Source organism: Wenjunlia vitaminophila DSM 41686, from assembly GCF_000380165.1.
Lineage (GTDB): Bacteria > Actinomycetota > Actinomycetes > Streptomycetales > Streptomycetaceae > Wenjunlia > Wenjunlia vitaminophila.
On the sequence record NZ_KB904671.1, the window covers coordinates 1 to 57,671 of the forward strand.

Sequence of the window (57,671 nt, forward strand, 5' to 3'; positions counted from 1 at the left end):
TGATGCCCGCGTCGATACCGACCGCGTTCGTGGTGGCCGGGGCCGGGGTGATGCGGTCATCGCACAGCAGGGACACGTACCAGCGCCCGGCGCTGTTGCGGGACACGGTCACCGTCGTCGGTGCCGCACCCTTCGGAAGGGGACGCGACCAGCGGATGTCCAGCGGGTCGGCCATCTTCGCGAGCGTCAGCTTCCCNTCGCGCCACTTGAACGCGGAGCGGGTGTACTCGGCCGACGCGCGGGACTTCTTCCGGCTCTTGTACCGGGGGTACTTGGCGCGCTTGGCGAAGAAGTTCGTGAACGCCGTCTGAAGGTGGCGCAGTGCCTGCTGGAGCGGGACGCAGGACACCTCTGCCAGGAAGGCGAGTTCCTCGGTCTTCTTCCACTGCGTGAGCGCGGCGGAGGACTGGACGTAGGAGATCCGGCGCTGCTCGCCATACCAGGCCCGCGTGCGTTCCTCCAGCGCCTTGTTGTAGACGAGGCGGACGCAGCCGAACGTGCGCGACAGCTCTGCTGCCTGCTCGTCGGTGGGGTAGAAGCGGTACTTGAAAGCCCGCTTGACCTGCAGCGCCACGCCTCACATTATATCAGCCCTTATGTGAGTAACGGCTGTTGGCCGGTGATGGGCGGACACCGGTCCGCCCTGGCGGCGAACCGGCTCTCCCTGCCCTGCTCCGCAGGAGCTTCGTTTCCTCCCCCGGCTGAAGCCGGGGGTATCCACGAAGGAAAGCTCCGATGACCGACCTCGGCGGCGGCCGCATCCGCATCGACTACGGAACCACCACCGCGCCGTCCGACAACGGACTGGTGTACACGATGCGGCAGACGACTCGGGACACCGCGGCCGGGTTCGTCTGGGAGTCGAGCGACGTGACCGTCCGCAGGATAGCGGCCCGGTACCTGCACGGTTTCGGCATCGTCGGGCAGTTCAGCGAGAACATCACCTTCGACCACAACGAGTTCCGCACCGACCCCACCACCGGCCGCACGACCTCGGCTTTCGCCGACATGATCCAACTGTCCGGGGTCAGGGGGAAGGTGACCATCACCAACAACGTCTTCGACGGACCGCAGGACGACCCCATCAACATCCACGGTACGTACCTCCAGGTGACCCAGCGGCTCGCCCCGGACACGTTGGTGCTGTCGTACATGCACAACGAGACGGCGGGCTTCCCCCAGTACCATCCGGGCGACCAGGTCGAGTTCGTCGAGAAGCGCACCATGGCGGCCGTGGCCGGCGGCACCGCCACGGTCCTCAGCGTCGACGGACCGTCCGGGCAGGATCACGACAAATCGCTCACGACGATGACCGTGACGTTCGACCGGCCGGTCCCCGATGTCGTCACGGCGGGCGGCTACGTCGCCGAGAACACGACGTACACGCCCTCGGCGCGCATCGCGGGCAACGTCTTCCGGAACGTGCCGACCCGGGGAATCCTGGTCACCACGCGGCGACCCGTCGTCATCGAGAACAACGTCTTCGATGCGATGTCCATGGCGAGCGTGTACATCTCCTCGGACGCCTACCAGTGGTACGAGTCGGGGCCGGTGCGAGACGTGCGCATCCGGCACAACACCTTCCTCCGACCGTCCGGTCCAGTGATCTTCGTTGACCCGACGAACCAGGTGCTCGACCCCGCGACCCCGGTGCACCAAGGGATCCACATCGAGCAGAACGAGTTCCGCATCGGCAACGTGGAGCTGGTGAGCGCCAAGAGCGTCCGCGGCCTCACGTTCGTCGGCAACGACGTCCGCCGCCTCGACCGCGACCAGCTCCTCGCCGTGCGGGCCGACGACCCGTGTCCCACCGTGGGCGCCACGACGCGGCTCAGCGCCTTCGCGATCAAGGCACCCCACTCCTCGTCCCTGTTCAGCCTCCACGGCGCCAGTGACGTCCTCATCCGGGACAACCAGTACGACAACGGGCTGAACCTGCGGGCTGACCTTGACGCGACGCAGGCCGACCAGGTCACCGTCGAGGGCGACGACATCCGGTTCGGGCAGGACAACGTCCTCCCCGTGGTTCAGGAACCGCGGTTCAGATCGAGCGAGCCGCGGGTACTGAAGGTCGCACCCGACGGGACAGCGACGGCGCTCGCCGCGGGCAGTGCGGAGGTGACGGCGGTCGTCAGGACGGAGACCGGCAAGCTCGTCTCCCGCCCCCTGACGATGACCGTCGGCGGCGATCCCGCATCGCCCGCGTGCAGCAGGACCACCTTCGTCAGCGACATGCCCTTCACCGCCGAGTCCAACGGCTGGGGTCCGGTGGAGCGTGACATGTCCAACGGCGAACAGGGCGGCGGCGACGGCAACCCCCTGCAGATCCGAGGCACCCGGTACGACAAGGGGCTCGGAGTGCACGCCCCCAGCTCGGTCTCCGTCCTGCTCGACGGCCGGTACGAGCGCTTCGTCTCCCAGGTGGGCCTGGACGATGAGGGAGGCGGCAACGGCAGTGTCGCCTTCGAGGTGGTCGCCGACGGCAAAGTGATCGCCACCACCCCGGTTATGACCGGGAGCGACCCGGCACGCACCATCGACGTCGATGTCGCCTCGGTCCAGGAGCTGACTCTCCGCGTCACCGACGGCGGCGACGGAAACTCCTACGACCACGCCGACTGGGCCGACGCCCACCTGGTGCCGACTGGCTGACATCCGGCACCGACAGGCACCGCTGCCCCGGCCGATCCCCGGTCGGGGCAGCACCGTGCGAGGCTGCGGCCGCCCGTGCTCCTGGGGTGGTGTCGGCGTTGGTCGGGTCGGCGCCGGTGTCCAGGACGGTGACCCGGCTCCCTCCTGGATTGACGGACGACTGAGGGCGGCGCCCCGCCCCCGCCCCGCCCCAACCCGCCGGGCCCGGGTCCGCGGGAGCCCGCAGGGGCAGGCGAACGCGCAGCGAGCGTCCACCAGACGTCGATGAGTGGGGTCGAACGCCGAGTGACGCAAGAAAAGCAATCAGAAGTCGTCAAGTTTCAACGGGATAGAACGTCATGACACCGCAGTTGCGCGCGGACGTCAAGCATGGAACGTGAAGGGATCCACTGCGGTATGGGGTTGCATACCACTCCATACGCTGACAGATGATCCCCCCTGACACCACATCGGGCGCCGACCCGGCGGACTGCGCGGCACCGGTCAGCGTCACAGCGAACCTGACGCCCGTTTGCGACCGCCGCCCAGAGCACGCAACCGGACGTCACCGCGGAGGTTCTCCCGCACGACGCTTGACAGCGCTCTACTACCGCTCGGAGACTTCCCTGCGACCGCTTGTTTGCGCCAACATGAAGGAGGGATGACGCAGTGCGGCGCTCGGGCGGCCACTTCCTGCCCGACTCGTGCGGCCCCAGGCACCGCGGTCCCAACGATCCGCGCCGCTCTTCCCCGCAACCCGTGGACCACGGTGGCTTCGCACCATCGACGCACGCTTCTTCGGCCAGGTCACAGCATCCGGATCACCGTTCGCCACCCAAGGCCCGATCCCGGGCACCCCATCCTCACGCAGACGCGCCCCTGAGCCGGGGACGGACGCAGTCAGCCCCCGGAGGAGTCGGCACGATCCACGGGCGGCACCGACATCCGGCTGACCGATGCCGTGTTTCCGCTATCACGGCAATGGCATGACCCCACTCAGGTGCGCCTCGGAAATCAGGTACCCAACCATGCCGCGCTCAATAACGACCCTGCTCGCAGTGTTCCTCGCGCTACTCGCCCCTCTCCTCGGAGGCGTCGGCCCCGCCCACGCGGCCGAGGTGTCGGTACCCAACGGGGAGCAGTTCGTGGACTCCTCCGGTACGCCACTGCACGCCCACGGGGGAGGCGTCATCAAGGTGGGCCAGTACTACTACTGGTTCGGCGAGAACAGGAACGCCGACAACACCTTCCGCTACGTGTCCGCCTACCGTTCCACCGACCTCAAGACGTGGGAGTTCCGCAACCACGTTCTGACTCAAGCCAGCGATCCCGAACTCCAGTTCGCCAATATCGAGCGTCCCAAGGTGATCTACAACGCCTCGACCGGCCAGTTCGTGATGTGGATGCACAAGGAGAACGGCTCCGACTACGGGGAGGCCCGTGCCGCGGTCGCCGTCTCCACCACGGTGGACGGTGACTACACCTGGCGCGGGAGCTTCCGGCCGCTGGGCCACATGTCCCGGGACATCACCACGTTCGTCGACACCGACGGCACCGGGTACATGATCTCGGCCGCCAACGAGAACCGCGACCTGCACGTGTACCGGCTCAGCCCCGACTACACCACGGTGGCGGCCCAGGTGCAGAAGCTCTGGGCGGGCGGGTCGCGCGAGGCCCCGGCGATGTTCAAGCGCAAGGGCGTGTACTTCCTGCTGACCTCCGGCGCCACGGGTTGGTCGCCCAACCAACAGATGTACGGCACCGCAACCAGCATCACGGGAAGCTGGAGCGGCCTGAGCACGGTCGGGGACTCGACCGCCTACCGCAGCCAGACGGCCTACGTGCTGCCGGTGCAGGGGACCTCCGGAACCGACTACCTGTACATGGGTGACCGCTGGGGCAACTCCATGGGCGGGACGGTCAACGACTCCACGTACGTCTGGTTGCCATTGGAGTTCCCGACCAACACCACGATGACCACGGACTACTCCCCCCGGATCACCATCGACACCGCCGCGGGGACGGTGTCCGGCATGGACGTGCCCTGGGAGACGCTGAGCGCGCGCCACAGCGGCAAGTGCGCTGACGTCTCGTCCTTCGACACCGCCGAGTCGGCGCCAGTGGTGCAGTGGTGGTGCGGCACCGGTGTCAACCAGAACTTCTGGCTCAAGGATCTGGGCTCGGGCTACGTGCAGGTCATGGCCCGGCACAGCGGCAAGTGCCTGGACGTGGCCGACCAGTCAACCGCCGACGGCGCGGCGGTGGTGCAGAACTCCTGCAACGGCCAGCCGTCCCAGCAGTGGAAGGTCCAGAAGGTGGCGGGCACCACCTACGCGCAGTTGGTCGCCCGGCACAGCAGCAAGTGCCTGGACGTCGCGGACCAGTCAACGGCCGACGGCGCGGCCCTGCTCCAGTGGGCCTGCAACGGTGGCGCCAACCAGCAGTGGAAGCGCACCGGCGGCTGACCCCCGCACCGGCACACGTCCCCGCGGACCCGTCGGGGGGACGTGTGCCGCCCCACCCGGACCTGCCCCGCGGCGCGCCCCGTCGGCGCGGGGCGGCCGGGCCCCCACACCGCACACGACCCGAGGAATGCGCATGTTCCTGACCCGAGTCCGGTCCACCCTCCGACGAAGCAGGGGGCGCACCGCCGCCGGTGCCGCGGTCGTCACCGTGGCTGCCCTCCTGCCGGGCGGCGTGGGCCAGCCGGCCGCCGCGGCCGCGGCGACGTCCAGCGTGACCGTCCGCCTCGATCCGAGTTACCAGCAGCAGCCGTTCGAAGGCTGGGGCACCGCACTGGCCTGGTTCGCCAACGTCACCGGGGGCTGGCCGGACGCCCAACGCAACCAGCTCGCCGATGACCTGTACGGCCAGGACGGCCTGGCCTTCACCATCGCCCGCTACAACATCGGCGGCGGTGACAGTCCCGAGACCGAACCGTACATGCGCGCCGGTGGCGCCGTGCCGGGGTACTGGAACCGGCCAGCCGTCCACGGCCCGCCGCCCGGGGCGGACGAGGGCTGGACCGAGCCCACCGACTGGTGGGACCCGGCGAACCCGGACCACTGGAACGCCACCGCCGACACCAACCAACAGTGGTGGCTCGAGGCGGCCAAGGCCCGCGGCGCGACCACCTTCGAGGCGTTCTCCAACTCGGCGCCGTACTTCATGACGCGCAGCGGGTTGGTTTCCGGCGCCGACAACGCCTGGGAGGACAACTTGCGGTCCGACCAGTACGACCGGTTCGCCGCCTACCTGGCGGGCTCCCTCGAGCGCGCCGAGGCCACGACCGGCGTCACCTTCGACAGCGTCTCGCCGGTGAACGAGCCCAACACATCCTACTGGAGGGCGGGCGGCCGTCAGGAGGGCTCCCACTGGGACCCCGCCTCGCAGGCCCGCATCATCTCCACCCTGCGCAGCACCCTGGACGCGGAGGGCATCGACACGCCGATCGCCGCGATGGACGAGACGAACCCCGACCTGTTCCGCGCCAACTGGAACACCTACCCGGAGTCGGTGCGCTCCGCCGTCGGCAGGCTCAACACCCACACCTACGGCACCTCCGGCCGCACCGGTCCCCGGGACATCTCCAAGGGTTCGGGCACGCCCCTGTGGATGTCCGAGGTGGACCTCGGCGGCAGCGTCGGACAGAGCTTCACCTCGATGAGCCCCGCCCTGGACCTCGCCCGGCGCATCAACGACGACATCAGGGAGCTGGAGCCCCGCGCCTGGGTGTTGTGGCAGGCGGTCGAGGACTACGAGAACATGACGCCGGAGCACGAGAACTCGAACTGGGGCCTGATCCAGACGGACTTCACGCCGTCCGACGCGGCGACCGAGCCCATCCGGAAGAACAAGAAGTACTGGGCCATGGGCAACTACAGCCGCTTCGTCCGCCCCGGAGCCCGTGTGATCAACACCAGCTCCGCCGACGCGCTCGCCGCGCTGCGTCCTGGTGGTACGGGCGCGGTGGTGGTGTACACCAACACCTCGGGCGACGCCCGGACGCTCACCCTCGACCTGGGCGGCTTCCAGACCGTCGATGACACGCCGGTACAGCGGTACACCACTGACCCGGCCAAGAACCTGCAACGCGACGGCGACCTCAGCGCCACCGCGGCCAAGACGGTGACCACCACGGTGGGCCCGCACTCCGTCACCACGTTCGTCATCCCTGGTGCGAAGGGGACCGACCCGGCGGCGGCCACCGTTCCGACCGGCACCCCGCAACAGGTCCTCAACGACAACAGCGGCAAGGCGCTCGCCGCCGGCACGCGCATCGTCCAGCGCACGCCCGACGCCACCGACCCGGCCCAACGGTGGACCTTCACCAAGGTGTCCGGTGGCTGGGACAACAACGCCGCCTACCGACTGACCAACGCCAAGAACGGCAAGGCCCTGAGCGTCGAGGGCGGGTCCCTCGCGCTGGCCGCGCCGGCCACCTCGCCCGAGCAGCACTGGATGCTCTCGACCACGGGGAACGGACACAGCACGCTCATCAACGCCGCCACCGGTTCGCTGCTCGACGTGACGGGCGGGGCCACAAGCGACGGGGCCCCGGTGGGGACCTACCAGCCGACCACCGGCCGCAACCAGTCCTGGACGTTCCGCGGCACCGTTGACACCTGGAACACCCTGCGCGTGCGGCACAGCGGCAAGTGCGTTGACGTCCAGGGCGGGTCCACCGCCGCCGGCGCCACGGCGGTCCAGAACACGTGCGGCGGCGCCACCAGCCAGCGGTGGTCCCTGCGCGGCAGCAGTCCCGGCCACGTCAACGTCGTGGCCCGGCACACCGGAATGTGCCTCGACGTCAGCGGCGGGGCCACCAACGACGGGGCCGCCGTGGTGCAGTACACCTGCAACGGCGGCGTCAACCAGGAGTGGTCGTTGCGCAGCGTCGCCCCCGGGCACGTCACCCTGGTGGCGCGGCACAGCGGCAAGTGCCTGGACGTGTCCGGCGCTTCCACGGGCGACGGCGCCCCGCTGGTGCAGTACGCCTGCAACGGCGGAGCCAGCCAGCAGATCCAGCTCGGCTGACGTCCCGGCGGGTGTCCGGTCGATCCCGACCGGACACCCGCCCTGTCCCCCCGTCTCGTTCTCCGGTGCCGTACCGGTCCCGGTGGCGGTCGCCGACCGCGCGGGACCAGGCGGTCCGGCCGGGCCCGGCGGTCAGCGGGGTCCGCAGTTCACCGTGCCGGGCCGGGGGGTGCCGAGCTGGCGCGCGTGACGAGCTGCGGCGAGACGGTGATCAGGCCCGCGGCCCGCGCGTCGCTGCCCGCCTTGTCGATCTGGTCGAGCAGCAGGGCCACGCACTGCCGGCCCACCTCCTCGAAGTCCTGCCGGACGGTGCTGAGCGGGGGGGCGTAGTAGGCGGACTCGGGCACGTCGTCGAAGCCCACCACACTCACGTCCTCGGGCACCGCACGGCCCGCTTCCCTGAGCGCGAGCATGACGCCGAGGGCCATGTGGTCGTTGGCCGCGAAGACGGCCGTGACGTCCTCCCGGGTCGCCAGTTCCCTGCCCACCCGGTACCCGGACTCGGCGGTCCAGTCACCGGACCTCAGCGGGGGTACGGGGGCGCCCGCGTCCTTCAGCGCGACGTGCCAGGCGGCGGCACGGCGGCGTGCCGCGTAGGAGTCCTGCGGACCGCCGACGTGCCACACGGTGCGGTGCCCGAGCCCGAGGAGGTACTGCGTGGCCGCGGTCGCGCCGGCCGCCTGGTCGGTGTCCACCGCGGGGTAACGCCGCTCCGGGTCGCCGTCGGCGACGACGATCGGAACACCGGACGAGACGTCGAGGCCAGGACGCTCCAACACCTGGGCCTCGATCACGATGAGGCCGTCCACGGCCTGGTCCGTCAGTTGCCGGACCGCCTGCTGCACCGCGTTCCCGGTGGGTTCCTCGGCACACACGACGTTCACCGAGTACCCGGCGAGCTGCGCCGCCCTTGAGACCGCGGCGAGGGTCCTGGCGTTGCCGTGGGCACTGAGGTCGAACGTGACCACGCCCAGGGCGTGGAACCGTCCGAGGGTGAGCGCCCGTGCCGCGCTGTTCCGCTGGTACCCGAGGATGCGCATGGCTGACAGGACGCGCTCGCGGGTCTCCGCCTCCACGTTGGAGCTGCCGTTGGCCACCCTGGACACGGTCTGCGAGGACACCCCCGCCAGGGCCGCGACGTCCGCCTGGGAGGGAGGACGCCGTTTCCCCCGGGCGGTTGCGCCTCGCTGGCCGCTTCGCTCCGGCGCTGTCCTCTCCCTGGGACTCATACCTCTCCCTCCATACATGGGAGCGCAAACATATCACCATCACAGGCAACGCTTCCTGTGGCCGCCGCCTCGTCGGTGGCGCCGCGCGCCCTCCCCCGCGCCTGGGTCCGCATGCAGGAGGTAACGATGCCGCATCGCGGGGACAGGCACTTGACGTGACAGCCAACGCCCCTCAAGACTGACCGCCAGTCCAGCATGTTCGCGTAAACATGGCTCGCACTTCGCAAGGGACTCACTGTGCGTACACCGTCACCACCGGGGGCTCCCCGTGGAGAAGGCTCGGCTCCGCCAAGTCGCAGGCCGACCAGCAGACGCCTGGCCACGGGCAGTCAGGGCCGTTACGGCTACCTGTTCCTGACGCCGTTCGTCCTGGCCTTCCTGGTCGGCATCGTCGCCCCTCTGCTCTACGCCGCCTATCTCAGTTTCTTCCAGGAACGGATGGTCGGCGGGACCACGTTCGTCGGGTTCGACAACTACGCGCGGGCACTGGAAGACCAACTGCTGCGGGCGGGTCTCTGGCGGGTCGCGCTCTTCCTCGCCATCCAGGTGCCGCTCATGCTCGGCCTCGCGCTCCTGGCGGCCCTCGCCATCGACAGCGGGCTGCTCCGCTGGGCCCCGTTGTTCAGGATCGGCATCTTCATCCCCTACGCCGTCCCCGCCGTCGTCGCCTCCCTGATGTGGGGATACCTCTACGGCGACCGCTTCGGCCTCGTCCGGCAGATCGGCGACGGCCTGGGTGTGGACACCCCGAACCTGCTCGGTTCGTCCTGGATGCTCGCCTCCATCGGCAACGTCGTCACCTGGGAGTTCGTGGGCTACAACATGCTGATCCTGTACGCGGCACTCCGGGTCATACCCGAGGAACTCTACGAGGCCGCAGCCATCGACGGCGCCGGCGAGTTCAGGAAGGCCTGGAGCATCAAACTCCCCGCCCTGCGCCCGGCCCTGCTGCTGGCCAGCGTCTTCTCCGTCATCGGCAGCTTCCAGCTCTTCAACGAGCCGAACATCATGCAGTCGCTCGCCCCGAACGTGGTCACGACCAGCTACACACCCAACATGTACGCGTACAACCTCGCGTTCAACGGGCAGCAGTTCAACTACTCAGCCGCTGTGGCCGTCATCCTCGGACTCGTGACCGCCGTGGTCGCCTTCGCGGTCCAGGTCAGCGGGAGCCGCAAGGAGCACGCCCAGTGAGAGCGTCCGCCAACCGCCACCGCCGCCGCGGCACCCGTCAGCACAAGAGCACGCCGCTCACCGCCGCCATGGTCCTCATGCTGCTCTACACGCTGCTGCCGCTGGTGTGGCTGCTGATGGCCAGCACCAAGGACAGCGGTTCCCTCCTGTCGAGCTTCGGCCTGTGGTTCGGCGACGGCTTCCACCTGTTCGGCAACGTCAAGGACGTGCTGACCTACGACGACGGCATATACGTGCGGTGGTTCGGCAACACCCTGCTCTACGCCCTCGTGGGGGCCGGCGGAGCCGCCCTCATCGCGACCATCGGGGGGTACGCCCTGGCCAAGTACCGCTTCCGTGGTCGCAACGCCGTCTTCGCCCTCGTCCTCGGGGCCATCACCATCCCGGGGACGGCCCTCGCCGTACCCACCTACCTCCTGTTCAGCGAGGTGGGCATCGTTGACACGCCCTGGGCCGTCATCCTGCCCTCGATGGTCAGTCCCTTCGGTCTCTACCTGATGCGGGTCTACGCCCAGGAAGCCATCCCTGACTCCCTGCTCGAAGCCGCGAGGATCGACGGCGCGGGCGAACTGCGCACGTTCTTCACCGTGTCGCTGCGCCTGCTCGGCCCCGGCTTCGTCACCGTCCTGCTGTTCGCCCTCGTGGCGACCTGGAACAACTACTTCCTGCCACTGATCGTCCTCAGCGACCCGAACTGGTTCCCGCTCACCGTGGGCCTCAACCAGTGGAACAACCTCGCCACCGGCGCGGCCGGCAGCGGCACCACCACGACCGGCTTCTACCCGCTGGTCGTCACCGGCAGCGTCCTGGCCATCATCCCGCTCGTCATCGCCTTCCTCTTCCTCCAGCGGTACTGGCAGTCAGGGCTGGCGGCAGGAAGCGTCAAGCAGTAGCCGCCGGTCACCCAGGGCCACCCGCACCCCACACCACCTCACCGATCCGCTGTTCCGGCCTGCCCGGAACGGCCCGCCAGCAAGGAAGAGTCCGACATGGCCCACCCACGCCCGATCCACCGCAGAACACTCCTGTCCGCCTTCTCGGCCGCCGCACTCACCCTCGCCGTCACCGCCTGCGGGAACGACGGCGAAAGCGGGCCGAAGGGCGATCCTGCCGACGCCCTCGACACGCCCACCACCCTGACCTTCTGGACCTGGGCCCCGAACGTGGACAAGGTGGTCGCCCGATTCGAGAAGAAGTACCCCAAGATCAAGGTCAAGGTCGTCAACGCCGGTCAGTCGGCGGCCCAGTACACCAAGCTCCAGACCGCCATCAAGGCGGGCACCGGCGCGCCCGACGTCGCCCAGGTCGAGTACTTCGCGTTGCCCGAGTTCGCCCTGACCAAGCGATTGGTCAACCTCAAGGACTACGGGGCGGCCGAGCTGGAGCCGAAGTTCGCCGCGTCCGCGTGGTCGCAGGTGTCGATCAGCGGTGGAATCTACGGCATCCCCCAGGACACCGGTCCGATGGCGATGTTCTACAACGCCGAGGTCCTGCGGAAGTTCGGCATCGAGCCCCCGAGGACCTGGGCCGAGTTCGAGGCCGCCGCCGACAAGCTGCACCGGGCGGACCCCGACCGCTACATCACCTCCATCGACCCCGGTGACGCCGGCTTCCTGGACAGCCTGCTGTGGCAGGCCGGAAGCCGCCCCTTCAGGCAGACCTCCGACAGCTCGGTCAGCGTGGACCTGGCGGACAACGGCGCCCAGAAGGTGGCCGAGTTCTGGACGCGCCTCCTCAACAAGAACCTCGTTGACACCGCGCCCGGCTGGACCAACGAGTGGTGGCAGGCGATGAGCAGCGGGAAGTACGCCATGTGGATCATTGGTGCCTGGGCCCCGGGAAACCTGGCCAGCACCATCCCCAACACGGCCGGTCAGTGGCGCGCGGCGCCGATCCCCCAGTGGAACGCCGGTGACTCCGTGTCCGCCGAGAACGGTGGCTCCGCCAACGTCGTGACCGCGACCAGCAAGCACAAGGAGGCAGCGGTTGCCTTCGCCACGTGGCTGAACGCCGAGGCGGAGGGCACCAGGGCGCTGTCCGAAGCCGGGCTCTTCCCCGCCACCACGGCCCTGCTGACGGACCCGGACTTCCTCGACACGCCGATCGAGGTGCTCGGTGGCCAGAAGGCCAACCAGGTGCTCGCCCAGTCGTCCGAGGCGGTCAAGACCGGCTGGCAGTTCCTGCCCTACCAGGTCTACGCCAACTCCGTGTTCAAGGACACCGTGGGCCAGAGCATCGGTGCGAGGAAGCCCCTGGCTTCCGGACTTCAGGCCTGGCAGGAGCGCATCACCGAGTTCGGCGAGCAGCAGGGGTTCTCGGTCTCCGCCTCCTGACCCGGCCCCCGGTGGACACGGCCGTGGCGCGCCCCGGCCCGCGCAGCGGCCCCTGGCCGCACCTCCACAGCCACCACCCGCCGCCGCACGGCCCCCGCACCCCGCGTCCTGCCCGCGGGCCGGGCGGGACCAGCCACCGGCGCCTTCGCCGGCCCCACGCCCGTTCCCGTACCCCGGCCACCACGAACCGAGGAGCACCAGCCGCTCATGTCCTCCCCCCTACGGATCCACAGCGAGGGGTTCGAGCTCAACGGCGAGCCCCACCGCATCATCTCCGGAAGCCTGCACTACTTCCGCGTGCACCCGCGGCAGTGGGCCGACCGCCTGAACAAGGCCAGGCTCATGGGCCTGAACACCGTGGACACCTACGTCCCGTGGAACCTGCACGAGCCGCGGCCGGGCGAGTTCCGCATGGACGCCGAACTCGACCTCCCGCGCTTCCTCGACCTCGCGGCCGAGCAGGGTCTGCACGTGCTCCTGCGCCCCGGCCCGTCCATCTGCGCCGAGTGGGAGGGGAGCGGGCTCCCGTCCTGGCTCCTCGCCGAGCCCGGGATCAACCTGCGTACCCAGGACCCGCTGTACCTCGACGCCGTCGAGGCGTACTTCGGGTTCCTCCTCCCGCGCCTGCTCCCCCATCTGGCCACCCGCGGTGGCCCTGTCATCGCCGTCCAGGTGGAGAACGAGTACGGCGCCTACGCTCGCGACGGCGCCCACCTGGCCCACCTCACCGCGCTCCTGGGCCGCCACGGCGTCGATGTCCCGCTGTTCACCTGTGACCAGCCCGCGGACCTCGAGCGGGGCAGCGTGAACGGCGTCCTGAGCACCGCCAACTTCGGCAGTCGTCCGACGGAGAACCTCGCCGCGCTCCGTGCCCACCAGGCCGCCGGGCCCCTGATGTGCACCGAGTTCTGGATCGGCTGGTTCGACCGCTGGGGCGGGCGACACGTGGTGCGCAACAGCGCGGAGGTCGCCGCCACCCTGGACGAGATGCTGGCCGCGGGTGCTTCCGTCAACTTCTACATGTTCCACGGCGGCACCAACTTCGGTTTCACCAACGGCGCCAACGACAAGCACACGTACCGCCCGACCGTCACCTCGTACGACTACGACGCCCCGCTCGACGAGGCCGGTGACCCGACCGAGAAGTTCACGGCCTTCCGGCAGGTCATCGCCAAGTACGCCCCGGTCCCTGACGAGCCCGTCCCCGCCCCCGCGAGGAAGCTCTCGGTTCCGGACGTCCCCCTGCCACGGAGCGCGTCCCTGCTCGGTCACCGGGACGCGCTGGGGGAGGCGGTGACTTCGGCGGAGCCGCTGACGATGGAGCAGCTCGGTCAGGACTTCGGGTTCGTGCTCTACGAGGCGACGCTGCCGGTCGCCGGAGCGGTGCTCCTGGAGGCGGAGGGCGTCCACGACCGTGCGCAGGTCTTCGTGGACGAGCAGCCCGTGGGCGTCCTCGAGCGGGAGAGCCACGAGCACGCCGTCGCCTTCGCCTCACCCCGGGTCGGCGCTTCGCTGAGCGTGCTCGTCGAGAACCAGGGACGCGTCAACTACGGCCCGGCGATCCACGACCGCAAGGGCCTCGTCGGCACCGTCCGGGTCAACGGTGAGGTGCTCACCGGATGGAGCAACCGTTCCCTGCCCCTGCGCTCCCTGGACGGTTTGCCGTTCGCGGACACCTCGGCGCCCACGGTCGGACCCACCTTCCACCGGGGCGTCCTCACCGTCGAGGAGCCCGCGGACACGTTCCTCAGCACCCGCGGCTGGACGAAGGGCATTGCCTGGATCAACGGCTTCAACCTGGGGCGCTACTGGTCGCGCGGTCCGCAGCACACCCTGTACGTCCCGGCCCCGGTCCTGCGGCCGGGCGAGAACGACATCGTCCTGCTGGAACTGCACGCCGCGCCCCACCGGCGCGCCGTGCACCTGCGTGACACAGCCGACCTGGGACCGACGGACGACTGACGGCGTCCGGCCCTCCGCCCGAACCCGCGGGGTCCGGTCCGCGGGGAGCGCCGCCAGGGGCTCGGGTCAGGTCGTGACGACGCCGTCCAGCGCGGCCACGGCCAGCCGGACCGCGTGGTCGGTCACCGCCGCGTGGTCGTCACCCGACTCCAGCGCGGTGGTGGCCGCGTTGACGAACCCCTGGAGCAGCAGCGCGGTGCGGCGCGGCGCGGTGTCGCCGAGGTCGGTCAGCGCGGCGATCAGCGGCTCCAGGATCTCCCGGTGGGCCTGCGCGGCACCCTCCCGCAGGACGGCGGCGTCCCGGTCGCTGGCCAGTGCCTTGGCTACCCGGTGTTCCCCGTCGCGGACGAGGTCGAGTTGCGCCCGCACATAGGCGGCGATCTTCTCGCGGGCTCCCTCGGCCGCGTCCATGTCGGCGCGGATGCGGGCGGTCCAGCGGGGCGTGACGTCGCGCACCACCTCTGCCAGGAGTTCCCTGCGGTCGGCGAAGTACTTGTAGACGCTGTTGCGGGCCAGCCCGGTGCGCTCGGCGACCGCGGCGAAGCTGACGGCGCCGGCGTCGCCCTCCTCCAGCAGCTCCCGGGCTGCGGTGACCAGGGCCCGGCGCTGCTGGGCCCGGTGGTCGGCGACCGTCGCGGCGCGGATCTTGGGCATGGACACAGTCTAGGAACGGTCGGGGCCGGACCCACCCCGCGTTTTGGGGACTAGGTGTCGCCATCATGTAGGTTGGCGACAGCACGTCCCCAAGGTGGAAGGAACGCCGTGCTTCTCCCCCTGCTCGAACTCAGGGCGGCCCGCGGTCGCTTCGTCCTGATGGGAACCGTCGTCCTGCTGGTCGCCGCCCTCGTCGGGACGGTCTCCGGATTCACCACGGGGCTCACCGACGACACCGTCTCCGCCCTGCGCCGGCTCCCGGCCACCCACGTCGCGTTCTCCCCGGACGCCAAGACGGACCAGTTCGCCCGCAGCCTGGTGGACGAGCGGACGCTGCGTGGCTGGCGCGGCCAGGACGGCCTCGAGGCCGCACCGCTCGGGGTCTCCCTCACCCGCGGGACCAGCGACCGCGGCGCCGAGGTGGACATGGCGGCGTTCGGCGTGGAACCCGGGTCGTTCCTCGACCCCGGCGCCGACCGGGGGGCTCCGCTGGGCACCGAGCCCGACGGCATCGTGATCTCCCAGGACCTCGTCGACGAGGGCCTCCGCGTCGGGGACACCGTGGTCGTCGACCGGCTGGGCATCAAACTCCCCGTCACCGGCGTCACCGGCCACTCCGCGTACGGCCACGTTCCCGTCGCCTACCTCCCCGTGGACACCTGGCAGCGCCTGCGGTTCAGCACCCCCGGCGCGCCGGCCGGCCCCTCGGCCGAGGTCCCGCGCCAGTACAGCGCCATCGCGCTGCGGGCGGACGACGGCGCCGGGCTCACCGGCACGGACCGGGAGCTGGGGACCCGCACGGTGCCGCTGAAGGACAGCTACGCCGCCGCGCCCGGCTACTCCGGCGAGCGGATCACCATGACCTCCATCCAGGCGTTCCTGTACGTCATCGGCCCCCTGGTCGTGGGGTCCTTCTTCTCCGTGTGGACGGTGCAGCGGCAACCGGAGCTCGCCCTGCTGCGCGCGCTCGGGGCCTCCCGACGACGGCTGCTCGGCCACACGTTGCTCCAGGCCGGCGTCGTGGTGGTCGCCGGAACGGCGGCTGGCGGGGCGCTGGCGGCGGGCATCGGACTGCTGGTCGGCGGCGCGGTGCCGTTCAGCCTGCCGGCCGCCACCCTGCTGACCGCCCTCGCGGCGTTCGCCCTGGTCGGGCTCGCCGGCACCGCCCTCACCCTGCGCCGCGTCACCAGGAGCGACCCGATGACCATGCTGGGAGCCAACCGATGAGCCTGGAACTGTCCGACGTCACCGTCGCCCTGGGCAGCGGCGACGCCCGCACCACCGTCCTGGACGGGGTCTGCGCCCGCTTCTCCCCCGGCACCGTCACCGCCCTCGTCGGGCCGTCCGGCTCGGGGAAGTCCACGCTGCTGGCCGTGGCCGGGGCGCTGCTGCGCCCGGACGACGGGCAGGTGTTGCTCGACGGCCGGGACCTGGCGGCGCTCGGCGACTCCCAGCGCGCCAGGGTCCGGCGCGAGCACATCGGCTACATGTTCCAGAGCGGCAACCTGCTCTCCGGCCTCACCGCCGTCGAGCAGTTGCTGGCCGCCGCCTCCATCGCCGGCCGACGCCCGCGCCGCCTGCGCCACCGCGCCGAGGAACTGCTCGCCGCCGTCGGCGTCGGCCACCGCCTGACCCACCGGGCCGAGCAGCTCTCCGGCGGTGAACGCCAACGCGTCGCGCTGGCGCGGGCCCTGCTGCTGGCCCCCGCGCTGCTGCTGGTGGACGAGCCCACAGCGGCGGTGGACCGTTCCCAGGCGGGGACCCTCACCGAGCTGATCGCCGCCAGCACCCACGAACACGGCTGCGTCACGGTCGTCGCCACCCACGATCCGGCCGTCTCCGAGGTCGCGGACCACCGGCTGGACATGGCCGCTCTGACCGGTGCGGCCACGGGGGCGCGGCGCGCCGACCAGCCGTAGCCTGCACGCATGGATGACCAGCTCCCCATCGACCTCGGCGGGACCCGGTTGGCCCACCGGGTCTGCGGCCCACCGGACGCCCCGCCGCTCGTCCTGCTCCACGCCCTGGGCGAGGACGCCACGGACTGGGACCCGGTGGCACCCGTCCTCGCCCGGGACCGGCGGGTGTACGCCCTCGACCTCCGCGGCCACGGTCGGAGCGACTGGCCGGGTGACTACTCGATCGAGCTCATGCGGTCCGACGTGCTGCGCTTCCTGGACGAGCTCGGACTCAGCCGGGTTGACCTGGTCGGGCACTCGATGGGCGGCGTCGTCGCCTACCTGGTCGCGTCGGAAGCTCCGCACCGGGTGGCACGGCTCGTCCTGGAGGACGTCCCCGTTCCGCGTCCCCGCCGACCCACCACCCCGACCCGACCGGACGGCGAGCTGGGCTTCGACTGGGAGATGGTCCTGGCCATCAGGAAGCAGATCGACACGCCCGACCCGGCGTGGTGGGAGGGGCTCGCCAGGATCACCGCCGAGACCCTGGTGGTGGCCGGGGGCCCGCGCAGCCACGTGCCGCAGGAGGGCGTCGCGGAACTGGCCCGCCGGATCCCCGGCGGACGGCTGGTCACCATCGCGGGCGGGCACCTGGTCCACGCCACGGAGCCGGAGGCCTTCTCCGCGGTGGTGTCGGCGTTCCTCACCGGTCGGCCCGTCCCCGGCACCGCACCGACCCCCCGGTGACCAGCTCGTTATTCCGGTGACGATCCGGAACGACCCCGTTACGATGAGCCGAGTTCGATCACCAGGGCCGACGGTCCGCTGCCAGGACCCGAGAGGCGAACCGATGACGCAGACCGCCGTTCCGGCGCCCGGCCACCCCCAGAGGCTGGAGCGGGGACAACCGTTCCGCCAGTGGAAGACCTGGAAGATGCCCGGCACCGGGTTCACCCTCACCGGCTACTCGCGCGCCAACGACAAGACGTTCTTCCACATCCCCGAACTGCGGTGCGCCCTGGACGCGGGGCTGTGCGAGGGGCGTCAGGCGGAGACGGTGCTGCTCACCCACACCCACCACGACCACGTCAAGGACGTGGACTTCCTGGCTTCCCGGGCGGGTACGGACATCTACCTCCCCGCCGACGCGGTGCCACACGTCGAGTCCTACCTGCGGGCGTCCGCGGAGCTGAACCACGGCGCCCACTACGACCCCGACCTCGCCGGCGGGTACCGGCTGCACGGGGTGCGCGGGGGCGACGAGTTCCGGTTCGGCCGGCGCGGGCACCACGTGCGGGTGGTGGAGTGCGAGCACAAGGTGCCGTGCGTGGGGTACGCGGTCTCGGAGGTGGGCAAGGCGCTGCGCCCCGAGTTCGAGGACCTGCGCCGCTCGCTGGTCGAACGGGGGCGGGGCGGGGAGTTCGGCCGCGTCGCGGCGCAGCGCCGCAAGGAGGGCGTCCAGGTCGAACAGGAGGTGCGGCGCCCGCTGTTCGCCTTCCTCGGGGACACCCACGTCAACGTCTTCGACCGGAACCCGTGGCTGTTCACGTACCCGGTGGTCATCACCGAGTGCTCGTTCCTGGACGACAGCGAGCTGGAGCGGGCGGACCGGGTGGGGCACACGGTCTGGAGCCGGCTCAGGCCCGTGGTCGAGGGGCATCCGGAGACGCTGTTCGTGCTGACCCACTTCAGCCTGCGCCACTCGGACCGGGAGGTCCTCGACTTCTTCGAGCGGGAGGGCCGCGGGGCCGGGCGCCTGGGCAACGTCCTGCTCTGGGTGCACCCGGACAGTCACCTCCCCGAGCAGCACCAGCACCACGGCGCCTGAGTGCCGGGCGGCGCGGGCCCGGCGCCCGGCAACACGAGCCCCACCGGCCCGCGACCGGTCACCCTCGGCAGCCGAGTCGTCGCTCTTCGCTAGGGGCAACTCCGGTTCGCGGGAGCCCGACCACCGGTGCGGCACGCATGAAGAGGGAGGAAAGGGGCATTCAGCACCGAGCGAGGAAGAGAGGTGCTGCAATGATCATCAAGAAGCTGCACGAGATGGGTGTGCGTAGCGACTACGCCTACGCCGCGGGAGTGGGGTCCATCGGACTGGCGCTCCTGTCCTGGTTCGGGTCGTTGAAGGTCGAGGAAGGACAGGACCTGGCACGGGCCGACCGCTGGGGCATCTTCATCGGGGAGTGGGCGCCGACGTTCCTGACCCTGGGGCTGGCCCTCCAGCACTACGAGGACAACGGCGGCTGCTGCCACTGAGCGGCCCACCCGCTGCCCGAACTGCCGGTCACACCGTGGCGGCCAGGCGGCGGGTGTGTTCCTCCCAGGCGACGGTGAGGCGGTCCACCGCGTCACGCAGGGCGTGCGGCGCCTCGGCGAAGGACAGGCGCAGGCCCGCGCGGTGGCGACCGTCCACGCACATGGTCGGCCCTGAGGCGACCAGCACCCCGTAGCCGGAGGCGAGGTGCGCGAAGGTCTCCTGTCGGACACCGGCAGGTCCACCCACAGCGACGTGCCGGCCGCCGGGGTGGTGGGCCGCCAGGCGGGGAGGTGCCTGGCGAGCAGGCCGAGCAGCAGGTCCCGGCGCCGCCCGAGGGTCTGGCGCAGGCCGTCGTACCAGGCGGGTCCCGCGGCCCGGAGGAGGTGGAGGGCGACGAGCTGGGCAGGGACGGCGGGGGCGACGTCCACGGCCGAGCGGAGCCGCAGCACGTGGTCGCGGAGCGGGGCGGGGGCCCGCAGCCAGCCGATGCGCAGTCCGGCCCAGAAGGTCCTGGACAGCGACCCGACGGCGATCACTGACTCGTCGTGTGCGGCCAGGGGCGGGTCCTGCGGCCCTGGGGCGTGGTGAAGCCCGCACTGGGACACGTCCTCGACCACCACCACGCCGCTGCGGCACGCCAGGTCGAGCAGGGAGCGCCGCCGGGAGGAGCTCAGTACGGCCCCGGTCGGGCTGTGGGCGGCCGGATCGACGTACACCAGTGGGGCGGGTTCCCGAGCGGCGATCCTGGAGAGGGCGGCGGTCTCCACTCCGAGTCCGTCCACCGGAACGCCGACGAGCCGACCGTGCAGCGCGCTGACCGCGCTAACCAGGCCCGGGTTGGTGGGGCAGCCGGTGACCACGGTCCGGCCCTGTGACACCAGCGCGGCACAGACGAGGGCGAGGGCGTGTTGGGCCCCGGAGACGACGACGAGTTGTTCGGCGTCGGTGGGCAAGTTCAGCCTGACGGTGAGGTCGTCGGCGAGCGCCGCGCGCAGTTCGGGTAGTCCCGCGGCGTCGAGGCCGTGTCCGGCGCTGTCCAGCCGGGGCAACAGCACGTCGGTTGCGGGCAGGTGCCCCGTTCCGGCGGGGACCGAGAGCGACAGGTCGATGAGGTCGGGACGGCCGGAGGTGCGACGCTGCAGCAGGGCGGAGGCGGGCGTCTCCCGGGGGGCGTGTGTCCAGCCGGGACGGGGGCGGGCGAACGTGCCGGCCCCCTGGCGCCGCTCGACGAGTCCGGCGAGGGTGAGCTGCTCGTAGGCGCGGACCGCGGTGCCGCGGCTGGTCCCGAGCGCCGCGGCGAGCAGCCGCTCGGGGGGCAACCGGTCACCCGGTCCGACCAGTCGTCGTTCCATGGCTCCGGCGACGGCCCGTGCGAGCCGCTGGTAGCGGGGGCCGGGGAGTCGTTCCCACCCCTCCAGGGGTATCCGCACCCACCACCCGATGTCCTGGTCCATTCGGTCACATTGGCACTGTCCCGGGGTGACCGGCAACGCGCATGCTGGTCAGCCGCAGCGCCCGGCCACCCGCGCGCAACGGGCACCGAGGAGGAGCGTTGACCACGACACCGACGTTGGCGAGGCGGCTGTGGGAGGCGGTCGAGCCGATCCACGCCGTCGTGTACTACGCGCCGGAGCCGGCCGCCGCCGCCCGGGAGTTGGGACTCGCCGGCTGGTGGATGGGGTACTTCGCCGGGCGGCTGGCGCCGGTGGGGACCGTGGACGGCCCCCTGGCCCGGTCCCTGTGCTTCGCCATGGCCCCCCGACGGGTGGACCGGGCGTTGCCCGACGCCTGGGCCCGCACGGCTCCGCGGAAGGTGCTGGACAGCCGGGTGGACGCGGCCCGGGCCGCCCTGGAGCGGTGCCTGCCCGCGGTGCGGCACGCCGACCTCCGGCGACTGGTGCTCCTGCTGGAACGGGCGGTGGAGGGCTGCGGCCACGAGGGTCGCCCACTGGCCGCGGCATGGGCCGCGGTCCCCCGGCCGGGCACCCTGCTGGGGCGGTTGTGGTGGGCGGCCACGGTGTTGCGCGAGCACCGGGGCGACGGACACGTGATGGCGGTGGTGCACGCGGGGCTCACCGGCCTCGAGGCCGGGGTGACCCACGCCGCCACCGGCGACGTCTCGGGGGCTCTGCTGCGGACGAGCCGCGGTTGGACCGACGACGAGTGGGCGTGGGCGTGCCGTCGGCTCACCGCCCGGGGGCTGCTGACCAGGGCGGGCCGGCTGACCCGGAGCGGTGGGGCACTGCGGCGTTCGGTGGAGGACGCCACCGATCACCTCGCCGCGGCACCGGTCACACTCCTCGGCTCGTCCGGCGTCGAGGACGTCATCGCGGTCGCCGCCCCGCTGAGTCGGCACCTCATCGACACGGGCGTCGTTCCCGTGCCCAATCCCATCGGGGTTCCCCGACCCTGATCTCCTCACCCGCCTGACGGGGTTCCGCGCGACCCGCCTTTCCCCGCCCTGCTGCGCGGGGGTCCGTTCCCCCGGCCCGAGGACCGGGGCATCCCACGGAGGAGACCTGATGACCACCAGTCCCCCGTCCACGGTCCGCGTCGCCCTTGAGGGCGAGGTCGCGACCGTCACCATCGACCGCGAGCACAAGCTCAACGCCCTGGACCGGGCGACCATCGACGCGCTGGAACGCGTGTTGGACGCACTGGAGAGCGACGACTCGGTGCGCGCGGTCATCCTGACCGGCGCGGGGCGGCGGGCGTTCAGTGCCGGGGCGGACATCCCCGAACTGGCCGCCGACGTCGCCGGTGGCGTGGGGGTGGCGCTGCGGGAGTTCGTCCGGCGCGGGCAGGGCCTCACCCGGCGGGTCGAGAACTTCCCCAAGCCGGTCATCGTCGCCGTCAACGGGTTGGCCTACGGGGGTGGCTGTGAGCTCACCGAGGCGGCTCCGCTGGCGCTCGCCGCGGACCACGCCACCTTCGCCAAGCCGGAGGTCTCCCTGGGGTTCCCGCCCCCGTTCGGCGGCTCGCAGCGGCTGCCCCGGCACGTCGGGCGCAAGCGGGCCCTGGAGATGATCCTCACCGGTGATCCGATGTCGGCCCGGCACGCGGAACGGATCGGCCTGGTCAACGGCGTGGTTCCCGCAGCCGAGCTGCTGCCCGCGGCGACGGACCTGGCCCTGCGCGTCATCCGGAACTCCCCGACCGCGGTGACCGCGTGCCTGAACGCGGTCACCCGCGGGCTCAACCTGACCATCGACGAGGGGCTTGCGGTGGAGGCCTCCTGGTTCGCCGTCACGGTGTCGACCGACGCCGTCGTCGCGGGGCTGCGGCGCTTCACCGCCCGGCCGCGCCCGCACCGCGGGGCCGCCGGGCGGTGAGGCCGCTGGCGGAACGGGTCTACCGCAGACCGTTGTTCAGGGTGTTCATCAGCAGGCCGTTCGGCGTGTCCCCGGACATCTCCCAGATCATCCCGCCCAGCAGTCCCTTGGCCTTGATGTACTTGGCCTTCTCCGTGATCGACCAGGCGTCGTCGAACGACCACCACTGGCCACCAGGGCCGGTGTAGCCGTAGGTGGACACGGACTGGGTGTCGTGGTGGACGGTCATGTTCGGGTAGCTGGAGATCAGGTTCTGGTAGCCACGGGTCCCGGCCTCTTCCTGGAACTGGCCGGGAGCGGCGCCGTTGGCCCGCTGCCACTCGCCCGCCGCGCCGCCGTCCTCGACCTGCTGCCAGCCCCGGCCGTAGAACGGGAAGCCGATGGTCAGTTTGCGGGGGCTGACCCCGGCGTCGAGGTACGTCTGCACGGCGCGGTCGATGCTGAAGTCGTTGGCGTACGGCGTCTGCTCGTCCACGTGGAGGTTGGCCTGGTGGCCGGCGGTGTTCGGCTCCCAGGAGTTGTCACTGCCCGCTCCGTGGAAGTCGTAGCCCTGGATGTTGGCGACGTCCAGGTACTTGAAGATCTGCGACAGGTCCCAGCCGGCCTCGATCTTGTCGGGGTCGGCCGGGGTGAACGCGGTGAGCAGCTTGTGGTCGCCGCCCAGCGCGTCGAGCTGCTCACGGAACTCGGCGATCAGCGCGGTGTTGTTCGCCCTGTCCTCCGGGCTCCAGTGGTTGCCGGGGTGGCCGTCGGGGGAACCGGGCCACTCCCAGTCGAGGTCGATCCCGTCGAAGATCCCTGCGGCGACGCCCTTGCCACCCGCACCGAGGTACTCGGGGAGGTCCCCCTTGATGTACATGTCGATGCAGGACTTGACGAACTTCTGGCGTGCGGCGTCGGTCCTGGCGACGTCCGAGAAGTACTTGGAGTACGTCCACCCGCCAAGTGAGATGACGACCTTCAGGTGCGGGTACTTGGCCTTGAGCTTCCTGAGCTGGTTGAAGTTGCCGCGGAGCTTGCCCCAGCCGTCGTCGGCCACACCGTCCACGGACTGCGCGGCGGTGAAGGCCCGGCCGTAGTCGGCCTCGGCGTCGCCCGCCCCGTCACCCTGGTTCGGGTCCTGGGGGTTCTGGGTGGTGCCCTTGGTGACGCCGTTGAGGCAGGTGAGGTTCACCGGGTCGATGTTGGCGAACGCGTAGTTGATCACGTCGAGCTTGGCCGCGGCCCCGGAGGTGTCGAGGTTCTTCACGAAGTACTGGCGGCCGTAGACGCCCCACTGCACGAAGTAGCCGACCTTGGCGTAGCCGCCGTCGCCCACCGCCTCCTTGGTGGTGACCCGCAGGGTGTTGCTGGCGGGTGAGGCGTTGTCCGCCGCGTCCCGGGCCCTGACGGTGAAGTCGTGGGCGGTCGCGGGGGCGAGCCCGGTGAGGGTGGTGGTGAGGGTGCCTGCCGGGACGGTGGCGACCTTCGTCGAGCCCCGGTGGACGTCGTAGGCGGCGACCCGTTGGTCGTCGGTGGCCGCGTCCCAGTTGAGCTGCACGGTGCTCTCGGTGACCGTTCCGGCCCGGAGACTGGTCGGGGCGGTCGGCGGCACCGTGTCGTCCGCGGGGTCGAAGGTCGTCGCGGTGATGGGCGCACTCAGCGCACCGGGGTTGCCGCGGGTGTCCCTGGCCCGGACGGCGAACTGGTAGGCGGTGGCCGGCTGCAGGTCGTTGACGGTGGCCTCGGTGGTCGCGCTGGCCGCCACCACCGTCTCCCCGCGCAGCACCTCGTAGGACGCCACCGGGAAGTCACCCCTGGTCGCCGCGTTCCACCTCAGGCTCACGGTGTGGGCGGTGGTGTCGGCGACGGCGACGCCGGTGGGGGCCTGGGGCGGGATCGCCGGGCTGCCGTCGCACTTGTCCCCGTTGATCAGGCACCCGGTGGGCGGACCGAGCGGCCCGGATGCCTGGAAGGTGTAGCTGTAGGGCTCGGTGGTGCTGTTGGCCCGGACCGTGGCGTTGTAGTAGGCCGGGGCCACCACGACGTGCGGACCGTTGACGGTCGCCGTTCCGTGGGTGTGCCCGCTGATCGACACACCGGTGGGCAGGTCGAACTCGAGTGACCAGCCGTTCACCGCGGTGCTGGTGTTGTTCTTGACGATGAACGTGCCCGTCCACGACGTGCCGCTGCCGGTGCTGCGGAACTCGGCGGTGAGCTCGCCCGCGGCGTGCGCGGGGACGGCGAGCCCGGTCATGCCGGTCAGCAGCAGCGCCACGGCAGCGATCAGGGCGGTGATGACGCGACGCGACGGGGACGTCGGTCTGAGCGGTTGGGGTCCTGTGGACACGGCTCTCCTCGACGATGGGGAAGCGGAAGTGGACTGCCTCGTGCTGGACTGCCTTCTGCCGGGGCGACCGTCACCGGCACCCACGGCCCGCCGGCAGTCCCGGGGAGGCCGCGGGACGTACCGGGGCCACGTCCGTCGCCTCGCCCGTTGACCACCGTCGGGCTGCCCGGTCACGACGGGATCGCCGACGCGACGGCCGCCCTGGCCTCGGCGTGCGCCGAGTTGGTACAGACCTATAGCGCAATGCTCGCCGAGGTCATGTCAACAGCCCTCCAGGCGAGCAGGTCTGTACCAATGCCGCGACACGCCCCTCTTCCCCCACGCCCTCACCACGGAAGAGGGCTAGACCAATGGCGAGGATTTTGCCTTCCCTTGACCCCTGTTGCCGCGCCGCCCGCGTCGCGGGGCGGAGTTCAGGCGCACCTGGTCACGTTGGACGCGCCGGGACCGACCGAGACGTGGCGGGTGCGCGTCCCGCCGGGCGGGGCGCCCGGGCCCGTAACGCCGTCCCCACGAAAGGCGTCATCTCCGGCGACGCCCGTCGGCGCCCTGGGACATGGGCGACGGGCCAGTCGGCTACGAGGAGTCGGCGGCGGCGAGGTAGGCCGCGTTCAGGCGCTCGCGAACACTCGGTGACCGCGCCAGGAGTTCGGAGCCAAGGTGTTCGCGGCGGAGCTCGTCCATGAACTCCCGCCAGAGCGCGGGGCCACCTTGTTCGAGCAGCACGGCCGGAGCGTTCAGCGCGCTGCTCGTGGGTCGGTGGCGAATCCCCCAGCTTCCCAGTTGCACGAACACGGGCACGAGTTGGATCGCCGGTTCGGTCAGGCTGTAGCGCGCCCGCTGGCCGGGGCGCGCGTCCTCGCGGGTGAGCAGCCCCGACGCGACGAGTCGCTTGAGCCGGTCGGCGAGGATGTTCGAGGCGATCCCCTCGATCGAGTTGGTCTGCAGCTCTCGGAAATAGCGGCGGTCCCCGAAGACGATGTCGCGGAGCACGATCAGGCTCCAGCGATCACCGAACGCCTCGACGGCGGCGTTGATCGGACACTCCGACCGCGGCTCACTCGCTCCACCCATAGTGCTTGCAATCTACCACTGCCCGGTACTAACGTCGCGACGAGCGGTTGCAAAACACAAGCGGAAGGGGCCGCCATGCTGAGGCAGGTCGCGGAGGGCGTGCTGATCCACCAGAGCGAGTTCTGCCAAAGCAACGCCATTGTCGTTCAGGGGCGCGAAGGCGTGCTGCTCATCGACCCCGGGGTGCAGGGCCACGAGATGGCCTGCCTCGCGAACGACCTCCGCGAACTGGGCCAGCCCGTTGCGGCGGGCTTCTCGACGCATCCGCACTGGGACCACCTGCTCTGGCACCCCGGGCTCGGCGCGGCGCCTCGCTACGGCACGGCCCGCTGCGCGGACACTGTCCGAGACCGACTGTCGGACCCGGGGGCGAAGGCCCGCATCGCCGCCCAACTGATACCGCAGGACATCGTCGAGCAGGTGCCGCTGGACCTGCTCGGCCTCATCACCGGCTTGCCCTCCCACACCGCGCGGATTCCCTGGGACGGCCCTTACGTCCGGATCGTCGAGCACCAGGCGCACGCCCCGGGCCACGCGGCGCTGTTGATCGAGGAGCGCGGCGTCCTCGTCGCCGGCGACATGCTTTCTGACGTCCTGGTTCCGATGCTCAACCTGAACGGCACCACTGACCCGGTCGAGGACTACCTCGCCGCGCTGCGGCTGCTCGAGGACGCTGCGGACGACATCGACGTCGTCATCCCCGGCCACGGGTCCGTCGGCGGAGCTGATCAGGTACGCGCACGGATCGACCAGGATCGCGCGTACGTACACGCCCTGCGTGACGCCCAGGTTCCCAACGACCCGCGGATCGGCCCATCGGCCACACACGACTGGGTGCGCGGCGTGCACGAGGGCCAACTCCAGCACCTCGCCCGACGAAGCGAGCACGACGGGACGCCCGGCTAGCTCGAACCGCCGCCGGGTCGGCGCGGACCCCACGTCACGACCCCGGCGGGGTCGGGACTCAGTCCGACCGGGTCGGGGCCGGGGCGCGGCACAGGCGCACCTGGTGCTCGGCGTCGGCGAAGCCGAGCCGGCGGTAGACGTCGATCGCGTGGTAGCCGGGGTCGGCGACGATGACCAGCATGCGGGCGCCCAACTCGCGCAGCCCCCACAGTCCGGCGTGGTGCACCAGGGCGGACGCCAGCCCCCGGCGGCGGAACGCCGGGTGCGTCTCGACGTTCTGGAACCGCGCCAGCCCGTCACCCGCGCCGAACACACCGGTGCCCGCGCGCATCCGGCCTTCGGTGAAGGCGCCGAACCAGACGCCGTGGCCGGCCTCGCAGAGCCTGCGGTGGTCCGCCACCCTCCGTTCCAGGAAGGTGCGGTGCTCGACGGTGAGGCCTAGCTCGTCGCAGTCGAAACGCAGCCGGACGGCCTGCTCCCAGTCGTCGTCCCCGCTCAGCGGGCGGATCTGGAGGTCCTCGGGAGCCGGCCGGGACGGTGGCACCAGACGGGACGCGGTCAGCACGGAGTCCACCTCCGTGGTGGTGCCGAGCCGGGCGCGCTCGCCCGCGTCGCCGGCGTCGCCGCGCGTGCCGTCCACTCCGAGGGCCAGGTGCTCGGCCTCCGGGAACTCCCGGGCGAACACCGCCGACCAGCGCTCCGCGTCACCCGGACCCGGTGGGGCGTCGAACAGCACGAAGTTCCCCCACCAGAAGTCGGGGTTGGACGGCGTGCGGACCACCAAGTGCGACGGCCGGTCGACAATCACGGAACCTGCGGACGCCAGCACCATCAGGTCGGTCCGGTATCCGAGCGAGATCACGTTCATCTGTCGATCCTAGGTGCGTGTCCAGCCCGGTCCGAGGGCCGCCTCCCGGCGAACCCAGCGGCGCCCGCGCGGAGCGGTCGGGACGCCTGGGCGCACACTTGTGCCCATGGAGCTCCAGATCACCGCCACTGACCCCGAGCACCCGGCGACCCTGCTCGACCTGCCCTGGGACGTGCCCCTTGAGGAATGGCCGGACCGGCACCTGGTCGCCCTGCCACGCGGTATCTCCCGGCACGTCGTCCGGTTCGCGCGGGCGGGCGGCGAGGTGTTCGCGGTCAAGGAGGTCGGCGAGTACGCGGCCGTGCGCGAGTACGGACTGCTGCGGGACCTGGACCGGCTCGCCGTGCCCGCCGTCGATCCGGTGGCGGTGGTCACCGGCCGCCAGGCCCCCCGGGGCGAGCCCCTGGAACCCGTGCTGATCACCCGTCAGCTCAAGGGCTCGATGCCCTACCGGTCCATGTTCGAGACGACGATGCGCCCCGGAACCATCAACCGACTCCTTGACGCGCTGGCCGTGCTGCTGGTGCGGCTGCACCTCAGCGGCTTCGCCTGGGGCGACTGTTCGCTGTCCAACACCCTGTTCCGGCGCGACGCCGGCGCCTACGCCGCCTACCTCGTGGACGCGGAGACCGGGCAGATCCAGCCCCGGCTCACCCACGGCCAGCGCGACTACGACCTGGACGTGGCGCGCGTCAACATCGTCGGCGAGTTGATGGACCTGGAGGCCGGGGGCGCACTGCACCCCTCCATCGATCCGATCCCCATGGGCCGGGACATCTGCGACCGGTACGGCGCGCTGTGGCACGAACTGACCCGCACCTCGGTCTACCCGCGTGGCAAGCGGCACCACATGGACCGGCGCATCCGGCGCCTCAACGACCTCGGCTTCGACGTCGCCGAGATGCAGATCCAACGCTCCCCGGACGGCGACGCCGTCACGTTCGTCCCCAAGGTCGTGGACGCCGGCCACCACCAGCGGCAACTCCTGCGGCTGACGGGACTGGACGCGGAGGAGAACCAGGCGCGCAGCCTGCTGAACGACCTCGAGACCTGGATGGCCACCCAGGAGGACCACACGCCCGGCGACCCCCTCGGGGCCAGCCCGGAGGTGCTGGCCCACCGCTGGGTCCGCGACGTCTTCCGCCCCGCGGTGCGGCTGGTGCCGCGCGACCTGCGCGACGCCATGGACACCGCGCAGGTCTATCACGAACTGCTGGAACACCGGTTGCTGATGTCCGAGCGCCAGCACCACGACGTCTCCGTGGCGGAGGCGGCGGCCGACTACGTCCGGGGCATCAGCCGATGACGCGCTCGAACGGCGTCGGGGTCCGGCCCGTCCAGCGGTAGAGGTAGACCTCCCCCTGCTGCCGCTTCTGCCCGTCCACGGTCACGGCGCGGCCCTCGGCGGCGTAGTAGTAGCCGTTGCCGAGCGCCTCCAGGCCGTAGTTGCCGTGGAAGTCCCAGCCGTACACCCCGGTGGCCGGGTCGTGACGGCCGTCGCGGACCAGGCTGAGCAGCCGACCGCGCTCCGGCTCCGGCTGTCCGGTGATCTCACCGAGCTTCGGCCGGGCCGAGCCGTCGACCATGAAGAAGGAGTAGTTCGGGAACTCCTGCTTGCGGCCGGTGTAGACGGCCATCAGCCAGTTCCCCGTGTGGGGGTCGTACTGGAGGTTCTGCACGCCGTAGGTGGTGTTGCCGGTGCGGACGAAGTACTTGCCGTCGGTGCGGTGCGGGCCGCTGCGGTGCGGGGCGCTCTGGGTGAGCGGCCGTTCGTAACGGGACCAGTGGCGCACGTCGTACTCCAGGATCACCTGGTGGTCGTTGTCCGCGCGCCCGGTGTGGGAGTAGACGCCGTAGGCGACCATCAGCTTCTGCTGGCCGCCCCGCGAACCGAACGAGGGGCCGAAGGAGACGCCGTCGATGCCGCTGCACCCGTACCGGTGGTCGGCGGTGTTGGCGGTGTCCCCGTCGAACACGCCGTTGCCGTCCATGTCGGCAGTGAAGTCCTCGACCACCTCCTCGAGGTGGACGGCCGTCATGACACCGTCCCTCTCCGCGTTCATGCCGACCCGGTCGATGGCGTCAACGTCGAAGATGGCGATGTAGAAGGCCTCCTCCGCCTTGTACTCCAACGACCCGTAGACCCGGCCGTCCTGCGGGTTGAGGTCGATGTCGCCGAGGTGGCCGGTCAGGCCCTCCACCGTGCCGATCACGTTCCCCGCCAGGTCGGTCTTGACCAGCGTCTGGGTGAACGACCAGTAGACGAAGCCCTTGGCGGTGTCGACCGTGACGCCCTGCACGTGACTGGTCGGCCAGGCGCCGCCGTTGATGTGCGTGGGCAGGTCGACGGGGGCCTGGGGCCCGCCACCGACCGGTGGCGCGGCCAACGCGGGGCCGGTCACCACGGTGGCGGCGACGGCGACTGCGGCGACGAGGAGGGTCCGGACGCTGCGCACGTGTTTCTCCTTGCTGGTGCGGGATGGAGCAACCCGAAACCTAGGAGCGGTGGGTTATCGGGCCGCTGCCCCCGGGCGTTGTCCGGCTGACGCGGGCGTGAACAGCGGGCCCCTGGTCCGTGTGGCGGCTCGCTCTGCTCAGGCGGCGGGGAGGCGAGTGCCGACGACCACGCTGAGGTCCGGCGCGAGACGGAGTTCCGTGGCATGGAGGTCCGGGTGCTCCAGCCAGTGCAGGCGGGACAGGTCGGGTGCGCCGTTGAAGCGGGGCGGCCACGTGGTGGCGGGGGTGAAGTCGTCGATCACCACCACTCCGCCGGGTGCGAGCAGGCGCGCGGGGTCCGCCACCCCGTCACCCTTGCCCTGGCCTCCGCCGTCGAGGACCAGCAGGTCATAGGGGCCGTGGTCGTCGATGAGCCGCCAGTCCCCGTGGATGACCTCGACGTGGTCGCGGCCCTGGAAGACCTCGGTTGCGATCCGGGCGCGTTCCCGGTCGCGTTCGACGCTGACCAGCCGGGCGCCGTGGGGGGCTCCCGACGCCAGCCAGGCCAGCCCGACACCGCATCCGGTACCCGTCTCGCCGACACGGTGCGGGGCGCCCGCGGCCAGCAACTGGAGCAGGCGGCCCTGTTCGGGCCGGCAGGAGTACCCGAAGCCGTGCCGGCGCGACGCGCGCACGGCCCGCCGGACCAGGGTGGGGAGGTCGTCGAGGTCCCGGTAGGCGTCTGTTCCGTGCAGCGACATGACGTGATTGTGGCCGCTCGGACCTTCCGACGGGTCGGGACGGTCGAACGGGGCAGCGGTGCCGGCGCTGACGGCCCGTGGGCCGGGCCCGCACCGGTCCCCTCTCAGGCGCCGCCCTCGGTTCCGGCCGCCGGGCGGGTGCCGACGGGCGTGGCGTCCGGCCGCCGGCGGTGGATCGGGGAGCGGGTCTCGGACAGTCTTCGGCCGGTACCGCCGCCCTGGACGGCGACGATCTCGGCGGCGATGGACACCGCGGTCTCCTCCGGGCCCCTGGCTCCGAGGTCGAGACCGATGGGGGAGGACAGCCGGGCCAGTTCGTGGGGCTCCAGGCCGGCCTCGCGCAGCCGGCGCAGCCGGTCCTGGTGCGTCCGGCGGCTCCCCATCGCGCCGACGTACCCGGCGGGGGTGCGCAGGGCCACCTCGAGCACGGGGACGTCGAACTTCGGGTCGTGCGTGAGCACGCAGATGACGGTGCGCTCGTCGATCTGGTCACGGACGGCTGCCAGGTAACGGTGGGGCCAGTCCACGACGACCTCGTCGGCTTCGGGGAACCGCTGCCGGGTGGCGAACACCGCCCGCGCGTCGCACAGGGTGACGCGGTAGCCGAGGAAACGCCCGATGCGGGTCACGGCGGCGGCGAAGTCGATGGCGCCGAACACCAGCATGCGTGGCGGCGGGGCGTACGACTCCACGAAGACCTCGGGGTCCTCGGCGCACCCGGAGTCAACCAGCCCCAGCATCCCGGTCGCACCGCGGCGCAGCATGTCCCGGGCCGCGTCGGCGGTGCGGGTGTCGAGCCCCGGGTCCCCCAGCGTGCCGGTGTGGCCCCCGGGCCCCACCACGAGCCGCGCCCCGGGCGGCAGGGGCCCCGCGGTCACGGTGGTGGCGACCGCCACCGGCCGGCCGGCCCGGACGTCGCCGGCCAGCTCCTCCAGTTCGGCGAAGGCCCCGACCTCGACCGGCCGGACCAGCACCTCGAGCACCCCCCCGCAGGTCAGCCCGATGGCCAGGGCGTCGTCGTCGCTGACCCCGTACCGTTCGAGCGCGGGGCTGGAGGTGGCCAGGACCTGCTGTGCGAGTTCGACGACGGCGCCCTCCACGCAGCCGCCGGAGAGGCTGCCGGCGACCTCGCCGGTCTCGGCGACCGCCATCGTCGCCCCGGGTTCCCGGGGGGAGGACCGCCAGGTGCGCACCACCGTGGCCAGGGCGAACCGGATGCCCTCGCGGTGCCAGGCCAGCGCCTGGTCCAGCACGTCCCTCATCGTCGCGTTCCCTCCGTGCGCGGCGCGTCCCCGCGGAGACCGGAGCGACAATCCCGCCTCATGGACAGGACAGCGGCTTTTCCATACGAACCATTGCTTAGTCGTTCAATGCGATCAGGACTTAAGATAGCGATCATTTGTCCACGTCCCATGGAAGATCCCTGGAGCGGCCAGCCCGGGGACGCTCCCCCGCCACGCCCGGACGTGACGCCCTACGCTGACCGGATGACCGCCCTGACGATCGCCTGGACGATCACGCTGACACCCATCGGTCCCCTGCTGCTCGCGGCCACGGAACGCGGTCTCGCCAACGTGGTGTTCCACGCCGACGAGCCCACCGCCAACGCCGCCCTGGAGCGGCTCGGGCGTTCCCTCAACGTCTCCCCGGTGGACGCCCCGGACCGGCTCGCCCCGGCGCTCGACCAGCTCAACGGGTACTTCGCCGGCACCAGGCGGACCTTCGACCTCGAGCTGGACTACTGCCTCACCACCGGCTTCAACCGCCGGGTGCTGCGCGCCCTGGCGGAGCGGGTGGGCTTCGGTTCCGTGGCCAGCTACCAGGACCTGGCCACCTGGGTCGGCGAGCCGGGGGCGGCCAGGGCGGTCGGTGTCGCCATGGCCACCAACCCGCTGCCGGTCGTCATCCCGTGCCACCGGGTGGTGGAGAGCGCGGGCGGCCTCGGGGGCTTCGGCGGCGGGGTGCAGACCAAGCGGGAGCTGCTGGCGCTGGAGGGCGTGCTGCCCCTGGCGCTGTTCTGACCACCGCCGCCCCCCCGCCCCTACACGACGACCTCCACGCCCCGCCAGAAGGCGATGTGCCCAGCGATCTGCCGGGCCGCCTCCGACGGCTCGGGGTAGTACCACGCGGCGTCCTGGTTCTCCTCGCCGTTGACGACCACGGTGTAGTAGCTGGCCGTCCCCTTCCACGGGCAGACCGAGGTGGTGTCCGAGCCCTTCAGCAGCTCGGTGCGCACCGAGTCCACAGGGAAGTAGTGGTTGCCCTCAACGATGACGGTGTCCTCGCTCTCGGCGATGACCACGTCGTTCCATATCGCGGTTGCCATGCGCCCATCATCCTGGTGGGCGCGACCACCCGCCAGCACCACCGGGCGATCCGCAGGTCGGCGCCCGCTCCGCCGCGGCCCCAGCACCCGGCATGCCCGCTTCGCCCCGGTCCGACCGGGTGAGCCGCGCCATATCCCCCGGTTCGACCAGGTGTTCCCTCGTCACGTGGTGCAGACTCGTACGAGTGGTGGCCCCAGGGAGGTACGCGCAGATGGTGGACAGCCCCGCAGATCGGCTGGTCGAGCTCCTCGACCTCGAGCAGATCGACCTCAACATCTACCGCGGACGCAGCCCGAACGAGTCGCTCCAGCGCGTGTTCGGCGGGCAGGTCGCAGGTCAGGCGCTGGTCGCTGCCGGGCGCACCACGGACGGCGAGCGGCCGGTGCACTCGCTGCACTCCTACTTCCTGCGCCCGGGCATCCCCGGCGTCCCCATCGTCTACCAGGTGGAACGGGTCCGGGACGGCCGGTCCTTCACCACCCGCAGGGTGGTCGCCGTGCAGCAGGGCCGCACCATCTTCAACCTCACGGCCTCCTTCCACCAGCCGGAGCCCGGGTTCGAACACCAGTTGCCGATGCCCGAGGTGCCCGATCCGGAGGACCTCCCCGAGCTGGCCGACGAGCTGCGGGCGCACCTCGGGGAGCTGCCCCTGGCCATGGAGCGGATGGCCCGCCGCCAGCAGTTCAACCTCCGCTACGTGGACCGGCTGCGCTGGACCGACGAGGAGCTGCGCGGGGTCGAACCCCGCAGCGCCGTCTGGATGCGCGCGATCGGCTCCCTCGGCGACGACCCGCTGGTGCACGTCTGCGCCCTGACCTACGCCAGCGACATGACCCTGCTGGACGCGGTCCGGGTCCCGGTGGAGCCGCTGTGGGGGCCGCGGGGGTTCGACATGGCGTCGCTGGACCACGCGATGTGGTTCCACCGTCCGTTCCGGGCCGACGAGTGGTTCCTCTACCAGCAGGAGTCCCCGATCGCCACGGGTGCCAGGGGGCTGGCGCGGGGGCAGATCTACAACCGGCAGGGGCGGCTGCTGGTTTCGGTGATGCAGGAGGGGTTGTTCCGCAAGGTCGGCGACTGAGCGGTCCGGGGCGCCGGGCACCGGAGGCGGTCGGCTCGCGCCGCCCCGGGGAGGGTGGCGCGGAGGGGTCGGCCGCGCCCACTCGGCCGCGCCCACCGGCGGTCAGCGCCGCGCCCGTGCCGAACGGGTGCCACCCCCGTCGACGTCACACTCCCCGACGGGCGGCCTGTTGCCGCCGACGCCAGGCCGGGGCGGTGCCGGACGCCGTCCCGGCACCGCGCCCACAGGGGACTTCGACATCAAGAAGCACCACAACGACACGCCAGGGCCAAACAGATTCCAACGCACCCCCTTGACCCCCGCGGGGGCCGGCGGCATGCTCCTTCTTCAACTGGTGTAGACCACTTGGAGAGCACTCCATGAGACGACGCCGCACGACCTCCTCCCTCTGCCTGCTGGCCACCACCGCCGTGGTTCTCGCCTGCCTGACCCCCACCGCGGGCGCCCGGTCGTCCGGGCCCGGCACCGCCGCCCTACCGCCCGTCTCCCCGACCCCCCAGGCCAGCAGCCGTGTCGGCGACGACGCCGTCGTCACCGACCGGGTCCTCGTCGTCGCCGACGACCAGACCGACCCCGCCGCCCGCGACCGCCTCGTCAGGGAGCTGAAGGCCCACGGTGTGCAGCGCGTGGACACCGTCAGGCCCGGAGCCGAGCCAGCGGCCGCGTCCGGTCTGCTCACCGTGCGCATCGGGCCCGCCGACCGGCCCGACATCGCCAGGGCCCTCGGGAACACGGCCAGTCCGACCCGTCCGGAGGGCTACGCCCTGCGCGTCTCGGGGCAGCGACCGCACGCGGAGATCGCACTGGGCGGGGAGGACGCGGCCGGACAGTTCTACTCGGTGCAGACGCTCCGCCAGCTCTTCCTGCCCGGGGACGACGGCTGGAAGGTGGCCGGCGCGCAGGTCAGCGACCACCCCTCCATGCCGTTGCGGGGCACCATCGAGGGCTTCTACGGGCAGCCGTGGACGCACGCCGAACGACTGGACCAGATGGACTTCTACGGCGACGTCAAGGCCAACACCTACGTCTACGCCCCCAAGGACGACCCCTACCACCGCAGCAAGTGGCGCGACCCCTACCCGGCCGACAAGCTCGCCGAGCTGGGCGAGCTCGTGGACCGTGCCACGGCCAACCACGTGCGCTTCACCTTCGCCGTCTCCCCCGGCGAGTCGATCTGCTACTCCGACCCGGCCGACCGCAGCGCGCTCAAGGCCAAGCTGCAGGCGCTGTACGACCTGGGCACCCGCGCCTTCTCGATCCCGTTGGACGACATCAGCTACACGCGGTGGAACTGCGAGGGTGACCGAGCCGCCTTCGGACAGCCCGGCCGCCAAGCAGCCGCCAAGGCCCAGGTGGACCTCCTCAACGACGTGCAGCACGACTTCATCGCCACCCACCCTGGTGCACGCCCCCTGCAGATGGTGCCGACCGAGTACGGCGACCTGACCGACACCGCGTACAAGCAGACCATGCGGAGCACCCTGGACCCGGCGGTCGAGGTGATGTGGACCGGCACCGACGTCGTACCCCCCAGCATCACCAACCAGCAGGCCGAGGCAGCGGCGCAGCTCTTCGGCCGCAAGGTGTTCGTGTGGGACAACTATCCGGTCAACGACTACTGGCGGACCAGGGGGAGGCTCCTGCTCGCCCCGTACGACAAGCGCGAGGCCGGGCTGTCCACGCACCTCTCGGGCATCGTGGCCAACCCGATGAACCAGCCCTACGCCAGCAAGGTCGCCGTGTTCGGCACCGCCGACTTCACCTGGAACGACGCGGCGTACGACGCGGACAGCAACTGGCGGCGCGCCATGTCCTACCTGGCGGGGGGTGACCCGGCCGCGACCAGGGCGCTGCTCGTCTTCGGCGACCTGGAGCACATGGCACCCACCTTCGGGGCGACCCCCTGGCAGGAGCAGGCACCCGAACTCACCCGCCAGGTCGACGCGTTCTGGACGGCGTGGAACGGTGGCGACCGCGCCGGCGCCGTGGCGGACCTGCGCCGCCACGCGACAGCCATCGAGGAGGCGCCCGCGACGATCCGGGGCCGTGCGGTGGAGAGCGGGTTCGTCACGGACTCCGCCCCCTGGCTGGACGCCACCGAGCTGTGGGGTCGGTCCATGGTGACCATGCTGGACGCGCTCGACGCCTGGCAGGCGGGGGACGGGGAACGGGCTCGGACCCTGCTCGGCACCTCCAAGGACCTCCAGCAGCGGGCCCGCGCCGTTCGCACCGACCCGCCGCGCAACACCTGGGGCGTGGCCGAGCCGAAGGTGGGCGACGGGGTGCTGGACACGTTCCTCACCCGGGCCGAGAGGACCATGGCCGACTGACACCGGATCGGCCGCGCGACGCGGCACGGGGTGGGTGGTACCCGCCCCGTGCCGCGTCGTCCTGCCTGCCTATGGGTCCGCGAGAGCACACGCCGGGGAACCGACCTGTCGGGCCGAAGGTGACGCTTGCCCTTCCAGACCCCGACCCAATGATCCGATGTATTGATCGTCACTCAACGAAGCACGCCTGAGCCACCCGCCCCTCCCGAGATCGGACAATCTCTTGGGACCGCTCGATTTCTTCAAGTAGTGACAGGAGAACAGGTGCTGGTGCGCCCAAGAAGACTGCGCCGCAGGCCTAGACGCGCTCCATGGACTGTGCTGTAGTAGCCCCCCATACATCGGATCTTTCGCGTACCCCCGGAGGTCCTTATGGGCTATTTGTCAAAACGTATGCGTAGAACCGCCCTTGTGCTGATGAGCGTGCTGGGGATGTCCCTCACCGCGCTGGCGTCGCCCGCCGCGACGGCGTCAGCGGCCGACGACGACGTCGAGGTCCTCAACGTCTCCTTCAGCGGCTCCTTCTCCAACGGGAACGCCTACACGGCGGCCACGGGCGAGACGATGGGCGGACAGCTCAGCCGCCGCACCGGCGCCGAGTCACTGGATGTGGAATCCGGACTGGTCGTGTCCGGAGGGCAGGAGGGCGCCGGCTTCTCCCCCACCGACCTGCCGGTCGGCACGACGACGCTCGACCGCGCCCTCGTACTGGAGACCGAGTTCACCCCGAAGGGAAGCCAGCAGGACTTCGCGACACTGCTGGGGGTGGGCGGCGGCCTCTACGTCCGCTACCAGAACGGCCAGCTCCGCTACGGCTACGACGTCAACCTGAACGGCACCTGGAGCGCCAGGACCGGCAACACCGCCGTCCCGGCGGACGGGACCCCCCACCTGCTGTCGGTGGCCTACCTGCCCGGCGGCGACGGCGCGTCGATGGTCGCCTACCTCGACGGCGAACAGCTCCCGGTGCTGGAGGAGTCACCGGGCCGTGCCGCCCTGACGGCCGGCCGCGTCAACCTGCTGGGAGTCGGCAACGACGTCCACCCCGCCGCTCTGACCCGCGGCTTCAAGGGGAGCGTCCGCAAGGTCCGCCTCGCGGCGGTCAGCGGCGAGTTCACCCCCTCGATGTTCGCGTACCAGAAGGTGGGCCCGATCCTGCGCACCCAGCTCCAGGTGTCCTTCTCCGGCGAGCTGGACGCGGGCACCTACCGGGCGGGCCTCGGCGAGGTGGACAAGGGGCAGCTCACGGTCACGGGCGGCGAGATCCCCAAGCCCGGGACGCTGCGCCTCACCGGACCCGACAGCGGCCTCGCGTGGACAGCGAGCGGGTTCACGCCGCTGGGACGGCGCGTGACGGCGGAGACCGTGCTCGCCCCGGACACGCTGTCCACCGGGACACCCCTGCTCGACCTGGCGGGCGCGGTCCGCCTCGACCGCGTCAGCTCCGACACCGTGCGCGTCACCGCGGGGACCGACACCGCGGACCTGCGCCTACCGCCCCCCGTCACCCAGTCGGAGGTGTCGTTCCACCACCTCGCCGTGGTGAGCGACCTCGACGCGAACGGCGCCGGCACGGTCACCCTGAGCGCCGGCGGACAACGGGTCGGCGAGCCGCTGCACGTCTCGGGCACCACCGCGGAGCACCCCGGCGTGTCCTTCCTCACCGGTGCGTCGGGCACCGTCTACGGCGCGGCGGTGACCACCGGCGGCGGGCCCGACGACCTGCTGCTCGGCCGCCTGCCCTGTGTGGCACCCACCATCGACCTGGACGACCGGATCGCCCTGGAGACGGGCGAGTGCGCCGCCTCCGTGCTGTCCAAGGCGTCCGCGCTGCGGCCGTCGGCACGTCAGGTGAGCTGGCAGGAGGCCGAGAGGACCGCGTTCCTGCACTTCGGCGTCAACACCTTCACCGACCGGGAGTGGGGTCACGGCGACGAGGACCCCGACGTCTTCGCCCCCAGCGACCTCGACACCGACCAGTGGGCCAGGACCCTGCGCGACAACGGGTTCCGGTACGCGATCCTGACCGTCAAGCACCACGACGGCTTCGTCCTCTACCCGTCGCGGTACACCGACCACGACGTCGCCTCCAGTGCCTGGGAGGACGGCACGGGCGACGTGCTGAGGTCGTTCACCGACTCGGCGCACCGCTACGGCCTCAGGGTGGGCGTCTACCTGTCGCCCGCCGACTGGAACCAGTACCGCAAGGGCGTCTTCGCCAACGGCTCGGCGAAGTCCGAGCGCACCGTCCCCACCCTGGTGGAGGGCGACGACCGGGCCGGCCAGGACATCCCCACCTTCACCTTCCAGGCCTCCGACTACGGGGCCTACTTCCTGAACCAGCTCTACGAGGTGCTGACCGAGTACGGTCAGATCGACGAGGTCTGGTTCGACGGTGCGGGCGGCGGAATCCCCGACGCGGACAAGGAACGGTACGACTTCGACGCCTACTACACGCTGATCCGGGCCCTGGCCCCCAACGCCACCATCGCCGTCTCCGGGCCGGACGTCCGCTGGGTGGGCAACGAGAACGGCCTGGCGCGCGAGAACGAGTGGAGCACCGTCCCGGTCTCCCCCACCGGCAACGGCGGCCAGATGATCGTCTCCGGCGGCACCGGAACGGCCATCGGCACCGACGAGGCGCTGGTGGGCGCCGCTGCCGCGGGAGCACGCGAACTGGTGTGGTGGCCCTCCGAGGTGGACGTCTCGATCCGCCCGGGCTGGTTCTACCACAGCACGCAGGGCCCCAAGTCGGTCCAGCACCTGCGCGACATCTACAACAGTTCCGTGGGCCGCAACTCGGTGCTCCTGCTGAACATCCCGCCGGACCGCAGGGGTCGGCTCCCCGAGGCCGACGTGACCCGCCTCGCCGAGTGGAACGCCGCGCTGCGCCGTGACATGCCGGAGGACCTGGCGCTCGGCGCGACCGCGAGGGCCCACGGCGCCGAGGTCCCGGCCGTCACCGACGGGGACAACCGCACCTCGGAGGTCATCGGCACGGACGACGCCGTCACCGTGGAGCTCGGCTCCACCAGGACCGTCGACCGACTCGTCCTCAACGAGGACATCGCCGACGGCGGCCAGCAGGTCCGCGCCATGACCGTCGAGGCCCGTACGGCCGACGGCACCTTCGAGACGGTGGCGACGTCGGGCACCGTCGGCTACCAGCGCATCCTCCCCCTGCCGTCACCGGTCACCACCGACGGGCTGCGGATCCGCTTCACCTCGGCCCGCGGACCGGTGCACCTCGCGTCCGTCGCGGTCTACGGCCAGGCGTCCGAACCCGTGACCCCGAGGTCCGTCTACCACCTCGACTGCGGTGCGCCGCGTGCGGGCACCGGCACCGCTGACCGCCCGTTGAACAGCCTCGGCCAGCTCCGCGGGATCAACCTGCCGCCGAGCGCCCGAATCCTGGTCAGGGCCGGCACCACCTGCCGGGGCAGCCTCGAGCTGTGGGGCTACGGCACCGACAGCGACCCGGCGGTGCTGGGGCGCTGGGGCCAGGGAGCCGCACCCGCCCTCCTGGGCAGCGGCAACCCGCAGGCCGGTGAGCGGCTCGAGAAGCAGGGCTGGGTCATCGAGGGCGTCCGCCTGGCCGGAAGGGCGGGGTGATCCACGGCACCGCTCGCCGGTGAGGGGGTGCCCGGTCGGTTCACGACCGGGCACCCCGCTCCCGCAGCCGGGGTCCGGCCCGGCTGCGGGAGCGGGGTGCGTCGCACGGGGCGCGACGGGCCGTGCCCGTCAGGGGACGAGCGGGCGGACGTCCTCGGCGACGAACCTCACGAAGCCCTCGGGGTCCGGTTCGTCCGCCGTGGGCTGCAGGACGACGGTGGTGGCGCCGGCCTCGACCAGCCGCTGCACGGCCTCGGCCACCGCCTCGGCGTCACCCGCGGCCCCGAGCTCGGGGCGCGTGGCGGGGGCGTAGTGCTCCAGCTCGGCACCGAGGCGCTCGGCCGCTCCCGGCCCGGTCGCCGCCAGGAGGTAGACCACCACGGCGTGCGGGCCGGTGCGCCCACCCGCGGCCCGCCCCTCCTCGATGAGCTGGCACGCGTGCCGGACCCCGGCGGGCGGGACGCTGGAGTCGAGGATGGTGCCGTCGGCAGCCTCCCCGGTCAGCCGCAGCGAACGCGGGCCGAGCGCACCGGCGAGCACCGGGAGCGGCGTCGGCGGCGGCCAGTCCAGGGCGACGTCGTCCAACGTCACGTAGCGGCCCTCGGTGCTGACCCGCTCGCCCCGCAGCAGGGCCCGCATCGCGTCGAGGTGTTCGCGCAGGAGGGTCACCGGGGAGTCCACCCGGGCTCCGGTCTGGGCCATCCACCGCTGGACGCCGTGGCCCACCCCGAGCACCACCCGATCGGGGAACATCCGGTGCAGGGTGGCCGCCTCCATGGTGGCCAGGGCGACGTTCCGCAGCGGTACCGGGAGCAGGCCCACCCCGACCCGCAGCCGCTCGGTCCAGGCCAGCGCCGCCGCCGCGCTGGCGATACCGCTCTGCAGGAAGCAGTCCTCCCACAGCCACAGTTCCTCCAGGCCGGCCGCGTCGGCGGTGCGGGCGACGTCGCGCAGTCGTTCGGGAGGGAGCTGAGGCCGGAACACGGCGCCGAGTGTTGTCATGTGGCCATTCCTACCTTTCCCCCTGCTCCGCGGCCACTGCGTTTCCGGCGCGCACCACCTCGGGCCACGCGGGGACGGGGGAGGCTGCCGGTGCGGGCGACCGGTGCGGGGGCCGCCCCGGCCCGGTGCGGCCCGGTGGGCTCAGGGGCTTGACAGCCCGTGAGACAGAACCGCAGTATCGGCCTTCACCCTTGTTCTTGACAACGTTGTCGGAGGTTCGATGCTCCGCAAACGCCTACGGGCCCTCCTCGTCACCACCGCACTGTTGGGCAGCGGGCTCGCCGTTCCGGCGGCTGCCGGTCCGGCGATGGCCTCGCCGACCGGGGAGGGCGACCTGACCACGCTGGTCAACCCCTTCATCGGGACCCGGAAGGAGGGCAACACCTACCCGGGGGCCGCGCTGCCCTTCGGCATGGTCCAACTGTCCCCCGACACCGGCCACAACACGGGCTACAACTACGACCACAACAAGATCCGCGGGTTCAGCAGCGTGCACCTGTCCGGTGTGGGGTGCAGCCTCGGCGGCGACCTGCCGGTGCTGCCCACCACGGGTGAGATCACCTCCACCGACTACGGCCGGTACGCGGCGTCGTTCAGCCACGGCGACGAGACCGCCTCGCCCGGGTACTACCGGGTGGGCCTCAGCTCCTACGGCGGGATCACCGCGGAGCTGACGGCCACCCAGCGCACCGGGTGGCAGCGGTACACGTTCCCGGCGACCGAGCAGGCGAACGTGCTCCTCAACACGGGGCAGGCGCTGCACCGGGTGACCTCGAGCACGGTGACCGTGCTCGACGACCGGACGGTCCAGACAGCGATCACCGGACGGGGGTTCTGCCAGGACACCCGTCCCTACACCGTCTACACCGTCACCCGTTTCGACCGTCCGTTCGCCTCGTACGGCACCTGGCGCGGTGACCAGGTCACCGCCGGGAAGGACACCGCCGAGGGCTCCGGGCGCAACGGCGCCTACGTGCGGTTTGACACCCGTGAGGACCGGGACGTGGTGGCCGTCACCGCGTTGAGCTACGTCAGCGCCGAGGGCGCGGCGAAGAACCTCGCGGCCGAGGGGACCGGGACGTTCGACGGCACCGTGGACGCCGCCCGGCAGACCTGGGAGGACCGGCTGGGCACGGTGCGGGTCACCGGCGGGGAACAGCAGCAGCGCCGTACGTTCTACTCGGCGCTCTACCGCGCGTTCCTGACCCCGAGCATCGCCACCGACGTGGACGGTCGTTACACCGGCTGGGACCAGGAGGTGCACACCGCCGAGGGGTTCACCTACTACCAGAACTGGTCGCTGTGGGACACCTACCGCACCCAGCAGCAGTTGCTCTCCCTGCTCGCGCCCCAGGAGTCCCGGGACATGGCGCTGTCCCTGCTGCGGGTGGACGCCGAGGGCGGCTGGCTGCCCAAGTGGGGCTACGGCACCGTCGAGACCAACATCATGACCGGCGACCCGGTCACGCCGTTCCTGGTCAACGCCTACAAGCAGGGTCTGCTCAAGGGCCACGAGGAGGAGGCGTACCGGGCGTTGAAGAAGAACGCCGACGGGGTGCCGCCCGCGGACTCCCCCTACGTGGGGCGGATGGGCAACGCGGAGTACCTCCGGGACGGCTTCGTCCCGTTCGACCCCAGGCCGCGGCAGAAGCCCGGTGACTCCGACTTCGAGCACGGCGCCTCCGCGACCCTGGAGTACGCCCTGGCGGACGCCGCGCTCGGTGCCATGGCCCGCGACCTGGGCCACGACCAGGACGCCAAGCGGTACTTCGCCCGGGGCCAGTACTTCCGCAACCTCTTCGACCCCAGGACGGGGTTCTTCCGGGCCAGGGACAAGGACGGCATGTTCACCGGCCCGGCGGACCCCGCTCTGAGCGTGGGCTTCCACGAGGGCACGGCCTGGCAGTACCAGTGGCTGGTGCCGCAGGACCTGCCGGAGCTGGTCGAGCTCAACGGCGGCCGGGAGCGCACCAACGAGCGCCTGGACGCGTTCTTCGCGTACCCGGAGCTGGTGGAGGACCCGGAGGGCACGGCACGCAACGTCTGGGTGAACGGCCCGTACGACTACTACCACGCGGACAAGTACAACCCGCAGAACGAGCCGGACCTGGTCGCGCCGTACACCTACCTGTCCACCGGGCAGCCGTGGAAGACCACCGACGTGGTGCACGCGGCGCTCACCCTGTTCACCGACGCGCCCGACGGCATCACCGGGAACGACGACCTCGGCACCATGTCGTCCTGGGCCGTGCTGTCCAGCATGGGCATCTACCCGCTGATCCCCGGGTCGGGCCAGTGGGCGCTGTCCACCCCGGTCTTCGACCGCGTTGACCTGACGTTGGACGAGCGCTTCCACCCGGGCGGCCACCTGAGCATCACCGCCCCGGGCACCTCCGACGACAACAGGTACGTGCAGTCGGTGCGGCTCGGCGGTGAGGAGCAGGCCAGCACCTACGTCACCGGCGCGGACCTGTCCGCGGGCCGTGACCTGGAGTTCACCGTGGGGTCCACCCCGTCCTCCTGGGGCACCGACGAGGACGCCGCGCCGCCCGCGCTCGACGACCGCAACGCGGTCCAGCACCGGCTCGCCGCCGCGGTGTCCCCGGCCGCGCCCGACGTGCTCGCCGGGAAGGAGACCTCGGTCAACCTGACCGTCTCCGGGGTGTTCACCCAGCCGGGTGCCACCACCGGACGGGTCACCGTCAAGGCCGAGGCCCCGCTCACCGCGGAGCCCCGGGACACCACGTTCACGGTGCGCTCCCACGGGCTGCCTACCACCCGCGAGGTGCCGGTCAGGGTGACCGTGCCCGCGGACACCCCCGACGGAACGTACCCGGTGACGGTGCGGGTCTCTGACGCCAGCGGGACGGTGGTGACCAGGGAGACGGCGGTGCGCGTGGTGACGGCCGACTGCGAGGGCGACAACGGTTACTGCCCGCAGGACCTGTCCGCGGCGTACGACGTGGACGGCGTCGCCACCAAGGGCGCGAGCAGCAGCGGCGACTTCGACGGCACCGGGGCGGCCTTCCCGGCGGACACCATGCCCGAGCCCGGAATCGGCGTGGTGGCGGGGCGGGCCTACCAGTTGCCCGACACCTCGGGGGCGGCGAAGAACTTCGTCGCCGCCCGGGGGCAGACCCTGGCGTTGACCCAGCGCTCCTACGCGGCGCTGGACCTGCTGCTCTCGGCCCACCACGGGGACGTGTCGGGCTCGGCGACGGTCCGCTACGCGGACGGCACCGAGGAGACGGTCCCGCTCGCGGGCACGGACTGGGCTGCGGGAGCGCCGAGGTTCGGTGAGGACGTCGCGGTGCGGGCGGGCAGCCGCTACAACAGCCAGGGCCAGCCCGACGGCGTCGGCGTGGCGGTGTGGCACGTCGCGCTCCCCTTGGACGGGGACCGGGTGGCGGTGTCGGTGACCCTGCCGAACGACTCACGGCTCAAGGTGTACGCGTTGAGCGGACGCAACCGCTGACAGTGGGGTCCCGGGCTGCCTATGCTCCCTGACATGGGGAAGCTACGGGACAGTAACCACGACGGGGCGGCCCGCACCGGCTACCGCACCTGTCCACTGTGCGAGGCGACCTGCGGGCTCGAGGTCACCGTCTCACCGGGCGGGGCGATAGCGGTGCGGGGCGACCAGCAGGACGTGTTCAGCCGGGGGTACCTGTGCCCGAAGGGCGTGGCCCTCGGTGAGGTGCACACCGACCCCGACCGGCTGCGCGCCCCGCTGGTCAGACGTGGCAGGAGCTGGACCGAGGTGTCCTGGGAGGAGGCCTTCGCCGAGGTCCGGCGCCTGCTGACCGAGCTGGTGACGGCGCACGGACGGGACGCGCTCGGCGTGTTCGTGGGCAACCCGGTGGTGCACAACCTCGCCGCCGGGCTGTACCTGCCGGTCCTGCTGCGCGCGCTGGGCACCAGCAACCGGTTCACCGCGAGCACCGTGGACCAGATGCCCAAACAGGTCGCCTCCGGGCTGATGTTCGGGACCGAGTTCTCGGTGGCCGTGCCGGACCTGGACCGGACCGACTTCCTCCTGGTCCTGGGCGCCAACCCGATGACGTCCAACGGGAGTCTGCTCACCGCCCCGGACATGCCCGGCCGGCTGCGGGCGCTGCGCCGCAGGGGAGGGCGTCTCGTGGTGGTCGATCCCTGCCGTACCCGCACCGCCGCGGTCGCCGACGAGCACCTGCCGATCCGGCCGGGGACCGACGCGTTGTTGCTGGCCGCGATGGCGCACACGCTCTTCCAGGACGGCCTGGTCGATCCGGGGCCGGCGGAGCCACACCTGGCCGGGCTCGACGAACTGCGCGAGGCGCTGCGGCCGTTCACACCGGATGCGGTGGCGCCGGTGTGCGGGGTCCCCGAGGGCACCGTTCGGCGGCTGGCCCGGGAGCTGGCCGCGGCCCGGAGCGCCGCGGTGTACGGACGGATGGGCACGACGACCGCCGCGTTCGGAACGGCGACGAGCTGGCTGATCGACGTGTTGAACACCCTGACCGGGAACCTGGACCGGCCCGGCGGCGTGCTGTGGCCCAAGCCGGCGCACGGCTCACCCAACGTCTCGGGCGTTCCGGGGCGCGGCCGGGGCGTGCGCATCCCGGGCTCCCGGCGGACCCGGGTCCGTGGGCTGCCCAGTGTGCTCGGCGAGTTCCCGGTGGCCGCGATGGCCGAGGAGATCGACACTCCGGGCCCCGGCGGGCAGCGCCTGCGCGGGTTGCTCACCATCGCCGGGAACCCGGTGCTGTCCACGCCGAACGGTGAGCGCCTCGCGGCGGCGCTGGAGACGCTGGACGTGATGGTCAGCGTCGACGCCTACCTCAACGAGACCACGCAGTACGCGCACGTGATCCTGCCAGCCGCCTCACCGCTCACCCGCAGCCACTACGAGCTGGCCTTCGCCAACTTCGCGGTGCGCAACGTGGCCAACTACTCGCCGCCCACCGTGCCGCTCGCACCCCAGGAGCGCGGCGAGGCGGAGATCATGCTCGAACTCGCCCGCACCGCCCTCGGGGTGGACCTGACCGTGCGGGACCTGGACGACAAGGTGGCCGAGGACACGGCACGGCGCCTGGTGGCCGATCCGGGGTCGCAGGTGTTCGGACAGGACCCGCGGGAGTTGCTCGCGGCGGTCGACGGGGACCGGTTCGAGGACCGGCTCCTTGACCTGCTGTTGCGTGCCGGCCCCTATCCCGGCCTGACCCTGGACGTGCTGCGCCAGGAGCCGCACGGCGTGGACCTGGGACCGCTCCAGCCCCGGCTCCCCGAGGTGCTGCGGACCCCGAGCGGACGGGTGGAACTGGCGCCGCCGCAGCTCCTGGGCGAAGCCGAACGCCTCGCTGAGCACCTGGCCGAACGCCGCGCCGAGCTCGCCACCGGGGCCGCCGCCCAGGGCCTGGTGCTGGTCGGCCGGCGCCAACTTCGTTCCAACAACTCCTGGATGCACAACGTGCCGCTGTTGGCCCGGGGCAGCAACCGGTGCACCCTCCAGATCCACCCGGACGACGCCAAGCGGGTGGGCGCGGTGGAGGGGGAGCCGGTCCTGGTGCGGTCCCGGGTGGGAGAGGTCCGGGTGGCGGCGGAGCTCACCGACGCGGTGATGCCCGGGGTGGTCTGCCTGCCGCACGGCTGGGGGCACGGGCGCCCGGGCACCAGGGGGAGGGTCGCCGCGGCCAACCCGGGGGTGAACAGCAACGCCCTCACCGACGAGGCACCGGTGGACCCGCTCTCCGGGACCTCCGTCCTCAACGGCATCCCGGTGGAGGTGCTGCCCGTCCCCAGCCAGGCCACGACGTGACCAACCGCTGTTCCAGCCTGCCGTGATGGTCGGTGCTCAGTGAGGCGGGTCCAGCCCGCCGATGGTGCCAGGAGCGTGCGGGCGTGAGGCTTCCACTCGCGGACCCGCACGTCTCCCGGCAGCTCTGCCGGAGAAGGCGGCGGTGCTCGTCGCTGGCCTGGACAAGATCAAAGGGCTTCCTGACTGCACCTGATCTCTTTCGATCTTTTGGGTCTCGATTCGGACCTGATCCGACCAGTTGGCACCCAAGGACAGAGTAAGTGGGCCCTAGCGACCTATCTGTTTGCGGGTGATGCCCCGCAGCCTGCGCCGCTGGCCGGGGTCGAGCGCGAGATACCCGGCCACCGGTATCCCGATCACGGTGAGTACCTTCAGCCATGCGGGAAGGGGGAGTGCCAGCAACACCACGAACACCACCAGCGCGCCCACGGCGTACTTCGCGCGGTTCGACATCCGTGCCACCTCCGGTACGCGGCAACCGCCGCGTTCGTCGTCTGTCCCGTCCAACGCCCGCGACCGCGCGTGAGTTCCCCGGGACCCCACTCCCAGGGGCGACACAGCCTAAACACCTGTTCGAGCTATTATCCATGTGTTCGAAATTTTGATTACCCACTGGTAAAGAGGTGTGGAGGAAATACGGGACGATACGTGCCCGTCGCGCACGGGGTATGGCAGCCCGCGGAATGAGTCAGCAGTATCTGCCCCATGGAGCAGAACGGCGTACTGCGCCCCCCGGCAGCCGACCTTCCGCTCGAGGTGCGGGACCTCGCCCGGTTCCTCCGCACCCTGATGACCTCGCTGGGCGCCCGGGCCCAGCAGCGCACCTCCTGGACGCTCAATGATCCGGAGGCGATGGAGCACTACCTGGACGGCACCTACCTGCCGCCGCGGGACGTGGTCATCTCACTCCTGCGCGACCTCGCCGACCGACGCGGGGAACGCCTCACCCCCGAGACCGAACGGCAGGCCAGGGACCTGCACGCCAGGGCGGTCCGGGTGGTGGACGACGCGCCAGGCCGGGTGGCCGAGTTACGCGCCGAACTGAACGCGATGGACACCGCCGTGCGGCGCATCGCCCGCAGGGAACAGCAGTTGCTGGGGGACGTCCGCGCCCAGCAGGCCGCGGTCCAGGGCGGCGCCGTCGGGCACGCGGAGTACCGACGGCAGCTCATCACCATCCACGGGGAGCTGCGCCGGGTGCGGGAGCAGCGGTCGCTGGCCGAGACCCGCCGCGGCGAGTTGGCCGAACGTCTCGAGCAGGCGGAACACCTGGACGACACCCGGTCCCGGCGGCAGGCCGCCCCCGACGGTCACGACGCCCGGGACCCTCGGGGGCACCAGGACGGACGGGACCCGGCGGACGGCGTCCAACCGGGCCGGGACCCGGGCCCGCGGCCCGGTCCAGCCGCGGCCGGTCGCACGGACAGCGACCCCGCCCGGGCGCAGGTCCCGCGGCTGCGGGTGCTGCGCAGGTCGGCGGCACGGGGCACGGGCCGCGACGCACAGCGGGCACGGCACCCTCAGGCACCCGGCGACGTGGGCGGGCCCGCCCCGACCCGGGCCGCGCTCGCCCAGGACCCGGCGGCACGGGAGCTGGTGGGTTCGGTGCTCGGCCTGCGCGCCGCCGGGCGGCCCCGCGAGGCACAGCAACTCCTGTGGACCGCCTCGGCGTGGCCGCCCGAGCGCTTCCCCGCGCTGCTCGCCGCGCTGGCCGAGGCCGGGCAGGGCGGTGACGCCGCGGTGGTGCTGTGGGAGCTGTCGTCCCGGGCCCCGCGTGAGGTGGCGGCGTGCTGCGCCTGGCTCGCCCTGGCCTCGTTGCACGAGGAGTGCCGGGAGCTCCTGGACCACGCCTCGTCCCGGTCGCACGGCGACGTGGCCGCGCTCGCGGTCGGCCTGGCCGGTGCGGGTTGGCACCGACAGGCCCGGGTGCTGCTGGTGAACACGGCCAGGTTACGGCCGCCCCAGGTGGTCGCCGGGCTCGCCGGGGACCTGGCTGCGGCGGAGAGCGGGCGACTGCTGCGTGAGCTGTTGGCCGCGGTGGCCGAGGTGCCGCGCGAGCGCCAGTTGCTCATCGCCGCGGCGATGCGGACGGCTGGTCTGCCGCAGACGGCTGCCGATGTCAGGGGCTGAGCCGGTGGGTCGGGGACATGCGGGTCCGGCCGCTCCCCTCGCCGCGGCCGGGCCCGCCACCGCCCCCCACGCACGGACACGCGGGCGCGGACCGCGTGCGCGGGTGACCGCGCAGACTCGCGCCCGGACTCACGTGCCTGGACCGGTGAGGGCGGGAACGTGTGCCCGCCCGGTTCCCAGCGTAGGCAGCGGGTGCAGGGAACACATCAGGGCAGACCCTGAGCAGGTCAACGGGCCGGACCGGTCGGGGTCACCCCTGGAGGTAGGCCAGCACCGCGAGCACCCGGCGGTGGTCGCTGAAGGACGGCTCGAGCCCGAGCTTGGTGAAGATGTTGCGGACATGCGTCTCCACGGTCTTGGGCCCGACCTGGAGTCGCTGGGCCACGGCCTCGTTGGACCGGCCCTGGGCGATCAGCTCGAGCACCTCCCGTTCCCGCGCCGTCAGTTCGTCGAGCGCGCCGCTCACCCGTGGCCGACCCAGGAGGTGGGTCACCACCTGGGGGTCGAGCACCGACTCGCCCTCCGCGACCCGTCCGATGGCCTCGACCAGCTCGTCGATGTCCGCCACCCGGTCCTTGAGCAGGTAGCCGAATCCCTTGCGGTGCCGCGCCAGGGCCCGGACCGCGCTGTTGGTCTCGACGTACTGCGACAGCAGCAGCACCCCGACGGCCGGGTGGCGTTCCCGGATCTCGCGGGCGGCGCGCAGCCCCTCGTCGGTGAAGGTGGGGGGCAGCCGGATGTCCACCAGCGCGACGTCCGGGTGGCGTGCGCCGACCAGCGTCAGCAACGTGTCGATGTCGTCGGTCTCCCCGACGACATCGACGCCGGCGTCCGCCAGCAGCCGCACCATGCCCTGGCGGAGCAGCGGTGAGTCCTCGGCGACGATCACTCGCACGGCAGCTCCACCCTGATCCGGGTGCCCCTGCCGGGGGGACTGACCACGCGTAGCTCGCCGCCGACGGCGGCCAGACGGTCGGCGATCCCGCGCAGTCCGGTACCGCCGGCCGGGTCGGCGCCGCCGACGCCGTCGTCCACCGCCTCGACCACCAAACGCCCCGCGCTGTGCCGCGCGGACACACTCACCGCCTCGGCCCCGGCGTGCTTGGCGGTGTTCGCCAGGGCCTCGCAGACGGCGAAGTACGCGGTGGCCTCGACCACGGCTGGGTAGCGCCCGGGCTCCACCATGACGACGACCGGTACCGCCGCCTGGTCGGCCAGGGCGTTGATGGCCGGGCCGAGCCCCTCCCGGGTGAGGATCGCCGGGTGGATGCCCCTGGCCAGGCCCCGCAACTCGTCGAGGGCGGTGCGCAGGGCCCGTTCGGCCTCCGCCACCGACAGCCGCAGACCGGCCCGGTCGGTCGGGGTGCCACAGGCCAGTCGGGTGTCGAGCTGGCGCAGCGTCATCAGGGCGTAGACCAGACGGGCCTGGGCGCCGTCGTGCAGGTCCCGTTCGAGCTGGCGCCGTTCCCGGTCGGCGGCCTCCACGATGCGGGAGCTGACCGCCTCGACCTGCTCGAGGCGCAGGTTGACCTCGGAGCGCAGGCTGGTGTTCTCCAGGCCGAGCCGGACCGAAGCCCGCACCGCCGCGAGCAGCTCGGGGTCGTCCTCCAGGGAGCGGTCGTGGACCAGGACCGCCGTCGGCCGACCGGCGATGTCCACCACGGTCGCGCCGCGCTCGGAGTCCGTCGGGGGCAGTCGCAGCGGCCTGCCCTCGGTGTCCCGGTACCCGGCGTCCTCCTCGGACCACAGGCCGAGCCGCAGCGTCGGATCGCCGGTCACCTCGGTCAGCACGCCCTGGAGACGACCCGGGGTGGGGTCGGTTCCGACCTCGATGACCAGGTTGCCCACGGCGGCGCGGCGCAGCCGCATCCGCAGCAGCCCGGCGAGGAAGGCGACGGGTACCGCGACCTGGCCCACGTCGGACAACAGGATCAGCACCCACTCGACCGTCGTGTACCTGCTGGGGGCCAGGGAGTAGACGGCTGCCGCCCCGAGGAGGACCGCTCCGGTCAGGGTGGACAGCCAGGCGGGGAGCAGCACCCTCCTGCGGACGGGGCTGCTCGTGCGCCACCGGTGCACCAGCATCCCGAGGCACACCAGGACCACCAGCCCGCCGACCACCCGGTACGTCGTGTCGATCACCTCGAACGCCACCGGGTCGCGGAGGAGCAGCAGGGCGTTGGGGCCGCAGTCGGCACAGTCGAGGTAGGTCGCCGAGGCGCTGGCCGCGGGATCGAAGGCGGTCGCCCGGGCCAGTCCGCCGACCGCCACCAGACCGTAGCCGAGGACCACGACCCACCGGGTGGCTCCGGGGAGCAGCCGTCCGGTGGGGTAGGCCAGGATCAGGTGGCCGAGGACGGCCACGTTGAGGCTCTCCCCCCAGGCGCCGAGGGCGAACAACAGGGGCTCCCTCGTGCCCTGGAGGTTCCCCAGGAACCACGTCAGTCCCTCGGCGAGCATCAGGCTGCCGACCGGGTTGCCCGGCCGCCGCCACCGGGCGACGAGGCCGGCGACAGCGAACGCCCAACCGACCACCAGGTCCCGCGCCATGCTCCACCCGGAGGCGCCGCTGTTGGCGTACGCCCACTCCCCGCAGAGGCCCACCGCGAGTGCCACGAGGCTCCACGCCAGCAGCCTCGTCCTCGGCCACGTGTCAACGGACCCGGTTGAGCCGGTTCGCCTCGGGTTGGTGCGCACGGCAACAACGGTAGGGCAGCGGGGAACCGCCCCGGGCCCGTAACGGAATGCCGCATACCCCTATGAGCAGCGCAACCGCGCAGGAACGTGACTGCATCCCGGCGTACGGGGGCAACCGACGTCTCCGCGCCACCACATGACCACCCGCACGCGCCGGGACACTCCCCCGCCGCGGCGGCCCGCCGGGCACCCTGCCCGGGGGGTCACTCCGGGTGCGCGGCGGCGAGCGTCCTGGGAGCGGCGAGCCGCCAGGCGTCCTCGAGTATCGCGCGCAGCTCGGCCTCGTCGTCGAGCGCCGCCAGGCGCAGCCGGAGCCAGCCGGAGTTGTCGTCGTGGCCGGGCCTGAGGAAGAACTTCTCCGGCTCGGCCGCGATCAGCTCGGCCCGCTCCTCCATGGGGCACTTGAAGCCGATGGTGGCGTCGTCGTCCGCGATGGACGCGAAGATCCTGCCCCGCACACGGAACGTGGGAATGCCCCAGGAGAGCTTCTCGCTGGTCTCGGGCAGGGAAAGGGCGATCCTGCGGACGTCGTCGGCTCCGGCCATGGGGTCCCTCCGTGTCGATCGGCGCGGCCCCGGTCCTGCCGTTGGGAGTGGGTGGGGCCTGCTGAGCACGTTAGCCCCCGACACCGACAACGGGCCGGCCGGCGGGGTCACCGCAGCCCGGACACCCTCAGGGTCACGTTGACCCGCCCCTGGAGACCGAGGGCGGGATCGGCGGTGCCGGGGAAGGTGCGCGGGACGCCGTGGTAGGCGAGTCGGGACGCGCCGTGGAAGACGAAGAGGTCCCCGCCGCGCAGCCGCAGGTCGGTCCAGGGTCGCCCCCGTCCGTGGACGTTCCCGAACCGGAAGAGGCAGTCGTCACCGAGGCTGAACGAGACCACCGGGGCGTCCGCCCGCTCGTCGCGGTCCTGGTGCATGCCCATCCGTGCCCCGGCGCCGTAGAAGTTGACCAGCGCGATGTCGTAGGCGTGGTCCGCGGCCCCGCCGACGGCGTCCCGCACCGCCCGCCGGCCCAGGTCCCCGAGCCACCCCGGGAACGGCTTGACCGGCTCGCCCGCGCCGTCCGCCACGGTGCGGGCGTAGCCGTAGGGGTACCAGTGCCAGCCGAGGCACACCTGCCGCACCGACATCTGCCCGCCTCCCGGCATGCGGACGGCGCGCAGTCCGGCCGGGGGTCCCGCCCAGGCGCGGCAGGCCTCGAGCAGGTGGCGCTGCGCGGCGAGGTCCAGCCAGCCGGGCAGGTGCACCGCGCCGTCCGCCACGCGCCGCGGTTCCGCGGGGAACAGTCCGCCGTCCACTCCCCCATGCTCGCACCGCGCTCGTCCCCGCCTGGTTCCGCCCTCCTCGTCCTGTTCTCGGGCCCTTGCCGGGCGGAACCGCTGCCGTATCGTCGAACGGCGAGGAAGCGCCCACCGAGTCGAGGAGAGTGCCCGTGTCGCAGGAGACCCCCGCCGCCCCCACCACCACGTCCCCGCTGTCCGGTGTGCGGAACTTCCGTGACGTCGGGGGGTTGCCGACCACCGACGGGCGCCGCATACGCGCCGGCCGCCTGTTCCGCAGCGGACACCTGGCCCACGCCGAGGCCGACGACGTGGCGTTCCTCAGCGGGCTCGGACTGAGCACGGTCTTCGACTTCCGCGACGACGCCGACATCGCGATGGACGGCAGTGACGTGGCGCTGCCCGGCGTGCGCCACGTGGCGATGCCGCTCAGCGACCCGGCGTCCGGTGTGGAGTTCTGGCGGATGGTGCGGCACGGGGACATCACCGTGCTGCGCGAGATGCTGGGCGACGGCAGGGCGGAGGCCCGGATGATGGGCGCCTACCGGGACATCATCGTGGAGCGGACCGCTGAGCACTCGCTGCTGCTGCGCACCCTCGCCGAAGCCGACGGGCTGCCGGCCCTGCTGCACTGCGCGGCGGGCAAGGACCGGGCCGGGCTCTCGGTGATGGTGATCCTGCTGGCCCTCGGGGTGGAACCGGACGCGATCGAGACGGACTACCTGGCCAGCAACGGGGAGTACGGCAGGTACCGGCTGCGCCGTGGCGACGGCCGGCCTCCCCTGGACGCGGAGGTGGTGGAGCTGCTGAACCCGCTGTTCGAAGCCCGGCTGGAGTACCTGAGGCACGCCCTGGCCACCATCACCGAGGTGTGGGGCGGCACCGACCGTTACCTGACCGAGGGACTGCGGTGCGACGCCCAGCGCCGGGAACGGCTTCGGGGGCTGCTGCTGGACGGCGTCTGAGCCGTCGCCGGCAGCGCGCGGTCCGGGGCCCGGGGTCCGTCCGGTCGGGGCGGGTCCCCGGTCGGAGCAGTCGGGTGCCGCGCGCCGGCCGTTCGGGGGAACAGCACCGTGAGCCAGAGTTTCGGGCGCACCGATGCGGGCCGATGAACCTAATGTGCGATCATGGGCAGCTTTGAGGTGCTTCTCGCCGCTCCGACCGGCCTGAAGATCGACTGGACGCGGATGCCGACCTACAACACGATCATGTCCGTGGCCGCCGGCGCGGGACTGCTCCTCGTCGTGGCCCTGGGGCAGCGCCTGCTCACCAACCACAAGATCATCCCCGAGGGGTGGGCGCTGGCCTTCGCCGGTCTGGGTTTCACCCTGGTGGTCACGGGACTGCACATGACGCTGACCTGGCCCCTCGCGGGTCAGGGATTCCCGTTCGACAACATCGTCTTCGGCGAGCCGGCACTGGCCTTCGGCGTGCTCCTCTCCCTGGCCGCCTGGTTCCTGTGGTGGCGCGGGGCGGCCCTGCTGGACGTCCCCGACCCGGCCCGCAGGGTGGCGGTGCTGACCGGCCCGGTCTCGGTGTTCATCGTGGGCATGGGGCTGGCCTGCTTCGGGATCGCCGCCGCCGGGTGGAAGTACACCTTGTTCGCGGCCCCACCGGAGGAGCCGATCTCGGGCGAGCTCGCGAACCACCCGATGCTGGAGGCCAGCTTCATCTCCGGGCTGTACGTGCTGGTCGGGCTCGGTGCGCTGCTGTTCCCGCTGGCGCTGTGGCGGCGGTCCCGCGGATCGGCGTGGGCGGTCGGGGTGTGCTGGAGCGTGGCCGGAGTGCTGTTCCTGGCGTTCGGGGCGTTGAACTACTTCACGCACATCGGACTCATCATCAACACCATGTAGTCGGGCCCCGAAGTGACCCCCTGAGCGGCCCTTGCGAGCCGCCATTCGAGGCAACTTTGTCCCGTTCCAGAAAAAGTCTTTAGCAATCACGCCCAAAGTTCTTCCTCACTCAAACCAACGGTGCTACGGTCCCCGTGAAAGATCGGCCGCCCCCACAGGAGCGGCCGCGGGGCCGCAGAGTCCGACGGGGTCGGGAGGGGTGGCGTGAGGCGAATGACGGCACGGCCCGCGAACGCGGACCAGGCACGACTGCTGCGTCTGTTGCGCGACCAGGGTCCGCAGTCCCGGGCCCAGCTCGGCGACCAGGTGGAGCTCTCCCGCTCCAAGCTCGCGGTGGAGGTGGACCGACTGCTCCAGACCGGTCTGGCCGTGCCGGACGGCCTGGCCGCGTCGCGTGGCGGTCGGCGGTCGCACAACCTGCGGCTGGCCCCCTCGCTCCGCTTCCTCGGCATCGACATCGGCGCCACCTCGGTGGACGTCGCGGTCACCAACCCGGAGCTCGAGGTGCTCGGCCACCTCACCCAGCCGATGGACGTCCGGGAGGGTCCCGTCGCGGTCTTCGAGCAGGTGCTCGCCATGGCCGCCAAGCTGCGGGACTCCGGGGTCGCGGAGCAGTTCGACGGGGCCGGGGTCGGCATCCCCGGACCGGTGCGCTTCCCCGAGGGCGTTCCGGTGGCCCCTCCGATCATGCCGGGGTGGGACGGCTTCCCGGTCCGCGAGGCGATGAGCCAGGAGCTCGGCTGCCCGGTGCTGGTGGACAACGACGTGAACCTGATGGCGTTGGGCGAACAGCACGCCGGGGTGGCGCGCTCGGTGCGCGACTTCCTCTTCGTCAAGATCGGCACCGGGATCGGCTGCGGCATCGTGGTCAACGGCGAGGTCTACCGGGGCGTCACCGGGAGCGCCGGCGACATCGGACACGTCCAGGTGGTGCCCGAGGGGCTGGTCTGCGCCTGCGGCAGCCGGGGCTGCCTGGAGGCGTACTTCGGCGGCGGCGCGCTGGCCAGGGACGCCCTGGCCGTCGCCACCTCGGGAGAGTCCCCCGGTCTTGCCGCCCGGCTCGCCGAGCAAGGGCGGCTCGAGGCCTCCGACGTGGCCGCCGCGGCGGCCGGCGGGGACTCGGTGTCGATCGGGCTGATCCGTCAGGGCGGGAGCCGCACCGGGCAGGTCATCGCCGGCCTGGTGAGCTTCTTCAACCCGGGACTCGTCGTGATCGGCGGTGGCCTCACCGGCCTCGGCCACACCCTGTTGGCCAGCATCCGCAGCCAGGTCTACCGCCAGTCGCTGCCGCTGGCGACCGGCAACCTGCCCATCGCGCTCAGCGAACTCGGACCGCTCGCCGGAGCGGTGGGCGCAACCCGCCTGATCAGCGACCACATCTTCTCCCCGGCCTGACCACCGCCCCCCTGACCACCACACCCACGGACAACAGCGCGCACGCGACCACCCCGCGGCACGAACCCCACCCAGGCTGACCATCCACCCGGTCCCGCCGCCCCGGCCCGACCGGTCAAGCACAGCACCCCACTGATTGTCATGCTTTGATCAACTGATCCCACCAACGCCCGCCCCACCCTTCCGTCACACCCGTCACCCCGAGTCAACTCCGCACTCCCCCGGCCGCCGCGCCGCGCCCTCCGCACGTCTGCACCCCAGTCGTCCCGGCCCGAACGGCACACCGGCTGCCCACCCCGCCGTCCCCGTCACCACGCTCGTCACCCCGCGGCCACCGAAGGACGGCGGCCCGACGAACACCCACCCAACCGACCGACCCGTTGCCCCAGGAGGACCCCGTGGTCGCGCCCGAGCCGCCGACGCCTCCCCCCGACTCACCGAACCCGCCCACCGCCGACGCGTCCACCACCGCCGAGGGGCCCGGTGGTCCCCCGCTGTTGCTGATGGACGGCATCGTCAAGACCTTCCCCGGCGTCCGCGCCCTGGACGGCGTCGACCTGGAGGTGGCCGCGGGAGAGGTGCACTGCCTGCTCGGCCAGAACGGAGCCGGCAAGTCCACCCTGATCAAGGTGCTCGCCGGGGCCCACCGCCCGGACGCCGGCACCATCCACTGGCGCGGCGAGCCGGTCACCCTGGCCTCCCCGATCGCCGCCATGCGGCTCGGCATCGCCACCATCTACCAGGAGTTGGACCTGGTGGACGGCCTCTCCGTCGCGGAGAACGTGTTCCTCGGCCACGAGTTCGCCACCGTGGGAGTGCTACACCCCGGGCGCGCCCAGGCCGCCACCGCGGAGCTGCTGGCGCGCCTCGGCCACCCGGAGATCTCGCCGTCCCGGCCGCTCGGAGAGCTGCCGGCGGCGGCGAAGCAGGTGGTGAGCATGGCCCGGGCGCTCTCCCACGACGTCCGGCTGATCGTGATGGACGAGCCCTCCGCGGTGCTGGACCACGACGAGGTGGACAACCTCTTCCGGATCGTCAGCGACCTGACGGCGGACGGGGTCAGCGTCGTCTACATCTCGCACCGGCTCGAGGAGATCCGCCGGATCGGTGACCGGGTGACCGTGCTCAAGGACGGTCGCACCGCGGCCCGCGGGCTGCCCGCCCGCACCACCCCCACCCGTGACGTGGTCGCCCTGATGACCGGCCGCTCGGTGGAGTACGTGTTCCCCGAACGGCCCGAAGCGCAGGCGCAGCCCGCCGGGGA

42 protein-coding genes and 1 pseudogene (1 of these 43 running past the window's edge) are annotated in these 57,671 nt (G+C 71.8%); 26 read left to right on the top strand and 17 right to left on the bottom strand.

All coding sequences use genetic code 11. The features are described from left to right. Positions 1–574 (bottom strand): RNA-guided endonuclease InsQ/TnpB family protein (locus A3IG_RS0114765; protein ID WP_018384347.1); only part of this gene is annotated, 574 nt, incomplete at its 3' end. A 161-nt stretch (positions 575–735) separates the two neighbouring features. Between A3IG_RS0114765 and A3IG_RS35230 the strand changes: the two genes are divergently transcribed. The 3 genes from A3IG_RS35230 (at position 736) to A3IG_RS29810 (ending at position 7,668) form a co-directional block, all read left to right on the top strand. Then, a complete protein-coding gene (locus A3IG_RS35230; RefSeq protein WP_018384348.1) occupies positions 736–2,652 on the top strand; it encodes an NPCBM/NEW2 domain-containing protein in 1,917 nt (638 codons plus the stop codon). 1,007 nt (positions 2,653–3,659) lie between these two features. Then, entirely contained in the window at positions 3,660–5,096 is a 1,437-nt protein-coding gene (locus tag A3IG_RS0114775) for an RICIN domain-containing protein (protein WP_026220275.1), read from the top strand. Positions 5,097–5,229: 133 nt separating this feature from the next. Next, on the top strand, positions 5,230–7,668 hold the full coding sequence (locus tag A3IG_RS29810; protein WP_018384350.1) for an RICIN domain-containing protein: 2,439 nt from the start codon (positions 5,230–5,232) through the stop codon (positions 7,666–7,668). 149 nt (positions 7,669–7,817) lie between these two features. On the opposite strand, the gene A3IG_RS0114785 is transcribed toward A3IG_RS29810, so the two are convergent. Next, a complete protein-coding gene (locus tag A3IG_RS0114785) occupies positions 7,818–8,897 on the bottom strand; it encodes a LacI family DNA-binding transcriptional regulator (protein ID WP_051087506.1) in 1,080 nt (359 codons plus the stop codon). Between the two features lie 237 nt (positions 8,898–9,134). Here A3IG_RS0114785 and A3IG_RS33325 point away from each other — a divergent pair, with 237 nt between their 5' ends. The 4 genes from A3IG_RS33325 (at position 9,135) to A3IG_RS0114805 (ending at position 14,386) form a co-directional block, all read left to right on the top strand. Further along, on the top strand, positions 9,135–10,091 hold the full coding sequence (locus tag A3IG_RS33325; protein WP_026220276.1) for a carbohydrate ABC transporter permease: 957 nt from the start codon (positions 9,135–9,137) through the stop codon (positions 10,089–10,091). After that, positions 10,088–10,984 carry a carbohydrate ABC transporter permease gene (locus tag A3IG_RS33330; RefSeq protein WP_018384353.1) on the top strand — a complete coding sequence of 299 codons (897 nt, stop codon included), beginning with the start codon at positions 10,088–10,090 and terminating at the stop codon, positions 10,982–10,984. The genes A3IG_RS33325 and A3IG_RS33330 overlap by 4 nt, the downstream gene beginning before the upstream one ends. 96 nt (positions 10,985–11,080) lie before the next feature. Further along, complete coding sequence (locus tag A3IG_RS0114800) at positions 11,081–12,424, top strand: ABC transporter substrate-binding protein (RefSeq protein WP_018384354.1); 1,344 nt, start codon at positions 11,081–11,083, stop codon at positions 12,422–12,424. A 207-nt stretch (positions 12,425–12,631) separates the two neighbouring features. After that, a complete protein-coding gene (locus A3IG_RS0114805; RefSeq protein ID WP_018384355.1) occupies positions 12,632–14,386 on the top strand; it encodes a glycoside hydrolase family 35 protein in 1,755 nt (584 codons plus the stop codon). A 66-nt stretch (positions 14,387–14,452) separates the two neighbouring features. Here the strand turns inward: A3IG_RS0114805 and A3IG_RS0114810 are convergent, their stop codons facing one another. After that, on the bottom strand, positions 14,453–15,040 hold the full coding sequence (locus A3IG_RS0114810; RefSeq protein WP_018384356.1) for a TetR/AcrR family transcriptional regulator: 588 nt from the start codon (positions 15,038–15,040) through the stop codon (positions 14,453–14,455). A 108-nt stretch (positions 15,041–15,148) separates the two neighbouring features. Between A3IG_RS0114810 and A3IG_RS0114815 the strand changes: the two genes are divergently transcribed. From A3IG_RS0114815 to A3IG_RS0114830, 4 genes are all read left to right on the top strand, one after another. After that, positions 15,149–16,267 carry an ABC transporter permease gene (locus tag A3IG_RS0114815; RefSeq protein ID WP_018384357.1) on the top strand — a complete coding sequence of 373 codons (1,119 nt, stop codon included), beginning with the start codon at positions 15,149–15,151 and terminating at the stop codon, positions 16,265–16,267. After that, positions 16,264–16,959, top strand: coding sequence for an ABC transporter ATP-binding protein (locus tag A3IG_RS0114820; protein ID WP_018384358.1), 696 nt, complete (start codon positions 16,264–16,266; stop codon positions 16,957–16,959). Before A3IG_RS0114815 ends, A3IG_RS0114820 begins: the two co-directional genes overlap by 4 nt. Before the next feature lie 9 nt (positions 16,960–16,968). Beyond that, positions 16,969–17,685, top strand: coding sequence for an alpha/beta fold hydrolase (locus A3IG_RS0114825; RefSeq protein WP_018384359.1), 717 nt, complete (start codon positions 16,969–16,971; stop codon positions 17,683–17,685). A 103-nt stretch (positions 17,686–17,788) separates the two neighbouring features. Continuing rightward, positions 17,789–18,766: an MBL fold metallo-hydrolase gene (locus A3IG_RS0114830; protein ID WP_018384360.1), complete on the top strand. Its 978-nt coding sequence runs from the start codon at positions 17,789–17,791 to the stop codon at positions 18,764–18,766. A gap of 89 nt (positions 18,767–18,855) precedes the next feature. On the opposite strand, the gene A3IG_RS35240 is transcribed toward A3IG_RS0114830, so the two are convergent. Continuing rightward, complete coding sequence (locus tag A3IG_RS35240; RefSeq protein ID WP_157862320.1) at positions 18,856–20,649, bottom strand: aminotransferase-like domain-containing protein; 1,794 nt, start codon at positions 20,647–20,649, stop codon at positions 18,856–18,858. A gap of 98 nt (positions 20,650–20,747) precedes the next feature. Between A3IG_RS35240 and A3IG_RS0114855 the strand changes: the two genes are divergently transcribed. Further along, positions 20,748–21,608: an SCO6745 family protein gene (locus A3IG_RS0114855; RefSeq protein ID WP_018384365.1), complete on the top strand. Its 861-nt coding sequence runs from the start codon at positions 20,748–20,750 to the stop codon at positions 21,606–21,608. Positions 21,609–21,717: 109 nt separating this feature from the next. After that, complete coding sequence (locus A3IG_RS0114860) at positions 21,718–22,527, top strand: enoyl-CoA hydratase-related protein (protein ID WP_018384366.1); 810 nt, start codon at positions 21,718–21,720, stop codon at positions 22,525–22,527. A gap of 19 nt (positions 22,528–22,546) precedes the next feature. Here the strand turns inward: A3IG_RS0114860 and A3IG_RS0114865 are convergent, their stop codons facing one another. Both A3IG_RS0114865 and A3IG_RS0114870 read right to left on the bottom strand, forming a co-directional pair. After that, positions 22,547–24,856 carry a glycosyl hydrolase family 18 protein gene (locus tag A3IG_RS0114865; protein ID WP_018384367.1) on the bottom strand — a complete coding sequence of 770 codons (2,310 nt, stop codon included), beginning with the start codon at positions 24,854–24,856 and terminating at the stop codon, positions 22,547–22,549. A 576-nt stretch (positions 24,857–25,432) separates the two neighbouring features. Beyond that, the gene (locus tag A3IG_RS0114870) at positions 25,433–25,930 is read right to left on the bottom strand and encodes a winged helix-turn-helix transcriptional regulator (protein ID WP_018384368.1); all 498 of its coding nucleotides are present in this window, start codon (positions 25,928–25,930) and stop codon (positions 25,433–25,435) included. Positions 25,931–26,005: 75 nt separating this feature from the next. Here A3IG_RS0114870 and A3IG_RS0114875 point away from each other — a divergent pair, with 75 nt between their 5' ends. Further along, positions 26,006–26,836 (top strand): MBL fold metallo-hydrolase, encoded by an 831-nt coding sequence (locus A3IG_RS0114875; protein WP_018384369.1) that lies wholly within the window; start codon positions 26,006–26,008, stop codon positions 26,834–26,836. 58 nt (positions 26,837–26,894) lie between these two features. On the opposite strand, the gene A3IG_RS0114880 is transcribed toward A3IG_RS0114875, so the two are convergent. Beyond that, a complete protein-coding gene (locus tag A3IG_RS0114880) occupies positions 26,895–27,704 on the bottom strand; it encodes a GNAT family N-acetyltransferase (protein WP_018384370.1) in 810 nt (269 codons plus the stop codon). Between the two features lie 106 nt (positions 27,705–27,810). On the opposite strand from A3IG_RS0114880, the gene A3IG_RS0114885 reads away from it, so the two are divergent. Next, positions 27,811–29,010, top strand: a complete 1,200-nt coding sequence (locus A3IG_RS0114885; protein ID WP_018384371.1) for a DUF4032 domain-containing protein — start codon at positions 27,811–27,813, stop codon at positions 29,008–29,010. Here the strand turns inward: A3IG_RS0114885 and A3IG_RS0114890 are convergent. The 3 genes from A3IG_RS0114890 to A3IG_RS0114900 all read right to left on the bottom strand — a co-directional run bounded on the left by A3IG_RS0114890 (position 29,000) and on the right by A3IG_RS0114900 (position 32,163). Next, positions 29,000–30,160: a hypothetical protein gene (locus A3IG_RS0114890; RefSeq protein WP_018384372.1), complete on the bottom strand. Its 1,161-nt coding sequence runs from the start codon at positions 30,158–30,160 to the stop codon at positions 29,000–29,002. The genes A3IG_RS0114885 and A3IG_RS0114890 overlap by 11 nt on opposite strands. 138 nt (positions 30,161–30,298) lie before the next feature. Next, positions 30,299–30,901, bottom strand: coding sequence for an O-methyltransferase (locus A3IG_RS0114895; RefSeq protein WP_018384373.1), 603 nt, complete (start codon positions 30,899–30,901; stop codon positions 30,299–30,301). A 104-nt stretch (positions 30,902–31,005) separates the two neighbouring features. Next, a complete protein-coding gene (locus A3IG_RS0114900) occupies positions 31,006–32,163 on the bottom strand; it encodes an XdhC family protein (RefSeq protein WP_018384374.1) in 1,158 nt (385 codons plus the stop codon). A 225-nt stretch (positions 32,164–32,388) separates the two neighbouring features. Here A3IG_RS0114900 and A3IG_RS0114905 point away from each other — a divergent pair, with 225 nt between their 5' ends. Next, on the top strand, positions 32,389–32,922 hold the full coding sequence (locus A3IG_RS0114905; protein WP_018384375.1) for a methylated-DNA--[protein]-cysteine S-methyltransferase: 534 nt from the start codon (positions 32,389–32,391) through the stop codon (positions 32,920–32,922). 20 nt (positions 32,923–32,942) lie between these two features. Here the strand turns inward: A3IG_RS0114905 and A3IG_RS0114910 are convergent, their stop codons facing one another. Beyond that, positions 32,943–33,227, bottom strand: a complete 285-nt coding sequence (locus A3IG_RS0114910) for a DUF427 domain-containing protein (RefSeq protein WP_018384376.1) — start codon at positions 33,225–33,227, stop codon at positions 32,943–32,945. A 212-nt stretch (positions 33,228–33,439) separates the two neighbouring features. On the opposite strand from A3IG_RS0114910, the gene A3IG_RS0114915 reads away from it, so the two are divergent. From A3IG_RS0114915 to A3IG_RS0114925, 3 genes are all read left to right on the top strand, one after another. Further along, positions 33,440–34,309, top strand: coding sequence for an acyl-CoA thioesterase (locus A3IG_RS0114915; protein ID WP_018384377.1), 870 nt, complete (start codon positions 33,440–33,442; stop codon positions 34,307–34,309). A gap of 359 nt (positions 34,310–34,668) precedes the next feature. Continuing rightward, a complete protein-coding gene (locus A3IG_RS0114920) occupies positions 34,669–36,639 on the top strand; it encodes a beta-N-acetylhexosaminidase family protein (RefSeq protein WP_018384378.1) in 1,971 nt (656 codons plus the stop codon). Between the two features lie 417 nt (positions 36,640–37,056). Then, positions 37,057–40,251, top strand: a complete 3,195-nt coding sequence (locus A3IG_RS0114925) for an alpha-L-fucosidase (RefSeq protein WP_236719221.1) — start codon at positions 37,057–37,059, stop codon at positions 40,249–40,251. 129 nt (positions 40,252–40,380) lie between these two features. Here A3IG_RS0114925 and A3IG_RS0114930 read toward each other — a convergent pair whose 3' ends face one another. Then, on the bottom strand, positions 40,381–41,253 hold the full coding sequence (locus tag A3IG_RS0114930; RefSeq protein WP_018384380.1) for an LLM class flavin-dependent oxidoreductase: 873 nt from the start codon (positions 41,251–41,253) through the stop codon (positions 40,381–40,383). A 220-nt stretch (positions 41,254–41,473) separates the two neighbouring features. Here A3IG_RS0114930 and A3IG_RS29820 point away from each other — a divergent pair. Both A3IG_RS29820 and A3IG_RS0114940 read left to right on the top strand, forming a co-directional pair. Beyond that, positions 41,474–43,810 (top strand): annotated as a pseudogene (locus tag A3IG_RS29820) (GH92 family glycosyl hydrolase); the annotation flags it as partial. Between the two features lie 951 nt (positions 43,811–44,761). Continuing rightward, positions 44,762–47,050, top strand: coding sequence for a molybdopterin-dependent oxidoreductase (locus tag A3IG_RS0114940; protein ID WP_051087508.1), 2,289 nt, complete (start codon positions 44,762–44,764; stop codon positions 47,048–47,050). 267 nt (positions 47,051–47,317) lie between these two features. Here A3IG_RS0114940 and A3IG_RS0114945 read toward each other — a convergent pair whose 3' ends face one another. Then, the gene (locus tag A3IG_RS0114945; protein WP_018384383.1) at positions 47,318–47,503 is read right to left on the bottom strand and encodes a hypothetical protein; all 186 of its coding nucleotides are present in this window, start codon (positions 47,501–47,503) and stop codon (positions 47,318–47,320) included. Between the two features lie 252 nt (positions 47,504–47,755). Between A3IG_RS0114945 and A3IG_RS0114950 the strand changes: the two genes are divergently transcribed. After that, entirely contained in the window at positions 47,756–49,180 is a 1,425-nt protein-coding gene (locus A3IG_RS0114950) for a hypothetical protein (protein WP_026220278.1), read from the top strand. 250 nt (positions 49,181–49,430) lie between these two features. On the opposite strand, the gene A3IG_RS0114955 is transcribed toward A3IG_RS0114950, so the two are convergent. The 4 genes from A3IG_RS0114955 to A3IG_RS0114970 form a co-directional block, all read right to left on the bottom strand. Then, positions 49,431–50,030, bottom strand: coding sequence for a LuxR C-terminal-related transcriptional regulator (locus tag A3IG_RS0114955; protein ID WP_051087509.1), 600 nt, complete (start codon positions 50,028–50,030; stop codon positions 49,431–49,433). 35 nt (positions 50,031–50,065) lie between these two features. Continuing rightward, entirely contained in the window at positions 50,066–51,796 is a 1,731-nt protein-coding gene (locus A3IG_RS0114960; RefSeq protein WP_018384385.1) for a sensor histidine kinase, read from the bottom strand. A 284-nt stretch (positions 51,797–52,080) separates the two neighbouring features. After that, on the bottom strand, positions 52,081–52,422 hold the full coding sequence (locus A3IG_RS0114965; RefSeq protein WP_018384386.1) for an MmcQ/YjbR family DNA-binding protein: 342 nt from the start codon (positions 52,420–52,422) through the stop codon (positions 52,081–52,083). A gap of 107 nt (positions 52,423–52,529) precedes the next feature. Then, positions 52,530–53,177, bottom strand: coding sequence for an alpha-ketoglutarate-dependent dioxygenase AlkB family protein (locus A3IG_RS0114970; RefSeq protein WP_018384387.1), 648 nt, complete (start codon positions 53,175–53,177; stop codon positions 52,530–52,532). A 134-nt stretch (positions 53,178–53,311) separates the two neighbouring features. On the opposite strand from A3IG_RS0114970, the gene A3IG_RS0114975 reads away from it, so the two are divergent. The 4 genes from A3IG_RS0114975 to A3IG_RS0114990 form a co-directional block, all read left to right on the top strand. Beyond that, positions 53,312–54,124, top strand: a complete 813-nt coding sequence (locus tag A3IG_RS0114975; protein ID WP_018384388.1) for a tyrosine-protein phosphatase — start codon at positions 53,312–53,314, stop codon at positions 54,122–54,124. 162 nt (positions 54,125–54,286) lie between these two features. Beyond that, on the top strand, positions 54,287–55,012 hold the full coding sequence (locus A3IG_RS0114980; RefSeq protein WP_018384389.1) for a DUF981 family protein: 726 nt from the start codon (positions 54,287–54,289) through the stop codon (positions 55,010–55,012). A gap of 213 nt (positions 55,013–55,225) precedes the next feature. Next, positions 55,226–56,407 carry an ROK family transcriptional regulator gene (locus tag A3IG_RS0114985; RefSeq protein WP_018384390.1) on the top strand — a complete coding sequence of 394 codons (1,182 nt, stop codon included), beginning with the start codon at positions 55,226–55,228 and terminating at the stop codon, positions 56,405–56,407. A 503-nt stretch (positions 56,408–56,910) separates the two neighbouring features. Beyond that, on the top strand, positions 56,911–57,671 hold the 5' portion of the coding sequence (locus A3IG_RS0114990; protein WP_040911538.1) for a sugar ABC transporter ATP-binding protein. Its footprint extends 730 nt past the window's final position; 761 of the gene's 1,491 nt are visible here — the first part of the coding sequence; the start codon lies at positions 56,911–56,913; the stop codon falls past the right edge of the window.

Excerpts from the sequence above, each read along its gene's own strand:
- A3IG_RS0114775 (WP_026220275.1), top strand. The coding sequence starts at position 3,660 with ATGCCGCGCTCAATAACGACCCTGCTCGCAGTGTTCCTCGCGCTACTC.
- A3IG_RS0114950 (WP_026220278.1), top strand. The coding sequence starts at position 47,756 with ATGGAGCAGAACGGCGTACTGCGCCCCCCGGCAGCCGACCTTCCGCTC.
- A3IG_RS0114905 (WP_018384375.1), top strand. The coding sequence starts at position 32,389 with ATGACCGCCCTGACGATCGCCTGGACGATCACGCTGACACCCATCGGT.
- A3IG_RS0114940 (WP_051087508.1), top strand. The coding sequence starts at position 44,762 with ATGGGGAAGCTACGGGACAGTAACCACGACGGGGCGGCCCGCACCGGC.
- A3IG_RS0114910 (WP_018384376.1), bottom strand. The coding sequence starts at position 33,227 with ATGGCAACCGCGATATGGAACGACGTGGTCATCGCCGAGAGCGAGGAC.
- A3IG_RS0114965 (WP_018384386.1), bottom strand. The coding sequence starts at position 52,422 with ATGGCCGGAGCCGACGACGTCCGCAGGATCGCCCTTTCCCTGCCCGAG.
- A3IG_RS35230 (WP_018384348.1), top strand. The coding sequence starts at position 736 with ATGACCGACCTCGGCGGCGGCCGCATCCGCATCGACTACGGAACCACC.
- A3IG_RS0114980 (WP_018384389.1), top strand. The coding sequence starts at position 54,287 with ATGGGCAGCTTTGAGGTGCTTCTCGCCGCTCCGACCGGCCTGAAGATC.
- A3IG_RS0114920 (WP_018384378.1), top strand. The coding sequence starts at position 34,669 with ATGAGACGACGCCGCACGACCTCCTCCCTCTGCCTGCTGGCCACCACC.
- A3IG_RS0114900 (WP_018384374.1), bottom strand. The coding sequence starts at position 32,163 with ATGAGGGACGTGCTGGACCAGGCGCTGGCCTGGCACCGCGAGGGCATC.
- A3IG_RS0114985 (WP_018384390.1), top strand. The coding sequence starts at position 55,226 with ATGACGGCACGGCCCGCGAACGCGGACCAGGCACGACTGCTGCGTCTG.
- A3IG_RS0114805 (WP_018384355.1), top strand. The coding sequence starts at position 12,632 with ATGTCCTCCCCCCTACGGATCCACAGCGAGGGGTTCGAGCTCAACGGC.
- A3IG_RS0114860 (WP_018384366.1), top strand. The coding sequence starts at position 21,718 with ATGACCACCAGTCCCCCGTCCACGGTCCGCGTCGCCCTTGAGGGCGAG.
- A3IG_RS0114825 (WP_018384359.1), top strand. The coding sequence starts at position 16,969 with ATGGATGACCAGCTCCCCATCGACCTCGGCGGGACCCGGTTGGCCCAC.
- A3IG_RS0114915 (WP_018384377.1), top strand. The coding sequence starts at position 33,440 with ATGGTGGACAGCCCCGCAGATCGGCTGGTCGAGCTCCTCGACCTCGAG.
- A3IG_RS0114895 (WP_018384373.1), bottom strand. The coding sequence starts at position 30,901 with ATGTCGCTGCACGGAACAGACGCCTACCGGGACCTCGACGACCTCCCC.
- A3IG_RS0114955 (WP_051087509.1), bottom strand. The coding sequence starts at position 50,030 with ATGGTGCGGCTGCTGGCGGACGCCGGCGTCGATGTCGTCGGGGAGACC.
- A3IG_RS0114930 (WP_018384380.1), bottom strand. The coding sequence starts at position 41,253 with ATGACAACACTCGGCGCCGTGTTCCGGCCTCAGCTCCCTCCCGAACGA.
- A3IG_RS0114785 (WP_051087506.1), bottom strand. The coding sequence starts at position 8,897 with ATGAGTCCCAGGGAGAGGACAGCGCCGGAGCGAAGCGGCCAGCGAGGC.
- A3IG_RS0114810 (WP_018384356.1), bottom strand. The coding sequence starts at position 15,040 with ATGCCCAAGATCCGCGCCGCGACGGTCGCCGACCACCGGGCCCAGCAG.
- A3IG_RS0114800 (WP_018384354.1), top strand. The coding sequence starts at position 11,081 with ATGGCCCACCCACGCCCGATCCACCGCAGAACACTCCTGTCCGCCTTC.
- A3IG_RS0114925 (WP_236719221.1), top strand. The coding sequence starts at position 37,057 with ATGAGCGTGCTGGGGATGTCCCTCACCGCGCTGGCGTCGCCCGCCGCG.
- A3IG_RS0114875 (WP_018384369.1), top strand. The coding sequence starts at position 26,006 with ATGCTGAGGCAGGTCGCGGAGGGCGTGCTGATCCACCAGAGCGAGTTC.
- A3IG_RS35240 (WP_157862320.1), bottom strand. The coding sequence starts at position 20,649 with ATGGACCAGGACATCGGGTGGTGGGTGCGGATACCCCTGGAGGGGTGG.
- A3IG_RS0114830 (WP_018384360.1), top strand. The coding sequence starts at position 17,789 with ATGACGCAGACCGCCGTTCCGGCGCCCGGCCACCCCCAGAGGCTGGAG.
- A3IG_RS0114870 (WP_018384368.1), bottom strand. The coding sequence starts at position 25,930 with ATGGGTGGAGCGAGTGAGCCGCGGTCGGAGTGTCCGATCAACGCCGCC.
- A3IG_RS0114880 (WP_018384370.1), bottom strand. The coding sequence starts at position 27,704 with ATGAACGTGATCTCGCTCGGATACCGGACCGACCTGATGGTGCTGGCG.
- A3IG_RS0114820 (WP_018384358.1), top strand. The coding sequence starts at position 16,264 with ATGAGCCTGGAACTGTCCGACGTCACCGTCGCCCTGGGCAGCGGCGAC.
- A3IG_RS0114885 (WP_018384371.1), top strand. The coding sequence starts at position 27,811 with ATGGAGCTCCAGATCACCGCCACTGACCCCGAGCACCCGGCGACCCTG.
- A3IG_RS29810 (WP_018384350.1), top strand. The coding sequence starts at position 5,230 with ATGTTCCTGACCCGAGTCCGGTCCACCCTCCGACGAAGCAGGGGGCGC.
- A3IG_RS0114945 (WP_018384383.1), bottom strand. The coding sequence starts at position 47,503 with ATGTCGAACCGCGCGAAGTACGCCGTGGGCGCGCTGGTGGTGTTCGTG.